Annotated in this window: 54 protein-coding genes and 1 pseudogene (1 of these 55 cut by a window edge); 35 read left to right on the top strand and 20 right to left on the bottom strand. The window is 70.7% G+C overall.

From position 1 onward, the window contains the following. The 5 genes from mqnE to ACRAKF_RS17480 all read left to right on the top strand — a co-directional run. Positions 1–288, top strand: partial view of an aminofutalosine synthase MqnE gene (gene mqnE / locus ACRAKF_RS17500; RefSeq protein WP_447038093.1) — the 3' portion only. It extends 876 nt beyond the left edge of the window; the window shows 288 of its 1,164 coding nt (coding positions 877–1,164); its start codon lies beyond the left edge, outside the window; its stop codon occupies positions 286–288. 104 nt (positions 289–392) lie between these two features. Beyond that, positions 393–719: a DUF4229 domain-containing protein gene (locus ACRAKF_RS17495; RefSeq protein WP_447038092.1), complete on the top strand. Its 327-nt coding sequence runs from the start codon at positions 393–395 to the stop codon at positions 717–719. Between the two features lie 413 nt (positions 720–1,132). Continuing rightward, entirely contained in the window at positions 1,133–2,572 is a 1,440-nt protein-coding gene (locus tag ACRAKF_RS17490; RefSeq protein WP_447038091.1) for a dicarboxylate/amino acid:cation symporter, read from the top strand. Positions 2,573–2,787: 215 nt separating this feature from the next. After that, positions 2,788–3,429 (top strand): TetR/AcrR family transcriptional regulator, encoded by a 642-nt coding sequence (locus tag ACRAKF_RS17485; protein WP_447042043.1) that lies wholly within the window; start codon positions 2,788–2,790, stop codon positions 3,427–3,429. An 87-nt stretch (positions 3,430–3,516) separates the two neighbouring features. Further along, positions 3,517–5,220, top strand: a complete 1,704-nt coding sequence (locus tag ACRAKF_RS17480; protein ID WP_447038090.1) for an alpha/beta hydrolase — start codon at positions 3,517–3,519, stop codon at positions 5,218–5,220. A gap of 57 nt (positions 5,221–5,277) precedes the next feature. Here the strand turns inward: ACRAKF_RS17480 and ACRAKF_RS17475 are convergent, their stop codons facing one another. Continuing rightward, entirely contained in the window at positions 5,278–6,141 is an 864-nt protein-coding gene (locus tag ACRAKF_RS17475; RefSeq protein ID WP_447038089.1) for a helix-turn-helix transcriptional regulator, read from the bottom strand. Between the two features lie 323 nt (positions 6,142–6,464). Here ACRAKF_RS17475 and ACRAKF_RS17470 point away from each other — a divergent pair, with 323 nt between their 5' ends. Together ACRAKF_RS17470 and ACRAKF_RS17465 are read left to right on the top strand one after the other, a co-directional pair. After that, positions 6,465–6,701: a hypothetical protein gene (locus ACRAKF_RS17470; RefSeq protein WP_447038088.1), complete on the top strand. Its 237-nt coding sequence runs from the start codon at positions 6,465–6,467 to the stop codon at positions 6,699–6,701. Between the two features lie 98 nt (positions 6,702–6,799). Beyond that, positions 6,800–8,119 (top strand): MFS transporter, encoded by a 1,320-nt coding sequence (locus tag ACRAKF_RS17465; RefSeq protein WP_447038087.1) that lies wholly within the window; start codon positions 6,800–6,802, stop codon positions 8,117–8,119. A gap of 96 nt (positions 8,120–8,215) precedes the next feature. Here the strand turns inward: ACRAKF_RS17465 and ACRAKF_RS17460 are convergent, their stop codons facing one another. Together ACRAKF_RS17460 and ACRAKF_RS17455 are read right to left on the bottom strand one after the other, a co-directional pair. After that, positions 8,216–8,518 carry a DUF397 domain-containing protein gene (locus ACRAKF_RS17460; RefSeq protein WP_447038086.1) on the bottom strand — a complete coding sequence of 101 codons (303 nt, stop codon included), beginning with the start codon at positions 8,516–8,518 and terminating at the stop codon, positions 8,216–8,218. Next, complete coding sequence (locus ACRAKF_RS17455) at positions 8,515–9,381, bottom strand: helix-turn-helix domain-containing protein (RefSeq protein ID WP_447038085.1); 867 nt, start codon at positions 9,379–9,381, stop codon at positions 8,515–8,517. The genes ACRAKF_RS17460 and ACRAKF_RS17455 overlap by 4 nt, the downstream gene beginning before the upstream one ends. 135 nt (positions 9,382–9,516) lie before the next feature. On the opposite strand from ACRAKF_RS17455, the gene ACRAKF_RS17450 reads away from it, so the two are divergent. Then, positions 9,517–9,960, top strand: coding sequence for an ATP-binding protein (locus tag ACRAKF_RS17450; protein WP_447038084.1), 444 nt, complete (start codon positions 9,517–9,519; stop codon positions 9,958–9,960). 44 nt (positions 9,961–10,004) lie between these two features. Here the strand turns inward: ACRAKF_RS17450 and ACRAKF_RS17445 are convergent, their stop codons facing one another. The 3 genes from ACRAKF_RS17445 to ACRAKF_RS17435 form a co-directional block, all read right to left on the bottom strand. After that, the gene (locus ACRAKF_RS17445; RefSeq protein WP_447038083.1) at positions 10,005–10,976 is read right to left on the bottom strand and encodes a molybdopterin-dependent oxidoreductase; all 972 of its coding nucleotides are present in this window, start codon (positions 10,974–10,976) and stop codon (positions 10,005–10,007) included. A gap of 345 nt (positions 10,977–11,321) precedes the next feature. Next, the gene (locus ACRAKF_RS17440) at positions 11,322–11,636 is read right to left on the bottom strand and encodes an AzlD domain-containing protein (RefSeq protein WP_447038082.1); all 315 of its coding nucleotides are present in this window, start codon (positions 11,634–11,636) and stop codon (positions 11,322–11,324) included. Then, positions 11,633–12,418: an AzlC family ABC transporter permease gene (locus tag ACRAKF_RS17435; protein WP_447038081.1), complete on the bottom strand. Its 786-nt coding sequence runs from the start codon at positions 12,416–12,418 to the stop codon at positions 11,633–11,635. Before ACRAKF_RS17435 ends, ACRAKF_RS17440 begins: the two co-directional genes overlap by 4 nt. 88 nt (positions 12,419–12,506) lie before the next feature. Here ACRAKF_RS17435 and ACRAKF_RS17430 point away from each other — a divergent pair, with 88 nt between their 5' ends. After that, positions 12,507–13,097 carry a helix-turn-helix domain-containing protein gene (locus ACRAKF_RS17430; RefSeq protein WP_447038080.1) on the top strand — a complete coding sequence of 197 codons (591 nt, stop codon included), beginning with the start codon at positions 12,507–12,509 and terminating at the stop codon, positions 13,095–13,097. Between the two features lie 33 nt (positions 13,098–13,130). Here the strand turns inward: ACRAKF_RS17430 and ACRAKF_RS17425 are convergent, their stop codons facing one another. Beyond that, positions 13,131–14,039, bottom strand: a complete 909-nt coding sequence (locus ACRAKF_RS17425) for a MurR/RpiR family transcriptional regulator (protein ID WP_447038079.1) — start codon at positions 14,037–14,039, stop codon at positions 13,131–13,133. A gap of 121 nt (positions 14,040–14,160) precedes the next feature. On the opposite strand from ACRAKF_RS17425, the gene ACRAKF_RS17420 reads away from it, so the two are divergent. The 6 genes from ACRAKF_RS17420 to ACRAKF_RS17395 all read left to right on the top strand — a co-directional run bounded on the left by ACRAKF_RS17420 (position 14,161) and on the right by ACRAKF_RS17395 (position 20,666). Then, positions 14,161–15,327, top strand: a complete 1,167-nt coding sequence (locus tag ACRAKF_RS17420; protein WP_447038078.1) for a C45 family autoproteolytic acyltransferase/hydolase — start codon at positions 14,161–14,163, stop codon at positions 15,325–15,327. Further along, the gene (locus ACRAKF_RS17415) at positions 15,324–16,994 is read left to right on the top strand and encodes an ABC transporter substrate-binding protein (RefSeq protein WP_447038077.1); all 1,671 of its coding nucleotides are present in this window, start codon (positions 15,324–15,326) and stop codon (positions 16,992–16,994) included. Before ACRAKF_RS17420 ends, ACRAKF_RS17415 begins: the two co-directional genes overlap by 4 nt. Before the next feature lie 2 nt (positions 16,995–16,996). Continuing rightward, positions 16,997–17,944, top strand: a complete 948-nt coding sequence (locus tag ACRAKF_RS17410) for an ABC transporter permease (protein ID WP_447042041.1) — start codon at positions 16,997–16,999, stop codon at positions 17,942–17,944. After that, entirely contained in the window at positions 17,941–18,786 is an 846-nt protein-coding gene (locus ACRAKF_RS17405; RefSeq protein WP_447038076.1) for an ABC transporter permease, read from the top strand. Before ACRAKF_RS17410 ends, ACRAKF_RS17405 begins: the two co-directional genes overlap by 4 nt. A 117-nt stretch (positions 18,787–18,903) precedes the next feature. After that, entirely contained in the window at positions 18,904–19,857 is a 954-nt protein-coding gene (locus ACRAKF_RS17400; protein ID WP_447038075.1) for an ABC transporter ATP-binding protein, read from the top strand. Next, entirely contained in the window at positions 19,854–20,666 is an 813-nt protein-coding gene (locus tag ACRAKF_RS17395; protein WP_447038074.1) for an ABC transporter ATP-binding protein, read from the top strand. The genes ACRAKF_RS17400 and ACRAKF_RS17395 overlap by 4 nt, the downstream gene beginning before the upstream one ends. Positions 20,667–20,850: 184 nt before the next feature. Here ACRAKF_RS17395 and ACRAKF_RS17390 read toward each other — a convergent pair whose 3' ends face one another. Then, a complete protein-coding gene (locus ACRAKF_RS17390; protein ID WP_006138897.1) occupies positions 20,851–21,054 on the bottom strand; it encodes a cold-shock protein in 204 nt (67 codons plus the stop codon). Positions 21,055–21,390: 336 nt separating this feature from the next. Here ACRAKF_RS17390 and ACRAKF_RS17385 point away from each other — a divergent pair, with 336 nt between their 5' ends. The 3 genes from ACRAKF_RS17385 to ACRAKF_RS17375 all read left to right on the top strand — a co-directional run bounded on the left by ACRAKF_RS17385 (position 21,391) and on the right by ACRAKF_RS17375 (position 24,835). Beyond that, entirely contained in the window at positions 21,391–22,245 is an 855-nt protein-coding gene (locus ACRAKF_RS17385; protein WP_447042039.1) for a menaquinone biosynthetic enzyme MqnA/MqnD family protein, read from the top strand. A 407-nt stretch (positions 22,246–22,652) separates the two neighbouring features. Then, positions 22,653–24,383 (top strand): serine/threonine-protein kinase, encoded by a 1,731-nt coding sequence (locus ACRAKF_RS17380; RefSeq protein ID WP_447038073.1) that lies wholly within the window; start codon positions 22,653–22,655, stop codon positions 24,381–24,383. Positions 24,384–24,559: 176 nt separating this feature from the next. Continuing rightward, positions 24,560–24,835, top strand: coding sequence for a WXG100 family type VII secretion target (locus ACRAKF_RS17375; RefSeq protein WP_447038072.1), 276 nt, complete (start codon positions 24,560–24,562; stop codon positions 24,833–24,835). Between the two features lie 65 nt (positions 24,836–24,900). Here ACRAKF_RS17375 and ACRAKF_RS17370 read toward each other — a convergent pair whose 3' ends face one another. The 11 genes from ACRAKF_RS17370 to ACRAKF_RS17320 form a co-directional block, all read right to left on the bottom strand. Continuing rightward, positions 24,901–29,373 carry an FtsK/SpoIIIE domain-containing protein gene (locus tag ACRAKF_RS17370; RefSeq protein WP_447038071.1) on the bottom strand — a complete coding sequence of 1,491 codons (4,473 nt, stop codon included), beginning with the start codon at positions 29,371–29,373 and terminating at the stop codon, positions 24,901–24,903. 51 nt (positions 29,374–29,424) lie between these two features. Next, a complete protein-coding gene (locus tag ACRAKF_RS17365; RefSeq protein WP_447038070.1) occupies positions 29,425–29,778 on the bottom strand; it encodes a hypothetical protein in 354 nt (117 codons plus the stop codon). 146 nt (positions 29,779–29,924) lie between these two features. Beyond that, a complete protein-coding gene (locus ACRAKF_RS17360; RefSeq protein ID WP_447038069.1) occupies positions 29,925–30,188 on the bottom strand; it encodes a hypothetical protein in 264 nt (87 codons plus the stop codon). A gap of 31 nt (positions 30,189–30,219) precedes the next feature. Continuing rightward, entirely contained in the window at positions 30,220–31,062 is an 843-nt protein-coding gene (locus ACRAKF_RS17355; RefSeq protein ID WP_447038068.1) for a hypothetical protein, read from the bottom strand. A gap of 76 nt (positions 31,063–31,138) precedes the next feature. Next, the gene (locus ACRAKF_RS17350) at positions 31,139–32,197 is read right to left on the bottom strand and encodes a hypothetical protein (RefSeq protein WP_447038067.1); all 1,059 of its coding nucleotides are present in this window, start codon (positions 32,195–32,197) and stop codon (positions 31,139–31,141) included. 431 nt (positions 32,198–32,628) lie between these two features. Next, entirely contained in the window at positions 32,629–32,883 is a 255-nt protein-coding gene (locus ACRAKF_RS17345) for a hypothetical protein (protein ID WP_447038066.1), read from the bottom strand. A gap of 139 nt (positions 32,884–33,022) precedes the next feature. After that, on the bottom strand, positions 33,023–33,541 hold the full coding sequence (locus ACRAKF_RS17340; protein WP_447038065.1) for a hypothetical protein: 519 nt from the start codon (positions 33,539–33,541) through the stop codon (positions 33,023–33,025). 96 nt (positions 33,542–33,637) lie between these two features. Continuing rightward, entirely contained in the window at positions 33,638–34,954 is a 1,317-nt protein-coding gene (locus ACRAKF_RS17335; protein WP_447038064.1) for a PE-PGRS family protein, read from the bottom strand. Positions 34,955–35,036: 82 nt separating this feature from the next. Beyond that, positions 35,037–35,861 carry a hypothetical protein gene (locus ACRAKF_RS17330; RefSeq protein WP_447038063.1) on the bottom strand — a complete coding sequence of 275 codons (825 nt, stop codon included), beginning with the start codon at positions 35,859–35,861 and terminating at the stop codon, positions 35,037–35,039. A gap of 271 nt (positions 35,862–36,132) precedes the next feature. Then, positions 36,133–37,179: a hypothetical protein gene (locus ACRAKF_RS17325; protein WP_447038062.1), complete on the bottom strand. Its 1,047-nt coding sequence runs from the start codon at positions 37,177–37,179 to the stop codon at positions 36,133–36,135. After that, the gene (locus tag ACRAKF_RS17320) at positions 37,170–37,853 is read right to left on the bottom strand and encodes a hypothetical protein (RefSeq protein ID WP_447038061.1); all 684 of its coding nucleotides are present in this window, start codon (positions 37,851–37,853) and stop codon (positions 37,170–37,172) included. Before ACRAKF_RS17320 ends, ACRAKF_RS17325 begins: the two co-directional genes overlap by 10 nt. Positions 37,854–38,379: 526 nt before the next feature. Between ACRAKF_RS17320 and ACRAKF_RS17315 the strand changes: the two genes are divergently transcribed. The 16 genes and pseudogenes from ACRAKF_RS17315 (at position 38,380) to ACRAKF_RS17240 (ending at position 54,611) form a co-directional block, all read left to right on the top strand. Continuing rightward, on the top strand, positions 38,380–39,102 hold the full coding sequence (locus ACRAKF_RS17315) for a hypothetical protein (RefSeq protein ID WP_447038060.1): 723 nt from the start codon (positions 38,380–38,382) through the stop codon (positions 39,100–39,102). A 17-nt stretch (positions 39,103–39,119) separates the two neighbouring features. Then, a complete protein-coding gene (locus tag ACRAKF_RS17310; protein ID WP_447038059.1) occupies positions 39,120–39,956 on the top strand; it encodes a hypothetical protein in 837 nt (278 codons plus the stop codon). Beyond that, on the top strand, positions 39,953–41,263 hold the full coding sequence (locus tag ACRAKF_RS17305; protein WP_447038058.1) for a CpaF family protein: 1,311 nt from the start codon (positions 39,953–39,955) through the stop codon (positions 41,261–41,263). The genes ACRAKF_RS17310 and ACRAKF_RS17305 overlap by 4 nt, the downstream gene beginning before the upstream one ends. A gap of 97 nt (positions 41,264–41,360) precedes the next feature. Further along, the gene (locus ACRAKF_RS17300) at positions 41,361–42,365 is read left to right on the top strand and encodes a type II secretion system F family protein (RefSeq protein ID WP_447042038.1); all 1,005 of its coding nucleotides are present in this window, start codon (positions 41,361–41,363) and stop codon (positions 42,363–42,365) included. After that, a complete protein-coding gene (locus ACRAKF_RS17295; RefSeq protein WP_447038057.1) occupies positions 42,362–43,291 on the top strand; it encodes a type II secretion system F family protein in 930 nt (309 codons plus the stop codon). Before ACRAKF_RS17300 ends, ACRAKF_RS17295 begins: the two co-directional genes overlap by 4 nt. A gap of 118 nt (positions 43,292–43,409) precedes the next feature. Beyond that, the gene (locus ACRAKF_RS17290) at positions 43,410–43,661 is read left to right on the top strand and encodes a hypothetical protein (protein ID WP_447042037.1); all 252 of its coding nucleotides are present in this window, start codon (positions 43,410–43,412) and stop codon (positions 43,659–43,661) included. A gap of 82 nt (positions 43,662–43,743) precedes the next feature. Then, positions 43,744–44,178, top strand: coding sequence for a TadE/TadG family type IV pilus assembly protein (locus tag ACRAKF_RS17285; RefSeq protein WP_447038056.1), 435 nt, complete (start codon positions 43,744–43,746; stop codon positions 44,176–44,178). Continuing rightward, entirely contained in the window at positions 44,175–44,618 is a 444-nt protein-coding gene (locus ACRAKF_RS17280) for a TadE/TadG family type IV pilus assembly protein (protein WP_447038055.1), read from the top strand. The genes ACRAKF_RS17285 and ACRAKF_RS17280 overlap by 4 nt, the downstream gene beginning before the upstream one ends. Further along, positions 44,615–45,079 carry a TadE/TadG family type IV pilus assembly protein gene (locus ACRAKF_RS17275; protein WP_447038054.1) on the top strand — a complete coding sequence of 155 codons (465 nt, stop codon included), beginning with the start codon at positions 44,615–44,617 and terminating at the stop codon, positions 45,077–45,079. Before ACRAKF_RS17280 ends, ACRAKF_RS17275 begins: the two co-directional genes overlap by 4 nt. A gap of 216 nt (positions 45,080–45,295) precedes the next feature. Further along, positions 45,296–48,361 carry a BTAD domain-containing putative transcriptional regulator gene (locus ACRAKF_RS17270; RefSeq protein WP_447038053.1) on the top strand — a complete coding sequence of 1,022 codons (3,066 nt, stop codon included), beginning with the start codon at positions 45,296–45,298 and terminating at the stop codon, positions 48,359–48,361. 91 nt (positions 48,362–48,452) lie between these two features. Continuing rightward, positions 48,453–49,175, top strand: a complete 723-nt coding sequence (locus ACRAKF_RS17265; RefSeq protein ID WP_447038052.1) for a prepilin peptidase — start codon at positions 48,453–48,455, stop codon at positions 49,173–49,175. Between the two features lie 71 nt (positions 49,176–49,246). Beyond that, complete coding sequence (gene mqnC / locus ACRAKF_RS17260) at positions 49,247–50,446, top strand: cyclic dehypoxanthinyl futalosine synthase (protein ID WP_447038051.1); 1,200 nt, start codon at positions 49,247–49,249, stop codon at positions 50,444–50,446. 7 nt (positions 50,447–50,453) lie between these two features. Further along, the gene (locus ACRAKF_RS17255; protein ID WP_447042035.1) at positions 50,454–51,053 is read left to right on the top strand and encodes an imidazolonepropionase-like domain-containing protein; all 600 of its coding nucleotides are present in this window, start codon (positions 50,454–50,456) and stop codon (positions 51,051–51,053) included. A 166-nt stretch (positions 51,054–51,219) separates the two neighbouring features. Further along, a complete protein-coding gene (locus ACRAKF_RS17250; protein ID WP_447038050.1) occupies positions 51,220–51,915 on the top strand; it encodes a demethylmenaquinone methyltransferase in 696 nt (231 codons plus the stop codon). Between the two features lie 200 nt (positions 51,916–52,115). Then, a pseudogene (locus ACRAKF_RS17245) lies at positions 52,116–52,184 on the top strand (zinc-ribbon domain-containing protein); the annotation flags it as partial. A gap of 33 nt (positions 52,185–52,217) precedes the next feature. Continuing rightward, positions 52,218–54,611 carry a hypothetical protein gene (locus tag ACRAKF_RS17240; RefSeq protein WP_447042313.1) on the top strand — a complete coding sequence of 798 codons (2,394 nt, stop codon included), beginning with the start codon at positions 52,218–52,220 and terminating at the stop codon, positions 54,609–54,611. Between the two features lie 47 nt (positions 54,612–54,658). Here the strand turns inward: ACRAKF_RS17240 and ACRAKF_RS17235 are convergent, their stop codons facing one another. Beyond that, positions 54,659–55,207 carry a GNAT family N-acetyltransferase gene (locus ACRAKF_RS17235; RefSeq protein WP_447038049.1) on the bottom strand — a complete coding sequence of 183 codons (549 nt, stop codon included), beginning with the start codon at positions 55,205–55,207 and terminating at the stop codon, positions 54,659–54,661. Between the two features lie 97 nt (positions 55,208–55,304). On the opposite strand from ACRAKF_RS17235, the gene ACRAKF_RS17230 reads away from it, so the two are divergent. Further along, the gene (locus tag ACRAKF_RS17230) at positions 55,305–56,588 is read left to right on the top strand and encodes a geranylgeranyl reductase family protein (protein ID WP_447038048.1); all 1,284 of its coding nucleotides are present in this window, start codon (positions 55,305–55,307) and stop codon (positions 56,586–56,588) included. Positions 56,589–56,593: the final 5 nt, after the last annotated feature.

The raw sequence follows: 56,593 nt of genomic DNA, 5'->3' as shown, positions 1-56,593 counted from the left end.
AACGTCCCGCACGTCAAGGTCTTCTGGGTCATGCACGGTCTCCAGACCACGCAGCTCGCGCTCCAGCACGGTGCCGACGACATGGACGGCTCGGTCGTCGAGTACAAGATCACGCACGACGCGGACAACTTCGGCACCCCGAACAAGCTGACCCGCGAGGACCTCCTCGACCTGATCCGCGAGGCCGGCTTCCGCCCGGTCGAGCGCAACACGCGCTACGAAGCGATCCGCGAGTACGAGGGCCCCGACCCGCTGCTGCGCGAGTCCCCGCAAGCCATGCGGGTCTGAGGCCGGGTAGCCCCCGCCCCCCTTGCCGGGCGTCGGACTCCCCGTGTTTCACTGGAAGGGCTCGTCCAGCTCGGGCCCATTTCGGAACGGAAGAGTGGATTGACATGCTCCGCTACACGCTGATGCGCCTCGGGATCTTCGTGGGCTGCTTCCTGGTCGTCTGGGGCCTCGTCTACGCCGAAATCCTCCCGCGCGGCCTCGGCGACTCCAACCTCCTGTGGGTGCTGCTGCTGGCGCTCGTCCTCTCGGCGCCGATCAGCTTCGTGGTCCTGCGCAAGGAGCGCGACCGCGCCTCGGAGACCGTGGTGGCGCGAGTGGAGCGCACCAAGGCCAACCTGGAGGCGAACCGCACCCAGGAGGACAGCGCGGACGACCTGGCGCGGGCGCAGGCGAACACGCAGGGCGGACGGACGCAGGCGCAGGGCTCGTAGGCGCAGGGCTCGTAGCCCCGCGGAGCTCGTAAGCTTCGTCACACACTTGCCGGACCCCGGCTCTGGAGCAGCTCGCTCCGGGGCCGGGGTTCCGTTGCGTCCGGGGCCTCAGCGGTGGGTGGTGAGCGGCCGTCGAGTGCGGTCGAGCGGCGGAAAGGCGCCCGCTCACCTCAAACCAGTCCTTTGATGTTCTCAAAGGACTGGTGTTAACGTGTTCGATATGAAGACAGCAGCAGCGCACCGCCACGCCATGAGCGTCCCGCTCGTGGCGCGCCTGCATGTCGACCTCTGCCGCTGCATGTCCGCGGCCTGTCACGTCTGAATGTGACCCGCTGCAGCGACGCCGCTGACCCTTCGCGGTCGCCGCTCCCGTACGTCCCCCACCCCCTGACTTACCTCACCGGAGTGTGTCCGTGTCCGCGAATTCCGCGACGCCCGCCGACCAGGCGAGCGGACCCGAGAAGCCCAAGGCCGGCTTCCAGGTACCCAAGTTCCTGAAGATCCCCTTCTGGGCGCAGATCCTCGGCGGTCTCGTCCTCGGCGTCCTGCTCGGCTGGCTCGCCCGCAGCCAGGACATATCCTGGCTCGTCACCACCCTCTCCAAGGTCGGCGACACCTTCATCGGTCTGCTGAAGCTCGCGGTCGCCCCGCTCGTCTTCTTCGCGATCCTGGTGTCCATCACCAACCTGCGGAAGGTGAACAACGCGGCGCGCCTGGCCACCCGCACCCTGCTGTGGTTCATGATCACGTCGCTGATAGCGGTCGCCATCGGCCTCGCCATCGGCCTGCTCACCAACCCCGGTTCCGGCACCGGCCTCACCCCGAAGGACGGCAAGGCCCCCGACCACGCGGGCTCCTGGATCGATTTCCTGACCGGGATCATCCCGACGGACGTCATCACGCCCTTCACCGAGCTGAACGTCCTTCAGATCGTCTTCATGGCCGCCGTCGCGGGCGTCGCCGTACTGAAGATCGGTGACAAGGCCCAGCCGATCCTGGAGCTGAGCGAGTCCGTTCTCGCCCTCCTCCAGAAGGCCCTGTGGTGGGTCATCAAGCTCTCCCCGATCGGCACCATCGGCCTCATCGGCTTCGCCATCGCGGACTACGGCTGGAACCTCATCAGCAAGTACGCGACGTTCACCGCGGACATCTACATCGGCTGCGCCCTGGTGATGTTCGGCGTCTACCCGCTGCTGCTCGCCACCGTCGCCAAGGTCAACCCGCTCCAGTTCTTCAAGGGCGCCTGGCCCGCGATCCAGCTCGCGTTCGTCTCGCGCTCCTCCGTCGGCACCATGCCGGTCACCCAGAAGGTCACCGAGCGGCTCGGCGTCCCGAAGGAGTACACCTCCTTCGCCGTGCCCTTCGGCGCCACCACCAAGATGGACGGCTGCGCCGCGATCTACCCGGCGATCGCCGCGATCTTCGTGGCGCAGATCTTCGACGTGGACATGGGCATCAAGGAGTACCTGCTCATCGCCTTCGTCTCGGTCGTCGGCTCCGCCGCCACGGCCGGTCTGACCGGCGCCACCGTCATGCTGACGCTGACCCTGTCCACGCTGGGCCTGCCCATGGAGGGCGTCGGCCTGCTGCTCGCCATCGACCCGGTCCTGGACATGATGCGCACCGCCACGAACGTGGCCGGTCAGGCGCTGGTGCCCGTGATCGTGGCGGCCAGGGAGAAGATCCTGGACCACGAGGCGTACGAGAACGCGTCGGCGTCGCCGCTGGACGACTTCGACGGATCGGATTCCGGCCCCGCGTCCGAGTCCGGGTCGGAGCCCGGGTCGGAGCCCGGATCGGAGTCCGGTCTCACGTCCGACTCCGGGTCGCGGCGGGTGCCCGCGGCGGTGTGAGCCGCTCTCTGTGACGTGGCCCTTCGCGGGCCCGTGGAGCCCCGCTTCGGAACTGTCCGGAGCGGGGCTCTGCGTTTGCTCTGGTTTCGCCCTGCTCTGGCCAAAGCGTTGCCGGGAGTGATCATTTCCTGGTCCCCGTTGACCGTAGGCTCTGAAACGGAACGGACGGCGTGGGAAGGCGGGGCCGGGTGGGCGAGAAGCAGCGGCAGAAGCGGATGCCGCGGGCCGTGCGCGAGCAGCAGATGCTGGACGCGGCGGTGCGGATCTTCGGGCAGCGGGGGTTCAGGGCGGCGTCCATGGACGAGATCGCGGAGCTGGCCGGGGTGTCGAAGCCGCTGGTGTACCTCTATCTGAACTCCAAGGACGACCTCTTCACCGCCTGCATCCGGCGGGAGGCCGCCGCGCTCGTCGACGCGGTGCGGGACGGGGTGAGCGCCGCCGCGGGGCAGAGCGCCGACCGTCAGCTCTGGTCGGGGCTGCGGGCGTTCTTCACGCACACCGCCGAGCGGCCCGACGGTTGGTCGGTGCTGCACAGTCAGGCGCGCACCCAGGGCGAGCCGTTCGCCGCGGAGGTCGCCGCGATGCGGGACGAGGTCCTCGCCTTCGTGACGGTACTGATCGCCGAGGCGGCGCGGGAGGCCCACGGGGACCCCTCGCTGCCGGCCCGCGAGGTGGCGGGGCTCGCGCAGGCCCTCGTGGGCGCGGCGGAGTCCCTCGCGGGGTGGGCCAACACGGACACGTCGGTGTCGGCGCGGGAGGCCGCGGCGACGCTCATGAACTTCGCGTGGTCGGGTCTTGGGTCGCTGATGGAGGGCCGTCGCTGGGCGGCGCCGTCTGCCCTGGGACACGGGGAGTAGCCGGTGTGTGCGTACCGTCACCGTCGAGCGGGCGAGCCGCCGGGTGGGCGCTTAGGGTGAGTGAGGGGCACACCCAGGGAGGTTGCCGTGCGCGGAGCTTGTGCACTCGCCGGCGTCACCGTACTGGCCGTGGTGGGAGTGGGCGCGCCGGGGCCGGCCTCGGCCGCCGCCGCCGACGACGGCGGGAACGGGCGGCCCGATCTGTCGAGGTTCTACACGCAGAAGATCGAGTGGGCCGCCTGTGAGGGCGACACCGAGGCCATGGCGGACGCCACCGGTGACGCCAAGGACATCCGGTGCGGGGACGTCAAGGTACCCATCGACTACGCCGACCCCGCCGCTGGAACCGTGGACGTCGCGATGATCCGCATGAAGTCCAGCTCGTCCCACGAGCCACGCGGCTCCCTGCTGCTCAACTTCGGCGGCCCCGGCGGGCCCGGGGTCTCCGCGCTCGCCGGGTCGCAGAAGGAGTTCTCCTTCCTCAGCAAGGAGTACGACGTCGTCTCCTTCGACCCGCGAGGCGTGGGCGAGAGCGACCCCGTGACCTGCGGCGACGCCGGGGCGGGCGGCGAGGCCCTGGAGGGCGGCGCCCAGAACGGCACCGAGGACCCCGCGGCGGTGCTCAAGGAGCTGCGCGAGGCGGCCGCCGAGTGCGCGAAGCAGTCGGGGCCCGTCCTGCCGCACATGGGCACCGTCAACGTCTCGCGCGACCTCGACGTCATGCGGCAGGCCCTCGGTGACAAGAAGCTCAACTACCTCGGCTTCTCGTACGGGACGCGGATCGGGGCGGTCTACGCCGCCCAGTTCCCCGGCAAGGTCGGACGCATGGTGCTCGACGGCGTGGACACGCTGACCGAGCCCGCCACCGAGCAGTCCCTCGCCACGGCGGAGGGCCGCCAGACCGCCCTCGACAACTTCCTCTCCTGGTGTACAGGGAACGTCGGCTGCGTCTTCGGCACCGACGCGCGGGCCGCGCGCCAGACCATGCTCCAGGTCATCCAGGACCTGGACAAGATGCCGCTCCAGGCCATGGACGGGACGCGGTTCACCGGGCAGGACGTCGTCGGCGTACTGAGCCAGGCCCTGTACAGCAGGCAGGCCTGGCCCGCCCTCTCCCAGGCACTGGGCGCGCTGCTCGCGGACGGCGACCCCCGGGCGCTGCTGCGGATGAGCGGCGGACTCGTCGGGGCGGTCCGCGAAGAAGCGGGGCCCGGCGGCGGTAGGGCCGCACGGGAGATGGCGCCCGGCGGCGGTACGGTCGCGCGGGAGAGGGTGTCCGGCGGCGGTGCGGCCGGGCGGGAGAGGGTGTCCGGCGGCGGTGCGGCTGCGCGGGAGATGGTGCCCACGGACAACATGACCGCCGCCCTGATGGCCGTGACCTGCGCCGACGACCCCGACCGGCCGGACGCCGCGCGGCTGGAGAAGGAGATCGGCCGGCTCCAGAAGGAGTTCGAGGAGGCCTCGCCCGTCTTCGGCAAGTCGATGCTGATGCCCGTGCTGCTCTGCTTCGGGCGGCCCGCGGGCACCGACTACATCCGCGAGTCCGTACGGGACGTCAGCTCCCCGGAGCTGCTGCTCGTCGGCACGCGCGGCGACCCCGCGACGCCCTACCGCTGGACCGAGGAGACCGCCGAGCGGCTCGGCCCCAAGGCGGTCGTCCTGGACAACAAGGGTGACGGACACACCGGTTACCTGGGGTCCAAGTGCGTGCGGGACAAGGTGGACGGGTTCCTGCTGTACGGGGAGATGCCGGCGCACGGCAGCTCCTGCCCGACCGACCCGACGGGGTGAGGGGGTTGACGGGGCGGCACGGCGGACGGACCGCGTGGTGCGGCGGTACGGCGGCCGCTACTCCCGCGGGGCGAGGCCCAGCATCGCCTTCTCGTCCGGAGTGCCGGGCTTCGCCTGGTAGACCACCATGCGCTGGCCGCCCGTCCGCGCCAGCGTCATCACCTCGTACGTGAGGGTCATCGCGCCCACCTTCGGGTGGTCGAAGGACTTGGTGCCGCCGCCGCGCTCGCACACGTCGTACCGCTCCCAGATGCGGCCGAACTCCGGCGTCTTGAGCAGCAGTTCGCCGACGAGGCTCGTGAGCTGCGGCGAGTCCGGGTCCGTGCCGCCGACCGCCCGCAGGTGCGCGACGGAGACGGCGACCGTCGCCTCCCACGGCTGGTAGAGCACGCGGCCCACGGGGTGCAGGAAGAGGTAGCGGGTCAGGTTGCGCCGCTCGGCGGGCCAGTCCCACAGGCCGGGGAGCAGCGCCTTGCCGGGGGCGTTGGCGGCCAGCATGCCGCTGTGCCTGCTCACCACGTACGCGGGGAGCGGCGCCAGCGCTTCCAGCATCCGCAGGGTGGAGGCGCGGACCGTGCCGTCGGCGGTGGGGTGCGGTTCCGTGAGGCGGCCGGAGGCCAACTCCGCCAGTTCGTGGAGGCGTTCGTGGCCGTCGCCCGTCAGCCGCAGGGCGCGGGCCAGGGCGTCGATGACGGCGGGGGAGGGGTTCGTCTCGCGGCCTCGCTCCAGGCGCGTGTAGTAGTCGACGCTCACTCCGGCGAGGGTGGCCAGCTCCTCGCGGCGCAGCCCCGGCGTGCGGCGCAGCCCCGTGCCCGCGGGCAGGCCTGCTTCGGCGGGCGTGACGCGGGCCCTGCGGGCACGGAGATACCTGCCGAGTTCGGTGCCGGTGGCCGGGGGAGTTGTCGCCGTGCTGTCCGTCATCGCTCCATTGTTCCCGGTGGGGCGGGCACTTGGGGGGCCGTGTCAGGGCCTGGAACGTCCCGCCCTGCCGCCGGGGGCCGATACGGCGGACAGTGAGAGGCGTCGCGGGTGGCTCGGCCGCCGCGGGCCCAGGGGGTGCGCCGTCACCGGTCCGCGGCCCCGGCGGCCGACCACCCGCGCATGACATGCCCCACCGAGTGCTCTTAGGAGCCCCATGTCCACCACCCTCACCCCCGGCTCTGGCCCTGGCCCCGGCTCTGGTCCTGGTTCTGGTTCTGGTTCTGGTCCTGGTCCCGGCTCTGGCCCCGGCTCTGGTCCTGGCCTTGGCCCCGGCTCTGGTCCTGGCTCTGGCTCTGGCTCTGGTTCTGGTCCTGGTTCTGGTCCCGGCTCTGGTCCTGGTCCTGGTTCTGGTCCTGGTCCTGGTTCTGGTCCTGGCCCCGGTCCTGGTCCTGGCCCCGGCTCTGGTCCTGGCCCCGGCTCTGGTCCTGGCCCCGGCTCTGGCCCCGGTCCTGGCCCTGGCCCCGGTCCTGGCCCCGGCTCCGGTCGCCCGACGGCCATAGCCCCCGGCCCCGCGTCCGCCTCCCCCGCCTCCCCCCTCTCCCCCGCCTCTTCCCTCTCTCCCACCTCTTCTGCCTCTCCTGCCTCTCCCGCCGCCCTCGTGGCCGCGCTCCTGGGCTTCAGCGTCATCACCATCGACGTCACCGCCGTGAACATCGCCCTGCCCGACATCAGCGCCTCCCTGCACGGTGGCATGGCCGGGCTCCAGTGGGTCGTGGACGCGTACACGCTGATGTTCGCCGCGCTGATGCTCTCCGCGGGGGCGCTCGCCGACCGGGCGGGGGCGCGGCGGGCGTACGCCTGGGGGGTGGGGCTGTTCACCGTCGCCTCGCTGGCCTGCGCCCTCGCGCCCGGCATCGGGTCGCTGATCGCCGCCCGCGTCGCGCAGGGCGGGGCCGCGGCCATCGTGATGCCCGCCTCGCTCGCCCTGATCCGGCAGGCCTACGACGACCCGGGCCGCAGGGCACGGGCCATCGCGCTCTGGGCGGTGGGCGGTTCCGTGGCCGTCGCGGTCGGCCCCGTACTCGGCGGCGTACTGACCGAGGCCGCCGGCTGGCGAGCCGTCTTCCTCCTCAACCTCCCCGTGGGCGCCGTGATCCTGGCCCTCCTCGCCCGCACCGCCCCCTCGCCCCGCCGCCCGGCACCGCTGGACCTCGTGGGCCAGGCGACCGCCGTCCTCACGCTCGCGGGACTGGCCTTCGCCGTCATCGAGGGCGGGCACCTGGGCTGGACGAGCGCGCCCGTCCTGCTCTCCTTCGCCGTGGCCGCCGCCGCGGGGTTCACGTTCTACGCCGCCGAGAAGCGGCACTCCGCGCCGCTGGTCCCGCTCGGGCTGCTGCGCCGGACGGGCGTCGGAATCGCCCTGGCGGTCGGCTTCGCCGTGAACGCCGGATTTTACGGCGTGACCTTCCTCCTCGGCCTCTACTACCAGCAGCTTCGCGGCATGTCAGGCGTCGAGGCGGGCCTGATGTTCGTCCCGCTCGCCGTGCTGATCACCGCCACGAACCTCGCTTCACCGCGCGCCGCCGAACGCCTCGGCCGCCGCCGGGTCATCGTCATCGGCCAGGCGGTGCTGGCCCTGGCCCTCTTCGTCCTCGTACCGCTGACCGCCACGACCCCGCTCTGGCTGGTCCTGCTCCTCCTGATCCCGACCGGCCTCGGCGGCGCGTTCGCGGTCCCCGCGCTGACGGCCCAACTGATGGACGCCGTCCCCGCCGACCGCGCGGGCACGGCCTCCGGCCTGCTCAACTCGCTCCGCCAGACCGGCGGCGCGATGTCGGTGGCCCTCTTCGGGGCGCTGCTCGCCGGGGGCGCCGATGCGGCCTTCTCCCTGCCGGGCATGCGCACGGCCCTGGTGACGGTCGGGCTCCTGCTCTGCGCGACGACGGCGCTGGCGACGTGGCTGCTGCCGAGGGATTGAGCGGGGCAGGGGGGCGTGGTTGCAGAAAAGTCCCGTCGAAGCGTCCGGTTTGGGCGCTTATGGGCGGGACTTTTGTGCAACGGTGCGAGCCAGGGGTCAGGATGTGGCGTGGGCGAGGAAGTGGGACCAAGGGGCGGGACTGATGGTGAGCGTCGGCCCGTCGGTGCGTTTGCTGTCGCGGACGTGGATCGCGTTTGCGCAGGGTGACAGTTCTACGCAGTCGCCGCCCTCGCCGCTGCTGTGGCTGGACTTCGTCCAGGGGTACGAGGCTTGGAGGCATTCGCCGCCGGCGCCGCTGCTGTAGCTGGACTTCCGCCAGGTGTAGGCGGCTTCAAGGCACTCGCCTCCCCCTCCGCTGCTGTAGCTCGACTTGAACCAGGTGAGTTCCTCGGAGTTCATCGGTCTCCCAGCATCTTCTCGATCAGAACCAGTGACTCGCGGGGCGTGAGGGCCTCCGATTGCAGCATCCCATAGCGGGTGGCCAGCACATGGACTTCTTCCGGAACGGTAATCAGTCGTGGGTACGTATGGATTTCCATGTAGGCGACCTGTTGCTTCTTGATGGTCAACAGCGTGAACGGCCCGTCCAGGCTGGGCTGTTCCTCGCGCGTCAGCGGCATCACCTGTAGCTGAACGGTTCGCCTGCGCCCGATACTCAGAAGCCTGCGCAACTGTTCCGCATGGACGTCCTTCCCGCCGATCGGGCGCAGCAACACGCTCTCGTCCAGGATGAAGCTGAACGTCGGGGACGGCCAAGGCTCGAAGAGTTGCTGGCGGGCGATGCGGTCCGCGACGCGCTTCTCGATCGTCTCTTCGCTGAGCAGCGGCTTCCACTGGGCGAAGATGGCGCGGGCGTAGGCCTCGGTCTGCAACAGGCCAGGCACGGACTGGTTCGTGTACACGTAGAGCTGGACGGCCTGGGCCTCCAGGTTGGCGTACCCCCGGTACCACTCGGGGTGTCTCGTCCGCGCCTTCTTCTGTGCCTCGCGTACATCGTCCGTCGCCGCAGCCAGTACTCCGTCTGCCCGTAGCAACGGGTCCGCCAGTTCCAGGAACTCCGGCTGCGGCGTGCGGACCCCGCGTTCCATCGCCGAGATCAGGTCCTCGCCGCAGTGCGTCGCCGCGGCCAGTTCCTTCTGGCTCATCCCCATGCGCAGGCGCAGCACCTTCAACTGCTTGCCCACGGCCCTGAATAGATGGGCCGTGCCGTCCTCCTCGGCGGGCCGCTCCGGGCGCCGCTCTTCCGGTTCCGTGTTCGCCATGTCCCGTACCGCCTTCGCGTGCGCCCAGTGGGCACGGCCGACAACCCGACAAGGCGAGATCCGTATCCGTACGGCTACGCAGCGTCGCTCTGTCACTCCTGGTCAGCGTAGAGCCGATCGGCCACTCTCAGTCACATGAACCAGCAAATCTCCCCCCACCCCGAGGCGTTGGCCGTCTTCCGGCAGGTGCTCAGCGCGACTCCCCGAGGCGCCCGCCTGGCCCGGCGGCTGGTGGCGCACCAGCTTGAGGCCTGGGGGTATCCGCACGGCAGCGACGTGTCCGACGCGGCGGCGCACGTCGTCGCCGAGCTGGCGGCGAACGCCGTCACGCACGGCCGCGTCCCGGGGCGGGACTTCGAGCTGCGGCTCATCCGGCAGGGGCCGGCCACGCTCCGTATCGAAGTGGCGGACGCCCGTGGGGGACCCGAGCCACGGGCGAAGCCGTACGACCCGGAGGGCGAGTCGGGGCACGGGCTGCGGCTGGTCGAGGCGTTGGCCGCGCGGTGGGGCGTGGCCGAGCGCGGGATCGGGAAGACGGTCTGGGCCGAGCTGCGAACCGGCCGGCCCACGGCTACGTGACCCGCGGCCGGCCCACGGCCACGTGACCCGCGGTCGGCCCACGGCTACGTGACCGTGAACGTCACCTCGTGGACCGAGTTGCGGGAGCCCGGCGGCGGCTGGACGCGGCCCGTGGTGTCCGTCGCCCGGGAGCGGACCATGTGCGGTCCCGGGGTGAGCCAGTGCCGCAGGGAGAAGCCCTGCCAGGCGGGATCCGCGCCGAGGGTGTCCAGGCGGGCGGGCTCCCAGGGGCCGCCGTCGACGGAGAGCTCGACGCGGACGATCTCCGTGGTGCTCCAGGCGCGGCCCCGGAAGGCGACGGTTCCGTAAGGCAGCTTCGCGTCCTGCGCGGGCGAGGTCAGCCTGCTGTTGACGTCGACCTCGCGCACCGGCTGCGGGGTGTCGTGGCCCGGCACCCCGCGCGTGTAATAGGTCGTGGTGAACATGTGCTCCGGGCGCTCGTCCGTGAGGACGATCCTGGTCAGCCACTTCACGGAGTTCGTGCCGAACATGCGGGGGACCACGGCCCGCAGAGGGTGGCCGTGCCGGGCGGGGAGGGGCTCGCCGTTCATGTGGTGGGCCAGGAACACGCTTTGGCGCGCGGTCCCCAGCGGCAGATCCTTCACGTACGAGATGCCGTCCTGCCCCGCGAAGGACCCCGTGTCCGCGCCTTCGAGGACGACGTGCCGGGCGGCGGGCAGCGGTGCCGCTCGCTCCAGGAGGGCGGCGAGGGGCAAGCCGGTCCACTCGATGTTCGCCACCGCGCGCGTGGGAACGTCGGGGCGCAGCGGGCTGCCGAAGCACTCGTGCACCGAGGTGAGTTGGTGGGCCGGGTGCGCCAGGATGGTGGGCAGGTCGAGGCGCAGGGGATGCTCGACGAGGCCCTCGACCGTCAGCGTCCAGGCGTCGGCGTCCAGCTCCGGGATGCCCATGTGGGCGCGTACGAAGACGTTGTCGACCGGCGTGACGAAGTCGGGCCCCGGCGCGGGGTCGCCGTGCGAGGGGTCCTCCGGGGGCGGGGTGAGCGGTGCGGTCATCGGGTGGCGGCTCCCGTGGCGGGTGTCTTCGGATGTTCGGCCAGGAGGAACAGGGCCGGCATGGCCAGGGACAGTGCCGTGGACGCGATGAGCATGGTGAGAATCCCCCGGTTCTTCTGAGATTCCGCGGACCGGTTCGGCGACCTCGCGAATCGATTCTGCGACTTCCCGATCTTATGGGGGGGGCGGGCGTGAGTGCCCATCTCTTGGGCGGGCGGCGCGTGTTGACGCCGGCGCGGGACATGAGGGCCCCTGCTACGAGGGCCCCTGCTACGAGGGCCCCTGCTACGAGGGTCCCTTCTACGAGGGGCCCTGCTACGAGGGACCCGGCTACGAGGGCCCCGGCTAAGGCACGCCCGCGAGTCGCAGTAGCGCTGTCGCCGTTGCCGCGCCCACCACTACCAGCGCGAACGGCGCCCTGCGCCACGCGAGGACCCCGCCGAAGAGGACCCCGGCGGGCCTCGCCCAGCCCGCGAAGCCCTGGCCCTCGGTCAGCGCACCCGTGGCGAGCAGCGCGACGAGGAGCACGGTGGCCCCCACGGTCAGCAGCCCTTGGACGCGGGCCGGCAGTTCCACGCGGCCGTGCAGCACGGGACCGGCCAGGCGGAAGGCGTAGGTGCCCGCGGCGAGGACGAGGACACAGGCGAGCGTGGCGTTCATCGGGCGCTCCCGGGGGCGTCGGTGCGGGGAGGACGGGGACGGCCGGGGCCGCGCCGGGCCGCGAGCAGGCCGAGCAGGGCGAGCAGGACCGGCACCCCGGCGGGCAGCAGCGGCGCGGCGGCGACCGCGATCACCGCACCGGCCGCCGCCGCCCGCCGCGCCGAGCCGTCGGACCGCAGCGCGGGCAGGACCAGGGCGAGCAGGACCGCGGGGAACGCCGCGTCGAGCCCGAACCGGTCGGTGTCACCGAGCGCCGCTCCCGCGAGGGCGCCCGCGAGCACGCTGACGTTCCACGCAACGAACAGGCCGAGCCCCGATATCCAGAACGCGGCCTTGCGCGCCCGGCGCCCCTCCTGGGCGAGCACGAACGCGGCCGTCTCGTCGGTGATGAGGTGCGCGCCGATCAGCCGTGCCGTCCAGGAGCGGCCGAGGTCCTCGGCGAGGGCCAGACTGAAGGCGGCGGTACGGGAGTTGAGCAGCAGCCCGGTCGCCGCCGCGGCCACGGGGCCGCCGCCCGCGGTCAGCAGTCCGACCGCGCTGAACTGGGCGGAGCCCGCGTACACGAGCAGCGACATGAGGACCGGCACCCAGAGGGGCAGCCCGCCGGCGACGGCGATGGCGCCGAAGGAGACGCCGACGACGGCGTCGGCGAGCCAGACGAGGGCGATGTCGCGCAGGACGCCGGGCGGCAGGTCGGAGAGGCGCACGAGGGACGGTCCGGCCGTGCCGACCGTCGGCTTCGTTCGGTCTGGGGGGTCGTTTGTTCGGTTCGGCGAACGCATACGTCGTAGGATGGGCAGTGCGAGGTGCGTTCGTCAAGCCGAACGAATGGCCTTGTATAGCGAACGAAGCCTCTCAGGAGCGAAAGCGATGAACAACGGCACCGGCCCCGGCGCAGGCGGCGTCCTGCCGTCCCGCATGCCCCGCGAATGGGTCGCGGCAGCCTTGCGCCGCGAGCGCGCGAAGGCCGGGATCTCCCTCTCCGAGCTGGCCAAACGCGCCGGAATCGCGAAGTCCACGCTCTCCCAGCTCGAAGCGGCCACCGGCAACCCCGGCATCGAGACGATCTGGGCGCTGGCCGTGGCGCTCGGCGTGCCGTTCAGCGTCCTGGTGGAGTCGCCCGCGCCCGCGGTGACGGTGATCCGCGCGGGCGAGGGCCCGACCATGCACGCGGAGAACTCCTCGTACGCGGGCACCCTGCTCTCGGCGGGGCCGGCCGGGGTGCGGCGCGACATCTACCACGGGGCGCTGGAGCCGGGCCCTCCGCGCGAGTCCGACCCGCACATCCCCGGCTCGATGGAACACCTGGTCATCAGCACCGGCCGCCTCCTCGCGGGCCCGCACGGCGAGACGGTGGAGCTGGGCCCCGGCGACTACATGTCGTACCGGGGCGACGTGTCGCACTCCTACGAGGCCCTGGAGCCGGGCACGACGTTCGTGATGATCATGCAGCACGTTTAGCGGAGGATGGGCGGGCCTCGCGGCGGCCGCCGGTCAGGCCCTGCGTGGCTTCGGGGACAGCAACTGCTCCCGTAGCGCCGTCAGTTGGTGCGAGGTGTCGACCGCCCGCGTCTCGTCCAGCGTGGTCAGCGCGAGCAGTAGCGCGTCCGCGACCACCAGGGCGGTCAGCGCCTCGGTGGTGATGCCCGTCGGGGTGTGCGGGGCGGTGAGGACGGCGTCGACCCGTGGCCCGTACAGCTCCGCGAGCTCGTCCGTGACGAGGACGACCCGCGCCCCGACCGCCCGCGCCCGCTCTATCAGGACCGACAGCTCGGGCAGCGCCCGGCCGGGCTGGAAGATCACCACCGCGTCGCCCGTGCGGATGCCGAGCAGGGCGTCGGCGAGCGCGAAGCCGGTCTCCCCGACGTACCGCGAGCGGCGGCCGATGCGGCCGAGCGCCAGGGCCAGGTGGCGCGCGGCGAGTTCGGATGCCGCCACTCCGTAGCAGTGGGTCTCGGTGGCCTCCGCGAGCGCCTCGACCGCCGTGCGCAGGGCGTCGTCCGGGGTGAGCCTGCGGGCGTGCTCGATGCGCTCGGCCGCCTCGTCGAAGACGTCGCCCCAGATGTCGCCGAGGTCCCTGCCGACGTGCGCGATGCGCTGCTTGAGGCGGACCTCCGGAGGGACCGCCGAGGTGAAGTCGGACGCCAACTCCCGCTTCAGGGCGGGCAGTCCGGCATACCCGAGGCGTTGCAGCGCGCGGACGACCGTGGCGTTGCTCGTGCCGCTCGCCGTGCCCAGCTCCTGGGCGCTGGCGAACAGCAGGGACTCCGGCGGTGCGCTCACGACGTACTGGGCGACCGCGCGCTCCGAGGCGGACAGGGTCTCCCACTGGTCACGCACGGCCGCGCGGAGCCGGTCAAGCCCGGCGGCGCCCGCCGCCCCCGCACTCTCTGAAATTCCCATTACGTCTATTGACTCTCGTGTGATGGCGGTTACTCTCCTGGGCAACGCATTCCAAGAGGAGAGCTTCTCGTAATCGACGTTACAGGACGTCGTCGCGGGACCTCTCCGCGGTAGGAGAACAATGGCACCCCGCACGCTCCCCGTGATCGAGATCTCCGGTTCGCCCACCGAACGCGGCCGCCAGTACGGCGAATCCGTCCGCCCCCAGATCCAGGCCGCGATCGGCTACTACGAAGAGGCCTTCGGCCACTCCGCCGGGCTGACCTGGGACCGCGTCACCGCACGGGCCGCGCGCTGGCTCGACCCGGTCCGCGACTACGCGCCCCACCTCGTGGACGAGATGCGCGGCATCGCCGACGGCGCGGGCGTCACGCTGCTGGACGTGCTCGCGCTCAACGCCCGCGGCGAGGTCATCTACGACCGCTCGTTCGCGGACATGGCCGAGGCGTCACAGGAGGCGGGGGGTGACGAGGAGCCCGCCGAGGGCTGCACGTCCTTCGCGGCGTACGGGCAGGCCAGCGGCGACGGGCACGTCTACGCGGGGCAGAACTGGGACTGGCGCGCGGGTGTGGCCGACACCGTCGTCATGATCAGGATCGTGCAGCCGCCGAGGCCGACCCTGATCATGCAGGTCGAGGCGGGGCAGATAGGCCGCCAGGGCGCCAGCTCGGCGGGGATCGCGCTCAACGCCAACGGCCTGGGCGGGCGCTTCGACGACGCGATCGGCCTCCCGCAGACCGTCGTGCGCCGCAGCGTGCTCGACCAGGCGACCATCACCGACGCCCTCGACGTGCTCTGCCGCACCCGCGCCCACATCGCCAGCAACGCCCTGCTCACCTGCCGCGAGGGCTTCGCCATCGACCTGGAGACGACGCCCGCCGGGCACGGCTGGATGTACCCGGCCGACGGCCTCCTCGTGCACGGCAACCACTACCAGGCGGGCATCCCCGCCGCCCTCGCCGACGGCTACCGCCCCATGTCGTCCGACTCGCTGGTCCGTGTGCCGCGCGCCGAGGAGGGGCTGCGGGCCCTGCGCGCGTCCACCGGCCCCGACGAGTCCCGCAAGCTGATCAAGCAGGCGATGTCCGACCACCTCGGTCTGCCCGAGTCGCTCTGCACCCACCCCGACCCGCGCCGCCCGGCCGTCAAGCACTGGGCCACGCTCGTCTCCTCCTGCGTCGACCTGACCACCGGCGACTACCACGTGACCGCGGGAACCCCCTGCGACCGCGACTACCAGCACATGCCCTGGAACCTCTACGACGGCCCGTACGGAGAGTCCTCATGAGCCCCCTGACCGTGCCGGCCCACCGGCGCGCGGCCCTGGCGGGACTCGCCGCCACCGCCCTGCTCGCCACCGCCTCGTGCAGCGGCGCCGACACGACGGCGCTCGGCGGCGAGCCCGCCGACGCCGCCGAGCTGAAGCTCACCGCCACCACGCCCGCCGCCGAGGGGCGGCAGGACGAGGCCGACTGGCTCCTGGAGGACGAGCCCGACTCGCTCGACCTCGACACCCAGGGATCGAGCGCCGGACGCGTCGTCCTGACCAACGTCTGCGAGCGGCTCTACCAGCTCCAGCCCGACATGAGCATCAAGCCGTTCCTCGCCACGAAGGCCCGTACGCCCGACGACAGGACCCTGGTCCTGACCGTCAGGGACGGCGTCACCTTCCACGACGGGTCGGCGCTCACCGCCGACGACGTGCTGTGGAGCCTGCGGCGGCACGCCGACCCGGACATGGAGCAGGCCGACGAGTTCGGCAACGTCCGCTCCCTGCGGAAGACCGGCGACCGCGAGATCACCATCCGCTTCAAGGCCCCCGACGCCCTCTTCACCAAGGCGCTCGCGGGCGACGCGGGCATCGTCTGGAACAAGGAGCAGGTCACCGCCTCCGGCAAGGAGTTCGGCACGCCGGGGCAGAGCGACGCGTGCTCGGGCCCGTACGAGCTGACCGGCTGGAAGTCCGGCGACTCCCTCACCATCGAGGCGTACGAGGACTACTGGGGCAAGCAGCCGCCGACCCGCCGGGTGACCTTCCGCTGGGCCTCCGACAGCGCCCTGGTCAACGCCCTGAAGACGGGCGCCGCCGACGGGACGTACGCCGAGTCCCCGAACACCGCGTCCGCCCTGCGCGCGGCCAAGGGCATCGACCAGCACTACGGCCCCTCCACCGCCTCGCTCGTCCTCATCCCCACCGCGCGCGGCGGCCTGAAGGACCCGCAGATCCGCCGCGCCCTCTCCCTGGCCATCGACCGCGACGGCATCGCACGGTCCGGCTACGGCGGGCTCGTCCAGCCCTGGGCCACACCCGTCGGCTCGGGGGCATGGGGGTACGAGAAGCCGCGGTTCGCCGCCGCCCAGAAGGAACTGGACGCGCTGGCCCCCGCCACACCCACCGCCGAGACCCTCGCCGAGGCCAAGCGCCTGGTGAAGGCCGCGGGCGCGCCCGCCGACCCGGTCGTCATCGGCACCGACAGCAGCCAGGGCCGCACCGTCGTCGCCAACGCCGTGCGCGCCGCGCTCCAGCGGATCGGGCTCAAGGGGCAGATCAAGACCGTGCCCACCGCCCAGTTCGAGGAGTTCTACAGCGACCCGGGGGCCCGCGCCGACATCGACGTCCTGGTGGGGGACTGGTACATCTCCAAGGCCGACCCCATGGGCTTCTACGACAACGGCCTCTCCGACTCCTCCAACAACTGGGTCGGCTTCAAGGACGCCACGTACGACAAGCTCGTCCACCGGGCCCTCGGCACCCTCGACGACACGCGGCGCGCGAAGCTCGCCGTCGACGTGCAGCGCCGCTTCGTGGACGCCGCCGTGTGGATTCCGCTCGGGCAGGTGCCGACGGCGCTCGTCCTGAACGACCGCATGACCGGACCGCCGGCCTCGCAGGCCTACCTCTACTACCCGTGGGCCGCCCTGCTCGGCCCCAAGAAGGGCCAGGTCGGGCGATGACCCTGCTCTCCCGGATAGCCCGCCGCCTCGCCGGCCTGCTCGCGACGCTCTTCGCCGCGTCCTTCGTCATCTTCGCCGCCGTGTACGCGGCGCCCGGCGACCCCGCGGTGTTCCTCGCCGGGGGCCGCGACAAGCTGACCCCGGAGCGGCTCGCGAGCGTCCGCGCCCAGTACCACCTGGACGAGCCGCTGTTCGTCCAGTACGGACGCTGGCTGTGGGACTGCGTCCACCTCGACCTGGGGCGGTCCTTCAAGTACAGCGACCAGGTCGCCGACCTCGTCGCGGCCCGCTTCCCGACCACGCTCCAGCTCGTCGCCTACGCCACGGTGCTCTTCGTCGTCCTCGGCGTCGGCGCGGGCATCCTCGCGGCGGTGAAGCGCTCCACCTGGGTCGACTCCCTGGTCGTCGGCGGCACCACCCTGGCCGCCTCGGTCCCCTCCTTCGTCGCCGCCATCGCCCTGGTCTCGCTCTTCGGCGTCCAGCTCGGCTGGTTCCCGGTCACCGGCAGCGGCGAGGGGTTCACCGGCACCCTGCGCCACCTGACCCTGCCCGCCCTGTCGTTGGCGCTCGGCGCCCTCGCGATCATCAGCCGTGTCACACGCCAGGCCATGGCGGACGCGGCGGCCTCCGACCACGTGGAGGCGGCCCGCGCCTCCGGCGTCCCGGAGCGGGACATCATCCGCCGCCACGTGCTGCGCAACGCGCTCGGCCCCATCGTCACCATGTGCGGCCTCGTCATGGCGGGCATGCTCGCCGGCACCGTCGTCGTCGAGACGGCCTTCGGCATCAGCGGCATCGGCTCGCTCCTCGTCGGCGCCATCAACACCCACGACTTCCCGGTCGCCCAGGCGGTCCTGCTGCTCATGGTCACCGGCTACATCGTGGTCACGACGCTGGTCGACCTCGTCCACCCCCTCCTCGACCCCCGCGTGAAGGGAGCCACGTCATGACGGCCACCGCGGTAGCCCCGGCACCGCTGTCCCTGCGCGGCAAACGCCCCGTCGGCGTGCTCATGGCGGGCGCCTTCCTGGCCCTGGTGGTCCTGGCGGCCCTCTTCGCCCCGCTGCTCGCGCCCTACGCCCCGGACGCCATCGACCTCTCCGCGTCCCTCGTCGGCACGGGCGGCGAGCACCTGCTCGGCACCGACTCCTCCGGCCAGGACCTGCTCTCCCGCGCCCTGTACGGAGCCCGCACCAGCCTGATCGCCCCGGTCCTGCTGCTCGCCGTGGCCGCCCTGCTCGGCATCTCGCTCGGGGTGCTCGCCGCGTGGCGGGGCGGCTGGGTGGACACCCTGGTGTCCCGTCTGACGGACGTGATGTACGCCTTCCCCGGCCTGCTGTTCACCGTCCTGATCATCGCGGTCTTCGGCGCGGGCATGACGACCTCCGTCCTCGCCCTGGGCCTGGCCTTCACTCCGACGATCGCCAAGTACACGCGCTCCCTGGCCCTCTCCGAGGCCCGCAAGCCCTACGTCGACGCCTACCGCGTCCTCGGCATGGGCGGCGCCCGCATCTGCGCCCTCCACGTCGTACCGAACCTGGGCCGCGCGGTCCTTGGCTACCTCGTCGTCCTCTTCGGCGAGGCCCTGATGTCCCTGGCGACCCTCTCCTACCTGGGCTTCGGCGCCCAACCGCCCTCCTCCGACTGGGGCCTGATGGTCCAGGAGGGCCAGGCCGCCGTGGTCCAGGGCGCCCTGCTCCCCGCCATGGTCCCGGGCACCGCCATCGCTCTGGTCGTCGTGTCCTTCAACGTGGCCGGCGTCTGGGCCGCCGACCGGCTGGGGGGCAGGTGAGTGATGTCGACAGTTGATGTCGCGGGCCCGGGGGGTCGCGTGCGGGGTGTGGTCGGTGTGTCGTCCGTCGGTGGGGTCGGGGCTTGGTCCGCCGGCCGGTCAGGAAGTTGGTGAGCCATGTCGCTCCTCGATATCGCGGACCTGACGGTTCGCATCCCGGGTACGGCGCGCCCGGTCCTGGACGGGGTCACCCTGAACGTCCGGCCGGGCGAAGTCGTCGCTCTCGTGGGCGAGTCGGGCTCCGGCAAGTCGACGACGGCCAAGGCGGCCATCGGGCTGCTGCCGCCCGGCGCGACCGCGTCCGGGCAGGTCCACTTCGCGGGCACGGACGTCCTCGGCCTCACCGGCGAACAGCTCCGCGCCCACCGCGCGGGCCCCGTCGGCATGGTCCACCAGGACCCCCGCGCCGCCCTCAACCCGGTGCGCCGCATCGGTGACTTCCTCACCGAACGCGGGGCGACACCCGCCCGAGCGGCCGGACTCCTCGCGGCGGTGGGGCTGTCGGAGCCGGAGCGCCGGCTGCGCCAACGCCCGCACGAACTCTCCGGCGGCATGCTCCAGCGCGTCGTCATCGCGGGCGCGCTCGCCGCCGAACCCCGCCTGCTCCTCGCCGACGAGGCGACCAGCGCCCTGGACGTCACGACCCAGGCGGAGATCCTCGCCCTGCTGCGCACCTTGCGCGCCACCCGCGACCTCGGCCTGCTCCTCATCACGCATGACCTGCACCTCGCCGCCGCGTACTGCGACCGGGTGTACGTGATGTACGCGGGCCGAGTCGTGGAGGAACGCTCCGCCAAGGCCCTCTTCGCGACCCCGGCCCACCCCTACACCCAGGGCCTCCTGTCCTGTTCACCCACGCTGAACACGCCCGCCCGGAGCACCCCCGCTCCCCTGACCCCGATCCCGGGCCGCCCTCCGTCCCTCTCGGACACCTTCACGGGCTGCCCCTTCGTGACCCGTTGCCCGGTCGCGGAACCGCCCTGCGAAACATGGCCACCAGAGCCGGCGGCCCTGCCGGACGGCGGCACGGCATCGTGCCGAGTACTCCCCATGGAGGCGAACCAAGGATGACCGAGCACCTGCTGGAGGCGGCCGGCCTCACCAAGACGTACGGCCTGCCGGGCGGCGGCCACCACAAGGCCGCCGAGGACGTCACGTTCACCGTCCCCGCGGGCGGGGCCCTGGGCATAGTCGGGGAGTCGGGCTCGGGCAAGACCACGGTGGCGAGGATGCTCGTGGGCCTCGTACGCCCCGACAAGGGCGAGATCCGGGTCGAGGGCACCCCCAGGAGCCCCCGGCCCCCGAGGGGGAAGACCGCCCGCCTGGCCAGGGCACGGCAGATCCAGATGGTGTTCCAGGACCCGTACATCTCCCTGGACCCCCGGCTCACGGCGGAGCAGTGCGTACGAACGGCCCTGCGCCTGCACGGCAGGGACGAGTCCACGGCGGCCGGGCTCCTGGACCAGGTGGGCCTCGGTACGAGGGAGGCGCGGGCCCGCCCGAGGGAACTCTCCGGCGGCCAGCGCCAGCGCCTGGCGATAGCGAGGTCCCTGGCCGTCGACCCGAAGATCCTGGTCCTCGACGAGGCGGTGGCGGCACTGGACGTGTCGATCCAGGCGCAGATCCTGAAGCTGCTGGACGAGATCCGCGGGGACACGGCGGTGGCACTGGTCTTCGTCAGCCACGACTTGGCCGTGGTCCAGCACGTGACGGACGAGGTGCTGGTGATGCGCAGGGGCAAAGTGGTGGAGCAGGGCCCGACGAACGAGGTCCTGGCCACCCCGAAGGACCCCTACACGAAACTGCTCCTTGCCTCGGTCCCCGGCGAGGGCTGGAACCCCTCAGACGCAGTACGAGCAAGACAGAACCTGCCCGCCTGACCCGGGGGGCCCAGGGAGGCCCAGGGGGTGGCCCAGGGGCAAGGCAAGAGGCCCAGGGGCCAGAAAAAGGCAGGAGCCCCGCTTCCTCCGTTCGCACGGAGGAGCAGGGCTCCTTGGGTACTGCATCCATGTCCGGATCAAGTCACCGGAGGAATCACACGCCCCACTCACGTGGGACGTCCGATCACATCGGGGTGACGTTCTCCGCCTGCGGACCCTTCGGGCCCTGCGTCACGTCGAAGGAAACGGCCTGGTTCTCCTCAAGGGAGCGGAAGCCGTTCGCGTTGATCGCGGAGTAGTGGACGAAGACGTCCGGGCCGCCGCCTTCCTGGGCGATAAAGCCAAAGCCCTTTTCAGCGTTGAACCACTTCACGGTTCCGGTAGCCATAAGCCCTCCTTGGGCCAAAGGGTTGCCCTGCTCCAGAACCAGCGATTGTTTAAACAACTGCATAAGTCTGAAAACGACGAGAGCCCACGGAGTTACATGCTCCGCAGGCTCTGTACTGCAAGGGAAACCAAACTGCAACTTGCGGCGAGCTTAGCACGCAGGCCGGGGAATGCAATAGGGGGCAAGATCACGTCACCCGGATGTTTGACAGGACTCCCGGTGGTGTTGACGAGACGCGCGAGGGACCCGGCGGTCACCTCGTACCGCAGTGGGGCTAGCCTCCACGATGTGGACAATTCTCCCCTGGACGCCTTTGCGGGGGCAGGCGCCGAACAGCTGCCCGACTCCCGCCGCACCCCCCGGCCGCGCGTCGGCCACATCCAGTTCCTGAACTGTATGCCCCTCTACTGGGGACTCGCGCGGACCGGAACCCTGCTCGACTTCGAGCTGACGAAGGACACCCCCGAGAAGCTCAGCGAACAGCTGGTGCGCGGCGAGCTCGACATCGCTCCCGTCACCCTGGTCGAGTTCCTGAAGGCGGCCGACGACCTGGTCGCTTTCCCCGACCTGGCGGTCGGCTGCGACGGCCCCGTCATGTCTTGCGTGATCGTCTCGCAGGTCCCCCTCGACCAGCTCGACGGCTCCCGTGTCGCGCTCGGCTCGACCTCGCGCACCTCGGTCCGGCTCGCGCAGCTTCTGCTCGCCGAGCGGTACGGCGTGCGGCCCGACTACTACACCTGCCCGCCTGACCTGGGCCTGATGATGCGGGAGGCGGACGCGGCCGTCCTGATCGGGGACGCGGCACTGCGCGCGAACCTCATCGACGGCCCGCGCCTCGGCCTGGACGTCTACGACCTGGGCGCGATGTGGAAGGAGTGGACGGGCCTGCCGTTCGTCTTCGCGGTCTGGGCCGCGCGGCGCGACTACGCGGAGCGGGAGCCGGAGGTGGTGCGCCAGGTGCACCAGGCCTTCCTCTCGTCCCGTGATCTCTCGCTGGAGGAGGTCACGAAGGTCGCCGAGCAGGCCGCGCGCTGGGAGGCCTTCGACGCGGACGTCCTGGAGCGGTACTTCACGACGCTGGACTTCCGCTTCGGCGCCGCGCAACTGGAGGGCGTCACGGAGTTCGCGCGCCGGGTGGGGCCGAAGACGGGGTTCCCCGCGGACGTACATGTGGAGCTGCTGGGTCCCTGAGCCCAGCGGTGTCCCGCGGGGGCCCGCGGTCCTTTCATGGGCACGGACGCGGACCCCTATCGGAACCTGTTGTTCCGTTATGCCCGGCCGCGGCTCTCGCCGAATTGAGGTGGGCGGCCCGAGGGATATCGCGATAACCCTTCGGGCGTAATAGTTCTCGGCGTCCGTATTGCGTACGAACGTCATCACGGTGAACGGCAGCCCCTCCCGAATTGCGCGCCCGGCCACAAGGCTGGATATCGGCCCGGTCGGCAAGGACCACCCCGCGCACCGGTTCCGCACTACGCTGATCCGCAGCGGTAAGAGCAGAGGCAAGAGCAGAGGCAAGAGCAGAGGCAAGAGCCAGAGGTAAGAGCAGGGGTACGACGTGCCGGTGACCCGAGGCGCGTCCGGGGGAGGCCAACGTCATGCGTCCGCTCGAAGCCGACGAGCCCACCACGATCGGTCCCTACCGCCTGCTCGGCCTGCTCGGCGCGGGCGGCATGGGCCGGGTCTACCTCGGCCGCAGCGAGGGCGGCCGTACGGTCGCGGTCAAGATCGTGCATCCGCACTTCGCGCTCGACGAGGAGTTCCGTGCCCGCTTCCGCCGTGAGGTGGACGCGGCGCGGCGGGTCGGCGGCGACTGGACGGCGCCCGTCCTTGGCGCGGACCCGGACGCCGCCGTTCCGTGGGTCGCCACGGGGTACGCGGCCGGGCCCTCGCTCACCGTGGCGGTGCGGGAGGGCGGCCCGCTGCCCGTCCACTCCGTACGCGTACTGGGCGCGGGCCTCGCCGAGGCGCTGGCGCACGTACACGCCCTGGGTCTGGTGCACCGTGACGTGAAGCCGTCGAACGTCCTGCTCACCCTGGACGGGCCGCGCCTCATCGACTTCGGCATCGCGCGCGCAACGGACGGCACGGCATCGCTGACGTCCACGGGCGTCTCCATCGGCTCGCCCGGCTACATGGCACCGGAGCAGGTCCTCGGCAAGGGCGTCACGGGAGCGGCGGACGTCTTCTCGGTGGGGGCGGTCCTCGTCCACGGGGCGACGGGGGAGTCGCCCTTCCCCGGCGACTCGTCGGCCGCGCTGCTCTACAAGGTCGTCCACGAGGAGCCCGAGCTGGGGGCGCTCACCGGTGACCTCCGGGACCTCGCGGCGGCGTGCCTCGCGAAGGACCCGGCCCTGCGGCCCGCCCCGGGGGAGGTGGCCCGCCGCCTGGCCCCCGGGGGCGCGGCGGCCCTGGTGGCGGCGGGGTGGCTGCCGGGCCCCGTGGTGGAACGGGTGAGCCGCAGCGCGGTGCGGCTCCTGGACCTGGAAACGGGGCCGGGCGCCGGCGCCGGTGCGGGTGCGGGTGCGGGTGCGGGCGCGGGCGCCGGTACGGGGCCGGGCGCGGTTTCGGCGGAGGCGGTGTCGGGCCCCGTGGCCTTCGACGCCCCGGCGGTGGAGGGGACGTTCGGGCCCCCGGACCCCTCGTACGGCGCTCGGCCGCAGCACGCACCCGCAGCCGCTCATGAGCAACCCACCCGGCAACCCATCCGGCAACCCATCCGGCAACCCACCCGCGAACCCGGCAGGCTCTCGGTCTCCGTGACCGCGGCCTCCGCGCCCGCGGGTCCCAGCGGCCGCGGCCGCAGGGTGAGCTGCACGGTCGCCCTCGCCGTGGCGGGAGCGCTGGCCGCCGTCACGGTGGGTTCGGTGTTCGTCTTCGACCTGCTGCCGAAGAACGACGACAACGCGGCCGACAACGACGGACAGCCTCCCGCGGCGACGGGCGCCCCGCGGCCCACCGACGAGGCGGACTCCAGCACGGTCCCCGCGGCCTACCTCGGCAAGTGGAGCGGCAAGGCGGACGCGAACGGCGGCACGGTCCCGCTGGGCACCTTCGAGGTGACCCTGCGTCAGGCGACGCCGGGCGCCCGCCTCGGCAAGGTCGTCCAGCACGACCCGATCGGCAACACCTGCACCGACGTACTCACCCTCAAGTCGGTGACCCCCGAGCGCCTCGTCGCCACGGGCAAGGGCGCCGAAACGAACGGCGCCCAGTGCGCCCAGACCCCCCACACGATCTACTTGACCCCCTCGGCCAACCACCTCACGTACACCTCGAAGGACCCCTCCGCGGGCAACCCGGAGGCACGTCTGACGCGGGTGGAGTGAGGACGGGGAACGGGGCGTTCGCGTACCCCGTGAGCTGGGGCCCAGCCGGGTCCACTGGCGCTCGCATCGTTGCAAGGGTGCGACAAAGGAACCACTTTCCGCGGCCGGATCCGGTGCGGTAGCGTCCCGTGTGACACATGAGTCTGTTTGCGTTAGCGACACGGGGAGGAAGCCGGATGACGGAGATCGACCGCGGTGCAAAACTTGAGAAGCTTCAGAAGCTCTACGAAGCCTTCCAGAAGAAGGAGACCGAGGTCCGCGACCTGATCTCGCTCCTGGACGGTCAGGCCAACGACAGCCACGGCTTCTGGGCGGGCCCCGGCGCCAACCGGTTCCGTGACGAGTGGCGTGACTTCAAGCCGCAGGTCAGCAAGCTGGCTGACTCGCTGCACGACGCGTACAAGTCGGCGAAGAACAGCCACGACAGGATCGAGCAGGCCACCTCGGCCTGATCCCTGAGCGCGTATGAGCCGGTGCGACCGTTGATCGGTCGCACCGGCTATTTCTTTGTGCCGGGTCAGTCGTCGAGAATCGCCTGGACCGGCGTCATCTGGCCGCTCTGGATGAGGAGTCCACGGCCGACAGGACCGCCGCCGTCGATGGAGAGACGTACGTTGAACAGCTCTCCGTCCGAGGCGCTCTGCGGGGCCAGGATCATGCCCTGGCGCGAACGCCTGGCCTCCACGACGAACCCCCGGTACTGGGAAGACAGCGTGTCCGTGGCGCCGGCCACGACGATGCCGATGCCGCCGTCCCGCCCGCTCTGCGCGACCTCCTCCAGCGCACGGTCCAGCGACGTGTCGTAGAGCATGTCGGCGTCGTCCGCCACGACGGCGTACTTTCCGCCCGCCGCGCCCTCGATCAACGCGGTCAGCTCACGCTCGGAGCTGTCCGCGTTGAGCACGCCGAGGACGCCCGGCTCACCCTCCAGATCGCGCAGGGGCGAACGTCGAGGGGTGACGAGGACCAGCGGCACCTGGTTGGCCAGCAGGCTCCGCGCCGCGACCAGCAGGGCCGTCGAGCGACCGGACTTGGGCGGGCCCGCGATGACGAAGCCGGGCCCCGACTCGTCCAGGTCGACACCGATGGGCGTGAGTTCGTCGCCACCGACGCACAGGAGCGTCCACAGCGGGGACGGCGGTGTGAAGGTGGGGTCGAGCGCGCGGGCCTGGCTGGCGGTCACCCGCATCGGCAGTTCGTCCACCCGCAGGGGGCGGCGGTTGCGCGGCGGAACCGGATGACGGCGGCGCGCCTCCTCCGCGATCCTGCGCAGCGCGGCGACCTGCGCCTGGCCGGAGGGGTCGGCATCGAGCAGCGCGATCTGACTCTCCTGAGCACCCGCGTCCGTGATGCGCAGCGCACGCCCGGCGGGCATCGTCTTCGGCACATCGCGGGCGGAGAGCCCTGCCAGGGAGTACTCGTTGGCATCCGTGAGCCGCAGAATCAGCTTGTCGGCGAAGGACGGCGAGACCTGGCCGCTGAACCCGCTCCGGTCCGCCGTCATGACGACCTTCAGGCCGACCGCGGCGCCTTCCCTGAAGATCTTGACGATCATCTCGACGAGACGGCCGTAGTCGATGCCTTCGAGAGCTGACGTGTAACCCTCCCAGCCGTCGAGCAGGAGGACCATCCAGGGCAGCCGGTCCTCCGGCGCGGCCGTGGCGCGCTGCTCCGTGGCGCTGGACAGGCCCTCCATGGCCAGCATTTGCTGACGGCGCGAGACCTCGGCCGCCAGCCGGTCCAGCAGGCGGCGCACCCGGTCGGGCTGGTCCCGGGTGACCACGGCTCCGCAGTGCGGGAGGTTGGTCAGGGGCAGCAGGGCGTTGGCACCGCAGTCGATGCCGTACAGGTGGACGTCAGCGGGGGAGGTGCTGCTCGCCAGCGCGCCGGCGAGGGTGCGCAAGGCGGTCGAACGGCCTGAGCGGGGACCGCCCGCGAGCATGATGTGGTCGCCGTGCACCAGGTCGAGAGCCAGTGGCGCGCGGCTCTGCCGGGCGGGGAGGTCCGTGAGGCCGATGTGGATGGGGGCGACCTCGTCGGGCGTCGACGGCACGGGGGCCGGCAGATCGGCGACCGACAGCGAATCGGGCAGTGGCTCCAGCCAGGGGCTTCGCTGCGGCCCGAACCGCATCAGTTCCGCACCTTCCCGGATGGCGCCGACGAGGACGCTGAGGTCGGTCACCAGCGTTCCGTCGTCACCGTCCTCCGCGACGCGGGGGGCCGGTCGGCCGAAAGAACCCCAGGACACGGGGGTCGCGACGGCCCGGGGGCGGTGGGAACCGACGCTGGGGCGTCGTCCGCCGATGCGCGCCGACTGCACGGCGACGAGCGACTGCGCGCCCGAGCGGACGTAGGCGCGTCCGGGCGTCGACTTCGCGATGGAACCGGCGTCGGGCGCGTCGATGACGTCCGAGGACTCGGATCCGTCCGTGACACGCAGGGCGATACGAAGGTTGGTGTTGGCCCGGATGTCCGCGCTCACCACGCCGGCGGGGCGCTGGGTGGCGAGGATGAGGTGGACCCCCAGCGAGCGGCCTCGCCGCGCGATGTCCACGAGGCCCGCGATGAAGTCCGGCAGCTCCGCGACGAGGGAGGCGAACTCGTCGATGACCAGCACGAGCCGGGGCATGGGCTCCAGTTCGGGCCGGACCTTCCTCGTGTCGTTGTAGTCCTCGATGTCCTTCGCGGCCGTGTCGAAGAGGATCTCCTCCCGCCGCTTGAGCTCGGCGGCGAGTGACGCGAGTGCCCGCTCCGTGAGGTGGGCGTCGAGGTCGCTGACCATGCCGACGGTGTGGGGCAGTTGCGCGCAGTCCAGGAACGCGCTGCCGCCCTTGTAGTCGATGAGGACGAAGTTGAGGGCGTCCGGACGGTTGGCGAGAGCCAGCGAGGTGATGATGGTCTGCAGCAACTCGGACTTACCGGCGCCGGTCGTACCGGCGATCAGCGCGTGCGGGCCGTCCCTGCGGATGTCCAGCATGAAGGCCCCGTCACCGGCGATGCCGATCGGCACCTCCGTGGTGGAGCCGCCCCGTTGCCAGATGCCGGCGACGTCCGCGCCCGTGGGGTCCGGCATGTCCAGGAGGGACAGCAGCCGCGCGGACGTGGGCAGCGCGGCGTCGGCGTCATCCAGGCTCACATCGCGTACGGGAGCGAGCGAACGGGCCAGCAGTTCACACCAGCCGGGTGACACCTGGTCGGCGAGGACGTCTCCGACCGACTCGAGACCACCACCGCCGATCCCGACGTGGTGGGGCCGGTCGGCGAGGCCACTGATCGCGGCCTTGCACTCCTCGGGCAGGAGCCGCTCGTCCTCGTCTATGCAGATGGCGAAGATGCCGTGGCCGGGGCCCTCCTGGAGGAGCTGGGGAACACCGGGCATGCGTCGCAGCAGTCGGGCGCCGTCCAGGACGATCAGGGTGAAGGGGTCGGGGCGCAGGGTCTTGGACGCCCCGAAGTCCTTGGCGCCGGCCTTCCTGCGTTCCAGCTCGGTGAGGAGCTCGTGGACGCGGCGGCCCACGACCTCCGGTTCCGACCCGATCAACGAGATGCAGTCCTGGCCCAGTTGCGGGACGGTGTGCGGAAGCCAGTGGGCCCAGTCCCAGGCGGCCTGAGCGTCGCCGGCCGATGACAGGACCACGAGCGAGAGGTCCCGCGGGCTGTGCAGCACCGTCGCCTGCGTGACCAGCCAGTGGGCGATGGCCAGGCTCAGCCGCCGGTCGCCGGCCACACCGATGACGCCCAGCTCGGCCAGGGGGACCACGGCAGGGACATCGGACACCACGGGGGGCTCCGGCGGATCGTCGAAGGCGCCGCTCTTGACGGCACGCATCTCGACGTCGGCGGGCAGGTCCGCCATTCCGACCCGCAATTGCAGCACGTCGGGATCGACGAGTCTGCGCTCCCACAGGCGACGGCGCGGACCGGTGGCGAAGAGGAGCACCTGCGCCGGATCGGGATGCGCCTCGCGCCGGGCCAGCTGGTCGGCCTTGGCCAACTCGACCAGCTTGACGTCGTATTCGACGAGCGCCTTCTTGTACTCCTTGACGGCCTTCTTGTGCCGCTTGCGCTCGTGCCGCGCCTCGCTCACCCAGTAGCCGATCATCATCAGCGGGCTCATGGCGCAGAAGAGCAGCGTGTAGATCTGCTTGGTCATGAAGTACATGCCCAGGCCGAAGACCGCCGGGATGAAGGAGGCGAGTAGCTGGAGGCGAGGGCCTTCCCCCTTGACCGGCTCGGCGGGCAGAACCAGGCGAGGCCGCTGCCGCAGCGGTGACAGCCGGGGCGGCCGGTTGTACGCGTAGCCACCGTCGTCCGTGGCCGCCAGGTGAGCGTCGGGCTCTTCCGCCTCGTGAAGGACGATCAGTGAATCGCCGGCCTTGACGAGGGCGCCGACAGGCCAGGCGCGCTCCGATTCGACCGGCTCCTCATTGAGCGTCAGAGGCCCCGCCCCGGGCTGCGGATGGAGTGTCACGCTGCCGTCGACGTTGACGGAGAGCTTGGCGGCGAGCGGGGCGAGGGCCGAGTCGGCGACGGTGAGGGAGCAGGCAGGACCGGACCCGAGGGTCGCCACGCCGACCTGCACACGAGCGATCCGTCCGGCGTCGGGTCCCCCACAGACCCGCAGCTCGAACCGGCCCGTCGGCTCGCCGGCGCGCATGAACGGCCCGATGGCCTCATCGGTGGTGACGCGCACGCCGTCGCGGAGGACGGATGAGGCGGGGGCCGAGGGGTCGCAGTGCCGGCCGTCGACCCAGAGGGAGGCGGCGGTGGTGGCCTGCGGGAAGGGGGACTTCGAAGCGGCGAAGCCTGCCCCGGCAGCGGCGGACCGGACCGCGGAGGACAGCCGCCCGACCGCGAGGTGGGGCGAGGAGGCCGGGCTCGCGCCGGCCAGACAGACCGCCACGTCACCGGCCGTAGCCTCTTCCTCCAGGGTGACCACGACGTCCTGCGGGGCTATGCCCTCCCGCACGACTGTCACCAGGACTCGCATCGTTGTCTTCCTTCCGACCCGCGTGGGGCGATCTCGAATCGCTGAGGTTTGCTACTGATCCGTTTGTTGATAGACCAGCACTGGAACGCCGGGCGCGAACGCGTCGACCGCTGCTTGGAGCTTCTCGGGGTCAAGGCGCCAGAGATTGATCGGCCGACTGTCGAGCAGAAGGTCGTATTCCACATGCGGAGCGACCAGTGCTGCTGACTGTGGCGTCATCCTGCTATTTGGTCCGGGGAGGCGAGGAGCGTCGGGGTGGCGACGGAGACCGATGTGGCTGATTCCTTGGCCGGCCGTTCTCTGATACCAGATAACCATGGACCGGATATCTTTCCACGGCGCAAATGCTTTTTGCTTGTAATACACAGGCGGGGCACCGCCGAGCAGTACACCTTCGCTGTCCACGCGGAGCGCCACAAGTTTCTTCCATCCTGCTCCCGAGAAGAGTTGGAGAGGAGTGCGGAGGAATGTCGCCTCGTAGACTCGCGGATCAGTATTGACCATGGGACACCTATCGGTATGTCGGAACGTAGGCGATGAGCGGCCGCTGCCTACTTGTGGTTGGCTTTCTTCTTGTCTTCTTCTTCCTGGATGCGCTGGAGGATCTTTGTGCGCTGGCCCCGTGCTGCGTCGAGGGCATCATGCAGCTTCTTGCGCTTCCGCCCCCACTCCTCCCGGAAGTTGTCAGCCGCCGGCCCCTTCCATACGTCGTGACCGGAGGTTGCGTCAACAGCATCCAGAGTCCGGTCGATCTCGTCGGCGAACCGCTTCAAGTTCACCAGATCTCTTCTGCATTCTTCGACGCGGTCGCTCATGATGAGGCGCCCCTTCGTGGATTTCGAGAAGTCATTGGGCCGGCAGCGTAATCAGACGAATGATCTCAGAATTAAGGGAACGCTCACTGACGGACCTTGCCTGCACGCCAGTTGGCGACTGAGGTTTGTCGACACGCACAGCCCACACGGAGTTCTCGGTCGCATACGTGGTCACCAGCGGCCCGGGCTCGTCTCCGAGCACGATCAGCTGACTCACCACCAGAGCATTGTTGATCGCCTCGCCGAGTGGACCGTCCACCTGATCGCTTGTCATGGCCATCGGGTCGAGCTGTCGTGTCTTGCTGTCCTTGTCCGCGACGCCGAGCGGATCGACCAGAACCTGCATCATCCTCGCGGCGTCCTTCGCCGAGTCGGCAAGGGTGAAGATGTGCATGCCTCCACCGGTGACCTGCTCGATGAGCATGAGTTCCGGGGAGTGAACATAGACGAATCCATGCACGCTTCCCCGGGACGTCTGCTGCTCAACGGCGAGGGCACTGCTCGCGGTTCGCCGTAGAACCAGGGCCAGGTCGACATCAGGACTGATTCGCATGTCGACATCTGCCGTGCCTCCATTCTCGAACTGCCCCTCAGACCGCATCAGAGCGTCGAGCTCAGGAATATTGGCGATCTCTATGGCGCCGCGGGAGGCGAGCGAGCGGATGGCGGTCGCGAGCACCCACTCACGCTGGTCAGCCTCCAACGTGGCCAAATGGGGTGTGGGCGCTACGACCTCGTCCAGCGCGCTTGGGTCCAATACGGCCAGCTCTTCGTCCGTAAGCTGGATCAGAGGCTGTGTTCCTCCTTCGGACAGGGCGTCTCCGAGGAACTCACGGAATTTCTCCAGCTCGATCCCCAGTTCAGGATGCGGCACTCGGCACTCCTAGCATTCTATGCAGCAGGTAAATTATGGCGGTCGGGACTCTCGCTACATCACAACTTGTGACTGCTCACCAGAAACCAAATCTTTTTACAGAGCTGGGTACGAGATTCGTCACGGCATGTTTGGCTCCGTTCACAATTTCCTTGCCCTTGTCCACCGAGTCTCCAGCCCATTCTTTCGTTGCGTTCCAGGCCTTCTTCGTGTTCCTCTTGATGGCTTCCCTGTTGTCGTAGGCATAGGTTCCAAGGAAGTAGGCCCCTGCTACGCCCAGTGCGACCCAGCCGACTACGGGCACAGCAGCCGCGACGGTCGCACTCGCGCCGAGAGCGGTTGCGGCCCCCGCACCCCCCATGACTGCGCCCGCGCCGGCCAGCTCAAGCCCGCCCATCCCGCGATCGAAGCCGCCCAGAACGCCCTTGTGGTCAGGGAGAAAGAGCTGCTTCGTGCCATGAAGGGCAGCCAGCGGGAGGCTTATCCGGTCCAGGATGCTGAGTCCTGGTGCTTGGTTGAGCAGCGTTGCGGGGAGAGGGATCTTCAGTTTCGTGGTGATGAATGCCCGGGCCGCCTGCTGCCACTTCCACGGCTGCTCGTACAGACCCTCGATGCGCTTGAGCTTGAGGATCTCTTGAATGTACTCGATATTTTTCAGTTTTAGCCGGTCGCCCGTTACACCGAAATACTTGTTCAATTCGAGAACAGCTTTTGCGGCTTGGACGTTCTTGCCCTGCTGCCATCGCTGGAAGAGCTGGAGTGAGGCTTCAATCCCGGATGCGATTTTAGTGAGTTTGAGGGGGGCGGTGGCGTGTGCCTTCAGGTCTTTGAATTCTTCGACGTACTCACCGACTTCCCCCTTCTTGTCCTTCACGCTCTGCCAGGTGTCGAGGACTCCGGTAATCCCGATGAGCATGAGTTCGGCCTTGGGGTCGGCATCCAGGATGCCGATACGTCGCCGGATGTCCTTCGCCTGGTCCTGCGACCAGGTGGATTGGGCCGGAAACTTCCCGAGGTCCCCTTGGTCCCCGTCCCACTTGGCGAGGATCCCGGAAACCAGGGGGCCTTGGATGGAGAGGGCGCCACCTGCGACGTCCAGCGCGGCAGCCAGCTTGCGCGCCTTCTCCTTCTTCATTCCTCGGAATTCGTCTGCCATATGTTTCCCCCGTTGCAAGCGATTGACGTGTTGGTGGGCTCAGGAGCGCGGCAAGTGCCGCCCGTCGCCGGTTCTGGCCGTCAGCGGACGGGCCACGCCCATGGGTGGCATGGCGGCGGCTGCCAGGTACGGCGCGTCACAGTCGACTCCCGAGGGGCAAGGGCTACGTATAGAGGACTGACGCTAGCGACGGGGCTCTTGGTTCGCCAGTGCGAAGCGGCTTGCTGGATAGGGCATTTGCTTCGATAGATCAACGAATCGGATGCCGGGCCTGCCGTCGGACCGTGACTCACGGGCGGATTCATGGGAGGTCATGGGGGGCGAGGCAATCGCTCTCACCGGCGCAGCGTCTGCCCTGCCAGGAGTGCCGGCAGAGCCAATACCGGCAGGAGCCGAGGAAGCCGGGTGGACTAGGGCTTCTTGGCTTCCTTGACCGTCTTGTCGCATTCGCGAGCTTCCTTGCGGAGTTCCTCCGCCACGGTGTGGCATTTCGTCTGCCACTTCTTCAGCTCGCCCCGCGTGTGATCCGCGTGCGGGCCTGCCCACTTCTTCATCGTGGTGGTGGCGTACTTGTGGGGGGAGTCCGCGAGGCCGTCGATGTGGTCCGCGAGGCTCCGAAGTTGGGTAGCCCGCTTGCTGAGCTGTTGCAGCTCGGGGTCGGCCACGTCCGATTCCCTCCGTCTCGTCGGTACTGCGCTACGCCTGTGCAGCCCACTGCTGGAGATATGAGGGTACTGAGGGGCGTCAGTCGCGTCGAAAGCCCCGTCCTGGGCCGTTCCGTTCCTGGGCCGTTCCCGTCCCGGGTCATTCCGAGGGAGTCTCATTCGCCCGGGGGTTGAGGATCCTGTTCAAGGCGTCGGATGCCGCCCCGGACGTCGTCAACTCGATCGTGTCCACTTCCTCGAACAGGATGGCCAGCGCGATGCCGATCGGGTCCGCCTCCCCGGTGACGACGCCGACCGTGCTCATTCCCTTTCCTGTGCTGCTCTTCCTGCGGGTGAGGGAGACGACGGTGCCGGGGCCGCGGAGGACGGCGCCCTTGTCGAATCCCATCACGGCGTACTCGTAGGACTGGTCCTGATACGTGAGCCGCAGGGCCCGCGACGCGTTGCGGATTCCTCGGGCGTTGAAACCGAGTTGGACCGCTCGGTCGTCAACGGCAAGGTTGGCGTTCCGGAGTGTGGGTCGGCCTGGCCCGATCGTCCGGTATACGGCCCCTGGCAACCGCTCGCCCCGCATCCGCACGTCGAGCTGCCGGCTTGCCGTCCTGATGGACCGCTTCCTGTACTCGGCCTCGACGGTGACGTCACCGAAGGCGCCCACGACACCCTGGCGTCCACGCCTTCCCTTGTGGAAGAAAGGGGTGAGTTCGAACTCGAATTCCGTCATGATTCTCTCTGGCGAGGGTTGAGCGGTTCGTCAGAACCAGTTGGCAGGGTTTGCTTTCTTGGCGAGGCTCTTCGCGCCGTTCGCGAGGCCCTCTCCGGCCTGCTTGGCCTTGTCCCCGGCCCAGTTGGCAGCCGCGCGGCCACCCTTTTTTATCTCTGGCCAGTGTTCGACCACCTTGGCTCCGCCGTAGACAAGACCGGTGCCTACGGCCAGGCCGACAGTCACCGGATTCGGCGCGACCATTGCGGCGGTCAGGGACGCGTTGAACCCGACCTCCGCCACATCCGCGACGTAACCGGCCCCCTTCTTCTTGAACGCCTCGGCAGGATTTCCCTGCGCCCACACATTGGCGGCACTGACTCCCGTGGCCAGTGCGCTGGCGCCGACGCCGGCGACCCGGAAGAATCCGCCCGTCTTGGCCGCCGCACCCAACCCCTTCACGAAGGGGGAAGCTGTCTTTCCCGCCGCGATGACGGCGGGACGGGCGTTGTTCAGCTTCTGGAAGTACGACGCCGAGCGTGCGACCTTGATGAGGCTCGCCTGTCCGGCACGGGTAACCAGTGCTCCAGAGCTGGTCGTGCCGCCGTAGCGCATGGCCAGCGCGTCGGAACCGACCGCGGCGTTGATGCCCCTCGTCACGAACGGGGAGCGCATCCCCGGCAACCCGCGCAGCCCGTCCCACCCCCGTCCCAGCCAGGTCGCCCGCAGGCCCGTGGTGAAGGGGACCCTGCTGGCACGCTGGTACAGCGCGTTGTTGCCGAACGCCCTGCCCAACTGGCCGGGAAGCCAACTGCCCGGGGCTGCCAGGGACCGCAGCTCACCCGCGGGAACACGACGCAGCGCCGCGCCCACCCGGGTACGGGCGGCACCGCCACGGTCCCACCAGTTCGAGTCGACGGCATTGCGCAGCGCGCCGTTGTACCAGGAGTTCTTGTAGGTGACGTTCCCCAGGCCGTAGGCCGCGGCCGAGGCGATGCCGCCGATCTTGATGGCGGTGGTGACATCGCTGAGATCGTTCAGGAACAGCTCGATCTCTTTCTCGCCGATTTCCTTGAAGCCGGGGACTTTGGCCAGGTAGTGGGCTTCGATCCGGGCCAGCCAGTCGCTGTAGGTCTCTCGGTCGCCACGTTGGAAGAGTTGGTCACCTCGTACCAGCGTCGCGCGTTTGCGCATGTCCTTGGGGGTCTCTGTGACCCAGGTCCGCATCGGCTTCAGAGTGGCCAGCTTGTCGGTCACACCCAGGGCCGACGCGCGGGTGAAAGCCTCGGTGAGCTTGTCGGATACCCCGCCCTTGCCGTCTATGAGGTCGGCGAGCTGGTCGAGGTCGTCCGGGTTGACATTTCGCATGCTTTGTTTCCCTATCGGCTCGCGCATGGCCTCGCGAGTCCGGTCGTTCTGTCGGCACCCCCAGGGGCGCCGGTCGGGAGCCTCAGTAGTCGATCATGTCTTCCTTGTCCGGAAGCAGGTCCGTGATCTGCTCCCAGATCTTCCCGTTCCGCGTGCGTACGAGAACCAGTTCGCTCTCGGGCCCGACCTGGCCTTCCACGATGGGCTCCTCGGGCTTCTCCCTGACCCAGTAGCCGCGCGGACCGCAGTCCCACACCGCCAGGGCTCGGACCATGGCGGCCCGCTCTCCCTCGTGCTTGCCGTCCCAGGCGGTGGTGATGCGCCACATCGCGTTCATGGCCATGACCAGCTCGATGAGTTCGGTCAGCTCCGGTTCCTCGGGCGTGCCTGCCTCGGTCAGAGCCCTGCGGATGAGTTCCCTGGTCGTGGTCTCGTCACCCTCGCCCCGGTCGAGTGCGGAGAGAGCGGCGTCAAGCGCACCCATGGTCGTCTCGATACGGGTGACTTCCGAGTCCGCCTCGTCATCAGCCTGCAGGTTGACGGTGCGGGCCAGCTCCCAGACCAGACTGTGCGGGGCGATCGGGGTGTACTCCGACTCCTCCTCGCCGGGCCAGGCCGAATGCGCGATCACGGCGTCCCGGCCGACGATGACCCCGTGGTTGAGCGTTCCGTGCTCACCGGTGACCTCCACGGTCACCAGCAGCAGCGGGGCGGCCAGGGCGCCGAGGAGGTCCCGGAGGATCGGCGCCAGTTCCCCCTCCTCACCGACCAGGCCGCTCTGCATGAGCTCGCCGAGCGAGGGCCAGAGCTCGTCGGGCGGATTCTCGCCGTCCAGGAGGTGGGCGAACACGGCGATGTGGCGTTCCGCCAGCCGGAACCGCGCCCGGGAGCTGTCGTAGGAAGGCATGGAAGGTGAATACCTCAGTCTTTCGGGGCGACGGGGGCGACGGGGGCCACCGGAACGAACTCCGCCGGCGCGGCGGTACCTGGCCGACGCCGCGCAGCCACGGCCGAGCTGTTCAGCCGCGGGCCCGGACCTGTTCAGCCGCGGGCCCGACCTGTCCAGCCATGGGCTGACTCGTTCGGTCCTGGGGCTGACAAATGCGGCGCCCCAGCCACCGTATGTCACTGCCATTTCCGGGACGTCAGGCAGTCCGGTCCAGTCCAATCCTGCCTGCTCAGCGGTTGATGGACTGGATCTCCTCCACCTTTACCGGCTGGTCGTTGCCGTACTCGCCGTTCGGCAGCGTGCCCTTGGCTCCGCCCGTGCCCTCCCAGGTGATTTCCCAGGTCGCGGTGGCCTGGAGGTCGTATGTGCCCTGGCCCGATGAGCGCTCGTAGACGACTCCGCATGCCGGTGTCAGACCGGCCTTGCCCTTCGCGTACGGTTCGCCGATCGAACCGTCGTCGTTGATCTCGCAGGTGCCGGAAGCGGGCAGCAGCTTGGCGTCGTCGGTGCCCGGTTTGATGGTGAGCGATACGGGCTTCGCGGTCGTGGTCGCCTCGATGTGCAGCCCCGGAGCGTCCAGGGAGGCCGTGACGGATACGGGCTTGAACTCTCCCTTGTCGAGCCAGGCCCAGGTGGGGAGGTTCACCTTGGAGGCGCCTTCGGGGGCGAGGCTGACCTTGGTGCCGGGGACGGTGATCTGGTTGTAGGCGAGGCCGGCGAGGATCTCGGGGCTGATGACGTTCGGGACGTCAGGGGTTTCGCCGTTCTCGACCCAGAAGGGTGGCTTGTTGCACTCCTGCTGTTCCTCGAGCGTGGCGTCGGGACTGAACTGGGCGTCCCACCACATTCCGTCCTTTTCCTTGTCTATGTTGTAGTCGTCCTCGGCGTATTTCTGGTTCTCGTCCGACATGTCCTTCAGGGCCTCGCCCGGGGCATCGGGATCGTGCCGGGCGGTGAAGTACATCCGGTTGCGGAAGTCGCGGAACTCGGTGGCCTTCCACTGCGGTGCGTACCAGCACGGCGGCGGTGACCAGTTCGGGTCGACGGAGGTGACGTTGCCGGTGCCCTTCCCGCCTTTCCCCGAGGACGTATAGCTGACGCGCGCCACGGCGCCGATGGTGTTGTCCTTCTTCGTGGCCGACGTACTGCTGTCACTGATCCCGGGGTCCTCACCGGCCGACGCCGGGCTCACGGACGCGAACAGCAGGGCCGCGCCGACGCCCAGCAGGACGGATGGCCGGCGGACTGTGGCCGTTACTCGTGTGGTTACCGGCATTCCTGCGCCTTCTCCTTCACCTGGACCTTCTGGGCACGCCAAAGGCCCTCGGCGTTCTTCGAGGGCTTCATCAGTACTTGCCAGGAGTAGTAGTCGCTCAGGCTCGGTTCCGTGTGGTGGACCTTCTCGGTCTTCACTTCCTTGCTGTAGAGCTTCGTGCTGTCGGAGCAGAAGGTGACGACGGCCGACTCCTTGTTCTCCGCCGACGTCACCTTGGTCCGTGAGAACCGCATCGTTCCGCTGATCGTCAGGCCCTTGTCGACGCGCTGCTTGATCTGGTCCTTCGCGTACACCTGGGCCTGGCTCTTGAACTCCGAGTAGAACTTGTACGCCGAGTCGTTCACGTCCTGCTCGACGATCCCGTACCGGATGGACCGCACGAAGTTCTGCGCGTCACCCATGGCCGCGGCCTGATCCGGGTCGGTCACGTTGGCATCGGCGAAGATGAGGTCGACGTCCGAGGGGAACGTCATCTTGGGGCGGTCGATGTCATCGGGCGTCTTGCTCTTCTCGCCTGCCGGTGCCGCGCTCTTCTTTCCGCCGCCCTCGTCGGCGCCCGCGATCTTGTCCTTGTCCGAGCCGCCGTCACCGTCGTCACCTCCGCACGCCGTGAGCAAGAGGGTGGCGGCGACCGTGAGCGAGACGGCTACGGGCCGGATGTACCTGCGGTTCACGTGTGACTCCCAGTGGGACGACAGTTCCTCAAGCCTTCCGAAGGTACTGAAGCCCGCGATGAGTTCGCCAGCAACATGTGGGGCGAGTGGTGTACGCCTCGCCGGGAGCGCGAACAGCTACGCAGGGGAGGAGCCGGGGCGGAACCGGCCATGTGCTCCGGGGCGTCCCCCTTGGAGGTAACGGGGCATGGCGCGGCTGTTGCGGAGGCAGTCCCCGGTCGCTGCGTTCGCATGCGCACATAAATGTCCGTCACCGCACCTCGGCCGAGAGGGGAGAACGGCGTCGCGGGCGAGGGGTTCGGATTGCGTGTGGGTAACGATGGGGCGCAGGGGCTTCGCGATTTTTAACGCGCCTTGAGGGGCTTATGTGCTGCTGATACGGTGCGATGGCTTGACACTGGGACTGTGGCTGATTAGGCGGGAAACTGTCGCTGATGGGCCGGGGGCTGGGCGGGGCGAACGAGCCACGCGTGTCACGAATGACGAGAATTGACCGAATCTTCTTGGGTGTGCGGGGAGCAGTTGCGTGAAGATCCAGGAGCGTATGGGGGCGGGCAACAACCGTTCCGCCGCGCCGGCTCAGCCAGGCGTCGGTGAGCGCCTTCCCTCACCGCCTCGCGAGCGCAAACCGGCACTGGCCGCACTGGCCGTCCTGCTGATCCTGGTGGGCGCTCTCGGCGCCACCGTGCTCGTGCTGCGCGCGGGTGACCGCATCGAGGTCGTCAAGGTGACGAAGGAGATCCCCGCCGGGGAGGCCGTCGTCGAGGGCACCTACACGACCGTGATGGTCAACGACGACAGTTCCGCCCACTTCGTCCAGAAGGACCAGCTCGGCGAGCTCAAGACCCTCAAGGCCAAGAGCACCATCTACCCGGGCACCGTCGTCGTCGGCGAGATGTTCGGCGCCAAGGCCTCGCTGCCCGCGGGCAAGGCCTCCGTCGGGCTCTCCCTCAAGGAGGGGCAGTACCCCTCCGACGTGAAGTCCGGTGACACCGTCGCCGCCTACCCCGTCGTCTCCGGCACCTCCTCCGGCAAGGGCTCCACCGGCAGCGGCGGCAGCTCCACGGGCGGTACGCCGCTGGTCGCCGCGGCCAAGGTGAGCACGATCGCCGCCGACAGCGACGCCACCGTCAGCACCGGCAACAAGAACCTCACCCTGCTCGTCCCGCAGGAAGACGTCGCGGGCCTGGCCAGCGCGGCCTCCGAGGGCAAGGTCGTCATCGTCCGTGTCCCGTCCAACGGCAACTAGAGGCGAGTAGAAGAGACATGGCGCTCATCGCTCTCGCCGCCGACAAAGGGTCGCCCGGCGTCACCACCGCTGCCGTCGCGCTCGCCGCCGTCTGGCCGCGCCGGGTCCTGGTCGCGGAGACCGACCCCGCGGGGGGCGACCTGGTCTACCGCAGCGCCGCGGCGCACGGCGGTCCGCTCAACCCCAACACCGGCATGCTGTCCATCGCCGCCACCGCGCGACGTGGCCTCGTACCCGACCAACTCTGGGACCACGCCCAGCCGTTGAGCGGCGGCCTCGAAGTGCTCGTCGGGCTCGGTGTCGCCGAGCAGGCCGCCGGGCTCGCCGGGCTCTGGCCCACCCTCGGCCGCGCCTTCTCCCAGCTCGCCGACTCGCCGCACGCGCCCGCCGACGTCATAGCCGACTGCGGGCGCGTCAGCGGCGACACCCCCGCCGTCGAACTCTTCCCGCAGGCCTCCCTCGTCCTGCTCGTCGCGCGTACGGAGCCTGAAGCCATCGCCCGCGTGCGCGACCGTGCCGCCGCCCTCGCCGCCAAGCTGCACGGCGGCGCGCGCGGCGCCGCCTCGCTCGCGACGCCGCTCATCGGCGTACTGCTCATCGCGGACCCCTCGACATCGGCCAAGCTCGTCAACCAGGTCAACGACATGCTGATGGCCGCGCAGACCGGCGCCCGCGTCGTGGGCACCCTCGCCGACGACCCGGCGGGCGCCGACCAGTTGGCCGGACGCAGGCGCGGACGGCTCGACAAGTCGCTGCTCATCCGGTCCGCGCGCAAGGTGACCGTCGACCTGTACCAGCAGTACGGCGCCGCCTGGGCCAACCCCGTCGCGCAGCATCCCGGGGCGGGCCGATGAGTACGCCCGTCGATCACCAGCTCGTGAAGCGGTTCCGGCAGGACGCCGGTGACCGCATCGCCGAGCAGCGCCGCGTCGACCAGGTCTCCGGCGTCACCCCGATGTCGGGCGAGGACGAGCGGCACTACGCACGCGCCGTCATCGCGCAGATCCTGGAGGAGTACGCCCGCGCGGAGATCAACGCCGGGCGCACCCCCCTCGACGCGGAGACCGAGGAGCAGTACGCGGCCGCCGTGCACGCCGCGCTCTTCGGTGTCGGACGGCTTCAGCCGCTGCTCGACGACCCCGAGGTCGAGAACATCGACATCAACGGCTGCGACCAGGTCTTCGTCGGGTACGCCGACGGCCGCGAGGCCAAGGCCGACCCGGTGGCCGAGACCGACGAGGAGCTCGTCGAGCTCATCCAGGTGCTCGGTGCGTATTCCGGTCTGTCGTCGCGGCCGTTCGACTCCGCCAACCCGCAGCTCGACCTGCGGCTGCCCGACGGCTCGCGTCTGTCGGCGGTCATGGACGTCACGCGCCGCCCCGCCCTCTCCATCCGCCGCGCCCGCATGGGCAAGGTCTTCATGTCCGACCTCGTCGGCAACGGCACGATCACTCCGGAGATCGGCCACTTCCTGGCGTGCGCGGTCCGGGCCCGCAAGAACATCATGATCGCCGGTGCGACCAACGCCGGTAAGACCACGCTGCTCAGGGCGCTGGCCAACGAGATCCCGCCGCACGAGCGCCTGGTGACCGTCGAGCGTGCCCTTGAGCTGGGCCTCGACCAGTTCACCGACCTGCACCCGAACGTCGTCGCCTTCGAGGAGCGCCTGCCCAACTCCGAGGGCCAGGGCGAGATCTCGATGGCCGAGCTGGTCCGCCGTTCGCTGCGCATGAACCCCTCCCGCGTCATCGTCGGTGAGGTCCTCGGCGACGAGATCGTGACGATGCTGAACGCGATGTCGCAGGGCAACGACGGCTCGCTCTCCACGATCCACGCCAACAGCTCCAGCGAGGTCTTCAACCGTATTTCCACCTACGCGCTCCAGGCCGCCGAACGCCTCCCCATAGAGGCGAGCCAGATGCTGATCGCGGGCGCGGTCAACTTCGTCGTCTTCGTCCAGCGGCGCAACAACTACCAGTCCGGCGGCAAGCTCCAGCGCGTGGTGACCTCCGTCCGCGAGGTCAACGGCGTCGACGGCCGCGTCCTGTCCAGCGAGGTCTTCGCGGAGGCCCCCGACGGCCGGATCGTCGCGCACGCGCCGATCTCCTGCATGGACGACCTGGCCGCGTTCGGCTACCGCCCCGCCGGGCAATGGGGGTGAGCACGACATGAACGCACCGATACCGGTATCAGGAGCCTCACAGCACGACGTGGCCTCGTACGACACCGTTCCGCTCGCCTTGGGTGACCTCGGCTCGATGGGCGGGCTCTTCTCGATGACCGTCCTGTACGCGCTGGGCTGCGGCATCGCCGCGGGCGGCGGTCTCGCGCTCCTCGTACTCGCGATCCGCGGGCTGCCCGTCAAGCCCGAGCATGAGAAGCACCGGGCGAGCGAGCGGGCCAGTGAGCTCATCCGGTTCGCGGGGCAGCGCGGTTCGCTCGCCGCGGGCGTCGGCCTCGTCGTCCTGCTCCTGACCCGCTGGGCGGTGGCGGGCATCGCCGCCGGCATCCTCGTCTTCTTCTGGGACAAGCTCTTCGGCGGCGCCGCCGAAGAACGCGCGCAGATGAAGCGCGTCGAGGCCCTCGCCGCCTGGACGGAGTCGCTGCGCGACACCATCGCGGGCGCGGTCGGCCTCGAACAGGCCATCCCCGCGTCGGCGCGCGCCGCCGCCCCGGTCCTGCGCCCGCACCTGGACGCCCTGGTGGACCGGCTGCGCGCGCGTACGCCGCTCCCCGAGGCGCTCCAGATCCTGGCCGACGAGATCGACGACGCGTCGGCGGACATCATCGTCGCCGCGCTCATCCTCAACGCCAGACTGCGCGGCCCCGGCCTGCGGCAGGTGCTCGGCGCCCTCGCGAAGTCCGCGCGCGAGGAGGTCGACATGCGCCAGCGCGTCATGTCGCAGCGCGCCTCGACCCGCCGCTCGGTGCAGATCGTGGTGGCGGTCTCGGTCGCCTTCGTGCTGGGCCTGGCCATCTTCAACCGCGAGTTCGTCGAGCCCTACGGCACGCCCATCGGCCAGTTGGTGCTCGCCATGGTCTGCGCCCTGTTCGCGCTCGGCTTCTGGTGGCTGCGGAAGCTGTCGACGGTGGAGACGCCGGACCGCTTCCTGGTCAAGGACGAGCCGGGCGTGCAGTTCGTGCGTCCGCGCGGCCCGGCCGCCCCCGCCCAGATGTCACAGGGGCAGCAGGGCCAGCAGGGTCAGCACACCCAGCAGGGACTGCCCGGGTACGTCAACCCGACCGAGGGGGTACGCCGATGAACCTGACGATGCCGATAGTGATCGGCGCCGCCTTCGGGCTCGGCGTCTTCGCCCTCGTACGCGCCCTGATGCCGTCCAAGCGCAGCGCGATCGCCACGGTCGCGCGGATCGACGCGATGCGGGCACGCGGAGCGGCGTACGAGTCGCATCGGGCGTCCCCGGACACGGAGAAGCCCGGCCGCATCGGTTCCCTGCGGACCCGCGTGGGCATGCGCGTCGCCGACTTCTACCTCCAGCAGGGCTGGGAGCTGCGGTCGCTCCGCGCGGACCTGGCGGTGCTCGACCGGAGCTGGGAGAAGTTCCTGGCGACGAAGGTGCTGCTCGCCGGGGCGGGGGTGTTCTTCGGGCCGTTCCTCTTCGCCATCATCTGGACGCTCGGCGTCGGCCGCAGCCCGGTCATCCCGGTCTGGCTCGCGCTGATGTTCGGCGCGCTCTTCTTCTTCCTGCCGGACCTGGAGGTGCGCAGGGACGCGGCGGACAAGCGGCGCGATCTGCGCCGCGTCATCGGCGCCTATCTGGACCTGGTGTCGATGAGCCTCGCGGGCGGCCGCGGCCTCCCCGAGGCGCTCATGGCGGCGGCGGAGGTCTCCGACGGCTGGGCGACGCAGCGCATCCGCAGCGCGCTGGCGGATGCCCGCATCACCGGCGTCAGCCAGTGGCAGGCGCTCGGCGCGCTCGGCGAGGAGCTGGGCATCGAGGAGCTGAAGGACCTGTCGGCGTCCCTGGCGCTCGTCGCGGACGACGGCGCGAAGGTGCGCGAGTCCCTCGCCTCCCGCGCGGAAACGATGCGGCACCGCGAACTCGCCGAGATCGAGGGCAGCGCGGGCGAGAAGTCGCAGTCGATGCTGGTCGCGCAGCTCCTGCTGTGCGCGGGTTTCCTGGTCTTCCTCATCTTCCCGGCGGCGATGCGCGTGTTCCAGGTCTAGCGGCGGCGTCCCCCGACGACAACGACGACGGTGCCGGACATACGGGGCCCGGCATCCCTCCCCCCCCACCACTCCTGAGAGGACAACCATCATGAACGGACCGAACGGCCTGAACGACCTGAACCGGCGGGACTTCAGCACCGGTAACGCGGGCCTGGACTTCGTCATCACCTTCCTTCAGGGCCGCGTCCAGCGCGCCCGCTCCGGTGAGCTGGACCGCGGTGCGTCGGCGGTCGAGTGGGTCATCATCTCGGCGGTCGTCGTGGCCATCGTGGGTGTGGTGGCCGCGGTCATCAACGCCGCGCTGAAGGGCGGCGCGGACAAGGTCGGCAAGTGCATCGAGGGCGCCGACGCGGGCAAGACCTGCTGACGCCCGACGACGGCAGCGGGGGACGGGCGAGGCATACGGCGGCGTGAGGGGCGACGGGGTGCGGGTACGAGGGACGCGGGGGATGCGAGGATTCGTGCGCCGCCGGGTGGAGGCCGCCTCCACGCGCGGTGAATCCGGCATGACCGCGATCGAGTTCGTGCTGCTCACCCCGGTGCTGTTCTTCATGATCTTCGCGACGGTGCAGTTCGCGCTGTACTTCTTCGCGGACCACGTGGCCCAGGCGGCGGCGCAGGCGGGCGCGCGCAAGGCCCGCGCCACGGCCGACGAGAACGCGGGCGGCTGGCGCGGAGAGGCCCGTGACGTCGCCGACGCCTACATCCGCCAGCTCGGCCCGCAGCTCGTGATCGACCCGGACGTCCGGGCCATCCAGCCCGAACCGACCACCGTCGGCGTGGAGATCACCGCGAAGGTGCCGATGGTCTTCCCCGGCCTTGACTTCACCGTGCACGCCCAGTCGTCGGGGCCCGTGGAGCGGTTCGTCGAGGAGAACGAATGAGCGGCGACGACGGGCTCCGGGGCGACGGCCGCGGGCTCCGGCTCGACGACCGCGGCCTCTCGACCATCGAGGTCGTGATCCTCGCCCCGGTGATGATCCTGTTCATCCTGGTGCTCGTGGCCTTCGGCCAGCTCGTCGACGGCCGGGGGGCCATCGACGGGGCGGCGCGGGACGCGGCGCGCGCGGGGTCGATCCAGAAGGAGCACGGCACGGCGCTGGCCGAGGCGGAGAAGGCGGCGAAAGCCGACCTCGCGGACGTCTGCTCGGGCCCGGTGTCGGTGGTCCAGAAGAGCGCCGGCTTCGACGAGGACGTCGACCCGTTCTTCACCGTGGAAGTGAGCTGTCAGGTGAAGGGGTTGGCGATGCTCGGCCTGGACGTCCCGACGACGCTGAGGGCCAGCTTCAGCTCGCCGCTCGACCCGTACCGGAGGTCGGCGTGAGACGTCACCCCTCGCCGCGCGCGTGGATCACGTACCGCCGCGAGCGCCTCGACGACCGTGGCTCGGGCGCGGGCGCCGTCATCATCTTCGCGATCGTCTTCCTCACGCTTTCGGCGTTCGTCATCGACGGCGGGCTCTCCATCTCCAAGCGGGAGCGCGCCGCGGACATCGCGGAACAGGCCGCGCGCTACGCGGCGCAGGACCTCGACACCGAGGGCCTGTACGAAGGCGCCGAGGGCGCTCCCATCAACTACGAGAACTGCGGCGCGAGGGCCCAGGCGTTCGTCCGCGAGGCGGGCCTGACGGGCGCGGACGCCGCGGCGACGCGCTGCGTGACCGCCAACGCCCAGCAGGTGGAGGTCGAGGTCCAGATGACCTACAGCCCCGTCTTCACCGGCATGTTCTACGGCGGCGACGTCACGGTGAGGGGCAGCGCGATCGCGGAGAACCAGGTCGGCTGAGGCGCTGAGGCCCCGTGGTGGTGATCCCTCCGGCAAGCGGCTTCGCGGTACGGGTCTTTGGCGCGGGCGGCCGGCGAACGGGGCGCCGTCCGGGCAGATTACCTGTCTGCGCTTCGGCACCTTCCGTACCATCACCTCAGTGGCCTCGGGATCGACTCCCGCAGCCGCGACGACCCGCCCACCCACTCCCTCACACAGGACACCAGGACACCCGCCATGGCGCGCACCACCTCACGCTCGACGAGCCCGCCGAACCCGCAGCCGCCGCGGAACCGTACGCCGCAGGCGCTGCCCCGGCGCCGGCGTACCGTCGGGGACTTCGTCAAGGCCTTCCTCGCCTTCGCCGCCCTGGCCGTGCTCCTGGTCGGGGTGCCCGGAGCGCTCGTCGTCTTCGTGGGGTGGCCGCTGCCGGGCGGCGCGCCTTCGCTGAGCTGGTTGCAGCAGGAGATCACCGTCAGCACGTTCATCAACGTGCTGACCGTCGTCGTCTGGTTCGCCTGGGCCCAGTTCACCGCCTGCGTGCTCGTCGAGATGAAGGCCGCGCTCTCCGGCGTCGGCATCCCGGGGCGCGTGCCCGGCGCGGGCGGCAGCCAGATGCTCGCCCGTCAGCTCGTCGCCGCACTGCTCCTGGTGGGCGCCACCGCCGCCAGCTTCGCGCCGGGGCTCTCGCAGTTCGGGCAGTCCCTCGAAGGCAACCAGAAGCCGTCGTCCGCCGCGAGCGCCCAGCAGACGCCCGGCCTCTTCGGCCCCGAACGGCAGGCGGCCGGCGCCGCCGACGCCCTCGCCGCGCAGGCCGACCAGGCCGCGGCGCGCGCGGGGGGCGCCGAGGACGGGCACACGAAGTTCTACCGGATCCAGCCCCCGGAGGGGCGCCACCACGACTCGCTCTGGGAGGTCGCCGAGCGGCACCTGGGCGACGGGCGGCGGTACAAGGAGATCTACCAGCTCAACAAGGACCGCGAGCAGCCCGACGGCTCGAAGCTCTCCGAGGCGAGCCTCATCAGGCCCGGCTGGATCATGGAGATGCCCGGCGACGCGCACGGCGGCGAGCTGGTCGAGATGCCCGACGAGGCGCCCAAGATCTCGAAGGACGTCAAGGAGCAGATCTCCGACTACGCCAAGACCGGCGACCACCGGCAGGGCGACGGCCACCAGGGCAGCGGCGGTCAGCACGACAGCGGCGACCAGGGCAGCGGAGATCAGCAGGGCGGCGATCAGCAGGGCGGCGGCGGCCGGCAGGGCGGCGGCCACTCCGTGGACCGCGACACCGCCCACATCACCCTCCCCGAACAGCGCCCCGGCACCCCCGCCATGCCGATCGCCCCCGACGCCCCGCGGACGCCCGCCGCCACCGCGGGCGAGACCTCCGACGGCTCCGGCTTCGGGCTGCCCGAGGCGCTCATCGGCGCGCCCCTGCTGGCCGCGGGGCTGCTCGGCGCGCTCGGCCGCCGCCGCAGGCAGGCCCTGTGGCAGTCGGCCATGGGCGCGGTCACGGGCCGCCGCGGCATGCGGCTGCCGACGCCGACCGGGGACGCCGCCGATGTGCACGACGCGCTCCTCGTCGGCGCTGACCCCGAGGGCGTACGCCTGCTCGACCTCGCGCTGCGCGGCCTCGCCGCCTCGCTGACCGAGGAGAACCGCGCGCTGCCGACCGTGTACGCGGCCTGGCTGACCAACGGTGACCTGCACCTCCAACTCGCCACGCCCGCGGGCCGCCCGCCGGCGCCGTGGCAGCCCGGGCAGGACGAGACGTTCTGGGTCCTTGCCCGCGCCGACGCCGAGCGGTACGAGGACGTGGACACCGCCGCGCCCTACCCGGGCCTCGTCAGCCTCGGCACCCTCGACGACTCGCGGCTCCTGCTCAACCTGGAGTCGGTGCCGGGCATCGTCTCGCTGAGCGGCAGCGAGGCCGACCGCGCCGCCGTCTTCGCCTCGGTCGCCGCCGAGCTCGCCACCAACGGCTGGTCGGACCGCATGACCATCACCCTCGTCGGCTTCGGCGAGGACCTCACCCCGCTCGCGCCCAACCGGCTGCGGCACCTGGAGGACGTGGACGCCCTCCTGGAGACCATGGAGGCCGAGACCCGGCAGCGGCGCGGCGCGCTCGGCGCCGCCGGGCACGACTCCGTGCTCACCGGCCGCACAGGACCCGCCCAGCACACCCGCTGGGCCCCGCACCTGGTGCTGCTCGCCGCCCAGCCGAGCGGCGAGGACGCCGTCAAGCTCGCCGAGCTGGCCTCCGACGCCGGACGCCTCGGCATCGGCTACCTCGTCGGTACGGACTCCGGTGACCTGCCCGGCGCCGCCTGGGAGATGGAGATCACCGGCGAGGGCACGCTGCTCGCCCCGCTGCTCGGCCTGGAACTGGCGGCCCAGACGCTGCCCGAGGCGCAGCGGCGGGCCGTGGTCCGCCTCTTCGCCGAGGCCGACCCGGACGGCGAGGACGGACCGGGTCCTGACGACGGCTCCGCCGCCGCGGCACCGCCGTTCCTCGTCGACGTCACCGAGCAGGGGCGGCCCGCGGTCTACGCCCGCCTCGTCGGCACGTACGAGATCATCGGCCTCGACACGCCCGACGGCGAGCGCAGCCCGCTGATGCACGAGGCCCTCGCCCTGCTGCTCCTGCACCGCGAGGGTGTGCACCCCCGGGTGCTCGCCTCGGCGCTCTGGCCGCGCGGCGTCACCGAGGACGTACGGGACGCGCTCGTCGATCGGCTGCGCGAGTGGCTCGGCACCGACCCCGACGGGTCGCCGCGGCTGCGGGCCGACGGCAGCGGACGGCTCACCCTCGCCAAGTCCGTCGTCTCCGACCTGGACGTGCTGCGCTCGCTCTACCACGAGGCGACGCAGGGCCGCGGCGCGGGCAACCGTGCCGTGCGCGGCCGGATGCTGACCGACGCGCTGGTGCTCGTACGGGGACCGCTGCTCGCCGACCGTCAGCAGGGCCGTTACGCGTGGCTCACGCACGAGATCATCGACGCGCAGCTGCCGCTCCTGGTCGCCGACATCGGCCTCGCCCTGTCGGAGTTCCACCTGGAGAAGGGGCGGGCGGAGAAGGCGATCGAGGCGCTCGACGCGGCGCTCGGCTCCGCGCCGCGCGACGAGCGGCTCTGGAACGAACTGCTGCGGGCCACGCACGCGCTGGACGACCCCGCCCGGCTCCAGCAGGTCGCCGCGGATCTCGTCGCCCGGAGCGGGGCGAGGGGGCTGCCGCCCCGGACCGAGGCGCTGCTCGACGAGCTGCTTCCCGCCTGGCGGAACGGGCTCTCCGCCGTGGGGTGACCCCGGCGTGGGGTGATCCCGCCGTGGAGTGACCCCGCCTTGCCGCACCGCCACTCGCCCGTTTCCCGCATCGCAGGAGGTGACCCCGACCGTGATCCCTGTCCTCGCCCTCATCGGCGCCCTCTGGGGAGCCCTCGCCGGACTCCTCGTGCCGCGCGCCGCCTACCGGCTCTCCGTCCCGCCCGAGGAGAGCTGGCGGGCCGAGAGCCCCGAGGGGCATCCCCTGGGGAGCTGGGTGGGGCTCGCGCGGGCCGGCGGGGACGGGCGCTGGTTCGGGCCGCGGACCTGGGTGGTCGTTCCCGCCGCCGCCCTCGTCTGCGCGGCCCTCGCCGCCGCCACCGGGGCACGGCCCGAGCTCGGCGTCTGGCTGCTGCTCGCGCCCTTCGGGGTGCTGCTCGCCGTCGTCGACTTCACCGTGCACCGGCTGCCCGACGTGCTGACGCTGCCGCTCGGCGGGGCCGCGCTCGTGCTCCTCGGGGGCGCCGCGCTGCTGCCCGAGCACGGCGGCTCGTGGTTCGGGGCGCTGTACGGGGCGTTCGCGCTGGCCGGGGCGTACTTCGTGCTGTTCCTCATCAGCCCCGACGGCATGGGCTTCGGTGACGTGAAGCTCGCGCTGTCGCTGGGGGCGGTGCTCGGCTGGTACGGGTGGGGCGTGCTGCTGCTCGGGGCCTTCGCCGGGTTCGTGCTCGCCTCGGTCTACGGGGTGGGGCTCGTCATCGCGCGCCGCGCGGGCCGCAGGACGGCGATCCCCTTCGGGCCCTTCCTGATCGGCGGCGCCTTCGTGGGACTCGTGCTCGGGGCGTACTCCGCCTGACGTCGGGGCTTGCGGGGGGCTGGCGTACGCTGGCTTGGTCCGTCCACAACCCTTACGAAAGGGACGCCCCGGTGACCGAGAAGGCCGCGCTTCAGTCCGTCCTCGACCGCGCCGCCGCAGGTGGGCGGATCACTCCGGAAGAGGCGCTCGTCCTCTACCGCGACGCCCCACTGCACGCGCTCGGCGCCGCCGCCGACGCCGTTCGCCGACGCCGTTACGCCGGTACGGAGCACATCGCGACGTACATCATCGAGCGGAACATCAACTACACGAACGTCTGCGTGACGGCCTGCAAGTTCTGCGCCTTCTACGCCGCCCCGAAGGACACCAAGAAGGGCTGGACGCGGGACCTCGACGACATCCTGCGCCGCTGCGCGGAGACCATCGAGCTCGGCGGGACGCAGATCATGTTCCAGGGCGGACACCACCCGGACTTCGGCGTCGAGTACTACGAAGAGCACTTCGCCGCCATCAAGAAGAACTTCCCCCAGCTCGTCATCCACTCCCTCGGCGCCTCCGAGGTCGAGCACATGGCGCGCATCTCCAAGGTCTCCGTGGAGGAGGCCATCCAGCGCATCAACGCCGCGGGGCTCGACTCCTTCGCGGGCGCCGGCGCCGAACTGCTGCCCGCGCGGCCGCGCAAGGCCATCGCCCCCCTCAAGGAGAGCGGCGAGCGCTGGCTGGAGATCATGGAGATCTCCCACAACCTGGGCGTCGAGTCCACGTCCACCATGCTCATGGGCACCGGCGAGACCAACGCCGAGCGCATCGAGCACCTGCGGATGATCCGCGACGTGCAGGACAGGACCGGAGGCTTCCGGGCCTTCATCCCGTACACGTACCAGGCCGAGAACAACCACCTCAAGGGCCGCACCCAGGCGACGATCTTCGAGTACATCCGCATGATCGCGATCGCGCGGATCTTCCTCGACAACGTGGCGCACATCCAGGGCTCCTGGCTGACCACCGGCAAGGAGGCGGGACAGCTCACCCTGCACTACGGAGCGGACGACCTCGGCTCCGTGATGCTGGAGGAGAACGTCGTCTCCTCGGCCGGTGCCAAGCACCGCTCGAACCTCCGCGAGATGATCGAGATGATCCGCACGGCCGAGCGTGTCCCCGCGCAGCGCGCCACCACGTACGAGCACCTCGTCGTGCACGACGACCCGGCGAACGACCCGGTCGACGACCGTGTCGCCTCGCACATCTCGTCCGTCGCGATCGAGGGCGGCACGGCGCACCCGGAGCTGAAGCTCCTCAGTGCCAACTGAGCCCGCGTTGCTGACCCTGCACGTCGCCGAGCTCTCACCAGGGACGGCGGTACTGGTCGACGGCGCGTCCGTCGCCGCCGTCGGCCCGTACGAGGAGCTGGCCGCGGCGCACCCCGCCGCCCGCGTCAGGCGCTGGCCCGGCATCCTCACGCCGGGCCTGCTCAACCCGTACGGCCCCGAACTCCTGGAGGCCACCTACCACCCCGACCCCCGCGAGGCCGACTGGCTCGGCACCGAGCCGATCGGCGGTGAGAAGGCCCGGGCCCTCTTCCGCGCCAACCCCTCTCGCGTCGGCGCCAGCGCCCGCCGCGGCGTTCAGCGGCTGCTGGCCCACGGCACGGTGGCCGTGGCGGGCGAGCTGCGGTCCCGCCCGGCGGTGGACGCGGTCCGGCGCGCGGGCCTGGCAGTGGGCCACCGCCCCCCGCGGCTCCCCGGCCCACCGTCGCTCTCCCCGACCCCGCTGATCCTGCTCCCCCCACTGACGGCGGGGGCTCCGGCCCGCTTCGCGGTCTTCGACGTGACGGACAGAGCGGAACTGGTCCATCAGGGCGCGGCCACGTGCGTGGCGACGGTGGTGGACGGCCGATTGGTGTACAGAGCGCGGTAGCGGCTACGGGGGGGCGCCCCGTAAGGGGCGCGGGGAACGGCGCGAGCACCGCCATCGGCCCGCACCCGCCAAAGAGCCCCCGCCCGGCAGACGCACCGCGAGGAAGCCCGCCGCAGGCGAAAGAACCCGCAGGGAAGAGAGAAGCCCCGGCTGACACAATGGCGGGGTGACCCGAGCCTCCTTGGAAAAGCAGCCCCACGACGTCGCAACGATGTTCGACGACGTCGCGGAACGATACGACCTCACCAACGACGTGCTCTCCCTCGGCCAGGCCCGCCTCTGGCGCAAGGAGGTCGCGAAGGCGGTGGACGCGCGCCCCGCGCAGAAGGTCCTCGACCTCGCCGCCGGCACCGCCACCTCCTCGCAGCCCTTCGCGCGGGCCGGCGCGTACGTCGTGCCCTGCGACTTCTCCCTCGGCATGCTGCGGGTCGGCAAGCGGCGCCACCCGTGGATGCCGTTCACCGCGGGCGACGGGACGAAGCTGCCGTTCAGGGACGACACCTTCGACGCCGTCACGATCTCCTTCGGGCTGCGCAACATCCAGGACACCGGCGCCGCGCTGCGCGAGCTGTACCGCGTGACGAGGCCCGGCGGACGCGTCGTGATCTGCGAGTTCTCGCACGCGACGTGGGCGCCGTTCCGGACGGTCTACGAGGAGTACCTGATGCGCGCGCTGCCGCCGGTCGCGCGTGCCGTGTCCTCCAACCCCGACGCGTACGTCTACCTCGCCGAGTCGATCCGCTCCTGGCCCGACCAGCCCGCGCTCGCCGGGCTGCTGAAGGACGCGGGCTGGTCGAAGGTGGCGTGGCGGAACCTCACGGGCGGCGTCGTGGCGCTGCACCGGGGCTTCAAGCAGGGCTGACGCGCCGTCGCTCCGGGCGGGGACGGCCGAACCCCGCCGCATAACGCTTGAGTTGAGAACAGGGATCTGGGACGGCGGGGAACCGGCCACCGGGCAAGATGTGTCCGTTGATACGACCTCGCCAAAAACTTATGCGGCTCTTATGGGGTCGGTCCGTTCCCGTTCGCGGGAGATCGCCTGGACTATGACGGAGCGTTCTGATGGCGTCGTACTGCCCACACTGCGGGGCCGCTGCCCCCGATGAGGCCCGCTTCTGCATGAAGTGCGGCAAGGAACGCCTTCCGGAACCCGAGCCCCCCAAAGTGCCGCCCACGCCGGCGCAGGCACCCACGCCGCCGCCCCCGCCCCCGCCGGCCTTCACCCCTGCTCCTGCCGCTCCCGCCGCTCCCGCGGTCCCCGCCGCTCCTTCGCCGGTCGGCGCCTTCCTCGGACGGACGTTCCGCGGGGACTGGGCCGGGTCCGCACAGGCCGCGCTCTGGCCCTTCGCGATGCTGCTCCTCAGCGGCATCGCGCTCGCCATCCCGTCGTACGGCCAGGACGACGACGTGGTGGTCGGCTTCACGGACCGGCTGCGGACCGGCCTCGCGCTGCTGCTCCAGTCGGTGGGCGGCGGCTTCGAGCTGTCGGGACACGAGACGCGGCCCGGCACGGAGCGGACCGGCGAATCGGACGGCTTCGGAGACTCCGGTGGCTTCGGCGACTCGGACGGTTTCGGGGGCTCCGGTGGCTTCGGCGATTCCGGCGGCTTCGGCTCGGGCTCCGACTCGGCGTCCGGGATGGAAGGCGCCATCTCGCTGCACTTCATCCCGCTCACGATGACCGTGCTGTGGCTCGTGGCGCTCGTCATCGGCGTACGGATCCTGCGCAACCGCCTCGTCGCACGGCAGTTCGCCCAGGGCGGCCTCCCCGCAGGTGGCACGGCCGGCCCGGAGGCGGCCGTCCGCGTCGCGCTCCTGGTGGCCGCCGGCACGCTCGGCCTCGCGCTCTTCGCGCAGCCGGAGATCGAGGGCATCGAGCTCTCCTCGTCCCCGGCGCTCTCCACGCTCGGGGCACTGGTGCTCGCACTCGTCGTGGCCGGCGCGGTGCTGCGCCGTGACGGCGTGAACTGGAGCGTGGGCGGCAGCGTCCCGCGCCCCGGCGCGCAGGCTCTTCTGCGTGCCACCGGGACCGCCGTGCGCGCCCTGGCCGTGGTCCTCGTGCTCTGCTCGGTCGTGGCCTACATCAGCCTGGCCCAGATCGACGACCTGGACCGGACCACCGACCTGGACGACGACGACATCTCACCGCTCCTCGTCGCCCTGCTCTTCCTGCCGAACCTCGCGATCACCGCGCTCGGCATCGGCTGGGGCGCGGCATCGGAGATCGTCGTGCGCGGCAGCAACTCGCTGTACGGCGGCGGCTCCAGGAGCGAGACCTTCGGCCTCTCCGAACTGGGTGACGTCACCAACGACTGGGCCGTCGTGGGCGCCCTCGCGCTCGGCCTGGTCTGCGCGCTGACCATCGGCGTCCTGGCCGCGCGGCGCTGCGTGGGCCGGGGCGAACAACTGCTCGCGGGCGGTGTCTTCTTCGGACTCGTCCTGCTGCTGGCCGGTGTCGGCGGCATCGGCGTGGACCTGTCCGGCGCGGCCGCAGGGCGCATCGGTTCCGGCGACTCACCGCGCGAGGGCAGCGTGGACCTCGGGCTCAGCGTGCCCGAGATGCTGCTCTTCGGGCTGCTCTGGATCTTCGCCGCCGTGCTGATCGGGCCCTACCTGACGCGGATGACGGGGCAGAGCGGCGGCCCGGCCGCGCCCGCGTACGCACCCGGCGCGCCCCCGATGCCCGGCGCCCCCGCGAGCGCCCCCGCTTACGGCCAGGGGACGGCCCCGGCCCCGTACGAGCAGACCGTCACCGCGTACGACCCGCACGCCGTGCAGATCGGGCAGCAGCAGCCCCCGGGTGCCAAGCCGCGTGGCAGTGCCCGCATCTGGGTGGCGACGCTCGCCGGGGCGCTCCTCATCGGCGGTGGCGCGACGGCCGGGATCCTGATCTGGCAGGACGGCAAGGACGACAAGAACGGCAAGGACGACAAGCCGGCGTCGGCGTCGACGTCGACGCCGACGGACGACGAGCCCTCGACGGACCCCTCCCAGCAGCCGAGCGGGGAGCAGAGCCCCGTGGTCTCGGAGCAGCCCGGGACCGACACGGCGGTGCCGAGCGAAAGCGATGGGCAGGGAGCGGCCGAGGAGGGCGAGGTCCCGGCGGGCTCGGAGCGGGTGACGGACGACGAGGGGTTCTCCTTCGCGGTCCCCGCGGGCTGGACCCGGCAGGCCGTGGACCCGGAGCGGCCGGGGCAGATCACCTACGCGGGCTCGGGGCGCGAGGAGTTCCTGGTCGGCGTGGTCACCTCCGCGCCCTACACCTCGTACGAGAACTTCATCAACATCGAGGAGCACACGGAGAAGGCGCCGGACAAGTCCGACTACCGGCGGATCCGTATGGAGGCGAACACCTTCAAGGGGCAGGACGGCGCGTTCTGGGAGTACAGCTATACGGACAAGACGGGCCGCAGGATTCACGCCCTCAACCAGAGCTACATCGCCGAGGACGGCACCGAGTACGCGATCCAGCTCTCCTGGCGCGAGAGTGCCTGGTCCACGGGGAAGGGCACGAAGGCACACGCGACCGCCCTTGACACCTGGCGGCTCAACGACTGACACCTGGCGGGTCACCGACTGACGCCGCCAGGCGTCCGCGACGGCCGTTACAGGGCGAGCCGGAAGCAGTGGGCCACGCGCCGCGAACCGTCCGCGCCAGGCGGTTCCGGCGTGGTGAACGTCTCCGCGAGCACCATGCCGAGCCGCCGGGTCACCGCGATCGAGCGTTCGTTGCCGGCGTCGACCATCGCCACGACCGTCGGCACGCCCGCCGCACGCAGCCGCTCGATCGTGGCGTGCGCGGCGGCCGTCGCGTACCCCTTGCCCCAGGCGGCGCGACCGAGCCGCCAGCCGATCTCGATCTCACCGGCGGGCCCCCAGGGGCGGTTCCAGGGCTGGGCGCCCGTGAAGCCGATGGGGGTGCCCGCGGCGTCCAGCAGGGTCCAGAAACAGTAGCCCCGTTCGGCATCGTGTCTGCGCTGCCTGGCCGTCAGCTCCTCGTACACGGAGAGCTCCGCCGGCGCGCCGCCGTGGAACTCCATGACCTCGGGGTCGTCGAAGAGCCCGTGCCAGGTGAAGGCGTCCTCGTGGGTGGGGACGCGGAGCCGCACGTCGGGGAGCGGTGCGGCGGGCGCGGTCTGGGTCTGCTCGGTCACGTGTGGCCCTTCGGCTGGTAGATCGGTACCGCCTCATAGACTGCCCATATCCCGTGCCGGCCGGCACACAGTTTTCGATCTTTGGGGAGAACCCGCCGTGACCGAGCCCCTCTCCGAACACACCGCGGACGTCATCGTCGTCGGAGCCGGGCCCGCCGGTTCGACGACGGCCTACTACCTGGCGAAGGCCGGGCTCGACGTCCTCCTCCTCGAAAAGACCGCGTTTCCACGGGAGAAGGTCTGCGGTGACGGGCTCACGCCCCGCGCCACCAAGCAGCTGGTCTCCATGGGAATCGACATCTCCGAAGAGGCGGGCTGGCTGCGGAACAAGGGCCTCCGCATCATCGGCGGCGGCGTGCGGCTCCAGCTCGACTGGCCCGACCTGGCGTCGTACCCGGACTACGGCCTCGTACGCAAGCGCGACGACTTCGACGAGCAGCTCGCCCGGCAGGCGCAGAAGGCGGGTGCCCGGCTCCACGAGCGCTGCAACGTCGGCGCCCCGGTCATCGACGACCGCACCGGACGCATCACCGGCGTGCACGCCAAGATGGGCGAGGAGAAGACCCCGGTCACCTTCCACGCCCCGCTGGTCGTCGCGGCCGACGGCAACTCCTCGCGCATCTCCCTCGGCATGGGCCTGCACCGCCGCGAGGACCGGCCGATGGGCGTGGCCGTGCGGACGTACTTCACCTCGCCGCGCCACGACGACGACTACCTGGAGTCCTGGCTGGAGCTGTGGGACCGCCGCGGGGCCGAGGACCGTCTGCTGCCCGGCTACGGGTGGATCTTCGGCATGGGTGACGGCACGTCCAACGTCGGCCTCGGCATCCTCAACTCCTCCAAGGCCTTCCGCGAGCTCGACTGGCGCGAGGTACTCAAGGCCTGGTGCGCCTCGATGCCGGAGGACTGGGGTTACACGCCGGACAACATGACGATGCCGATCCGCGGCGCCGCTCTGCCGATGGCCTTCAACCGCCAGCCGCACTACACCAAGGGGCTGCTCCTCGTGGGTGACGCGGGCGGCCTGGTGAACCCGTTCAACGGCGAGGGCATCGCGTACGCCATGGAGTCCGGCCAGATCGCGGCGGACGTCATCGTGCAGGCACACGCGCGTGCCACCCCCGCCCAGCGGGAGCTGGCGCTGGAGAACTACCCCAAGACGCTCAAGGAGACCTACGGCGGCTACTACACGCTGGGCCGTGCCTTCGTGAAGCTCATCGGCAACCCGAAGGTCATGAAGATCGCGACGCAGCGCGGGCTGACCCACCCCATCCTCATGAAGTTCACGCTGAAGATGCTGGCGAACCTCACGGACCCGACGGGTGGCGACGCCATGGACCGCGTCATCAACGGACTGAGCAAGGTGGCGCCGAAGGCGTAGCCCCG

The sequence above is a fragment of the Streptomyces sp. DSM 118878 genome (genome assembly GCF_052936595.1).
The sequence above is the reverse complement of the archived record's forward strand: the minus strand, read 5'-3'. Positions and strand labels throughout refer to the sequence as shown.

Excerpts from the sequence above, each read along its gene's own strand:
- ACRAKF_RS17405 (WP_447038076.1), top strand. The coding sequence starts at position 17,941 with ATGACGGCCACCGCGGTAGCCCCGGCACCGCTGTCCCTGCGCGGCAAA.
- ACRAKF_RS17350 (WP_447038067.1), bottom strand. The coding sequence starts at position 32,197 with ATGAAGAAGGAGAAGGCGCGCAAGCTGGCTGCCGCGCTGGACGTCGCA.
- ACRAKF_RS17430 (WP_447038080.1), top strand. The coding sequence starts at position 12,507 with ATGAACAACGGCACCGGCCCCGGCGCAGGCGGCGTCCTGCCGTCCCGC.
- ACRAKF_RS17485 (WP_447042043.1), top strand. The coding sequence starts at position 2,788 with ATGCCGCGGGCCGTGCGCGAGCAGCAGATGCTGGACGCGGCGGTGCGG.
- ACRAKF_RS17455 (WP_447038085.1), bottom strand. The coding sequence starts at position 9,381 with ATGGCGAACACGGAACCGGAAGAGCGGCGCCCGGAGCGGCCCGCCGAG.
- ACRAKF_RS17310 (WP_447038059.1), top strand. The coding sequence starts at position 39,120 with ATGGCGCTCATCGCTCTCGCCGCCGACAAAGGGTCGCCCGGCGTCACC.
- ACRAKF_RS17395 (WP_447038074.1), top strand. The coding sequence starts at position 19,854 with ATGACCGAGCACCTGCTGGAGGCGGCCGGCCTCACCAAGACGTACGGC.
- ACRAKF_RS17305 (WP_447038058.1), top strand. The coding sequence starts at position 39,953 with ATGAGTACGCCCGTCGATCACCAGCTCGTGAAGCGGTTCCGGCAGGAC.
- ACRAKF_RS17280 (WP_447038055.1), top strand. The coding sequence starts at position 44,175 with ATGAGCGGCGACGACGGGCTCCGGGGCGACGGCCGCGGGCTCCGGCTC.
- ACRAKF_RS17380 (WP_447038073.1), top strand. The coding sequence starts at position 22,653 with ATGCGTCCGCTCGAAGCCGACGAGCCCACCACGATCGGTCCCTACCGC.
- ACRAKF_RS17495 (WP_447038092.1), top strand. The coding sequence starts at position 393 with ATGCTCCGCTACACGCTGATGCGCCTCGGGATCTTCGTGGGCTGCTTC.
- ACRAKF_RS17450 (WP_447038084.1), top strand. The coding sequence starts at position 9,517 with ATGAACCAGCAAATCTCCCCCCACCCCGAGGCGTTGGCCGTCTTCCGG.
- ACRAKF_RS17420 (WP_447038078.1), top strand. The coding sequence starts at position 14,161 with ATGGCACCCCGCACGCTCCCCGTGATCGAGATCTCCGGTTCGCCCACC.
- ACRAKF_RS17330 (WP_447038063.1), bottom strand. The coding sequence starts at position 35,861 with ATGCCTTCCTACGACAGCTCCCGGGCGCGGTTCCGGCTGGCGGAACGC.
- ACRAKF_RS17360 (WP_447038069.1), bottom strand. The coding sequence starts at position 30,188 with ATGAGCGACCGCGTCGAAGAATGCAGAAGAGATCTGGTGAACTTGAAG.
- ACRAKF_RS17285 (WP_447038056.1), top strand. The coding sequence starts at position 43,744 with ATGCGAGGATTCGTGCGCCGCCGGGTGGAGGCCGCCTCCACGCGCGGT.
- ACRAKF_RS17460 (WP_447038086.1), bottom strand. The coding sequence starts at position 8,518 with ATGAACTCCGAGGAACTCACCTGGTTCAAGTCGAGCTACAGCAGCGGA.
- ACRAKF_RS17335 (WP_447038064.1), bottom strand. The coding sequence starts at position 34,954 with ATGCGAAATGTCAACCCGGACGACCTCGACCAGCTCGCCGACCTCATA.
- ACRAKF_RS17425 (WP_447038079.1), bottom strand. The coding sequence starts at position 14,039 with ATGGGAATTTCAGAGAGTGCGGGGGCGGCGGGCGCCGCCGGGCTTGAC.
- ACRAKF_RS17440 (WP_447038082.1), bottom strand. The coding sequence starts at position 11,636 with ATGAACGCCACGCTCGCCTGTGTCCTCGTCCTCGCCGCGGGCACCTAC.
- ACRAKF_RS17370 (WP_447038071.1), bottom strand. The coding sequence starts at position 29,373 with ATGCGAGTCCTGGTGACAGTCGTGCGGGAGGGCATAGCCCCGCAGGAC.
- ACRAKF_RS17300 (WP_447042038.1), top strand. The coding sequence starts at position 41,361 with ATGGGCGGGCTCTTCTCGATGACCGTCCTGTACGCGCTGGGCTGCGGC.
- ACRAKF_RS17270 (WP_447038053.1), top strand. The coding sequence starts at position 45,296 with ATGGCGCGCACCACCTCACGCTCGACGAGCCCGCCGAACCCGCAGCCG.
- ACRAKF_RS17295 (WP_447038057.1), top strand. The coding sequence starts at position 42,362 with ATGAACCTGACGATGCCGATAGTGATCGGCGCCGCCTTCGGGCTCGGC.
- ACRAKF_RS17390 (WP_006138897.1), bottom strand. The coding sequence starts at position 21,054 with ATGGCTACCGGAACCGTGAAGTGGTTCAACGCTGAAAAGGGCTTTGGC.
- ACRAKF_RS17445 (WP_447038083.1), bottom strand. The coding sequence starts at position 10,976 with ATGACCGCACCGCTCACCCCGCCCCCGGAGGACCCCTCGCACGGCGAC.
- ACRAKF_RS17325 (WP_447038062.1), bottom strand. The coding sequence starts at position 37,179 with ATGCCGGTAACCACACGAGTAACGGCCACAGTCCGCCGGCCATCCGTC.
- ACRAKF_RS17375 (WP_447038072.1), top strand. The coding sequence starts at position 24,560 with ATGACGGAGATCGACCGCGGTGCAAAACTTGAGAAGCTTCAGAAGCTC.
- ACRAKF_RS17475 (WP_447038089.1), bottom strand. The coding sequence starts at position 6,141 with ATGACGGACAGCACGGCGACAACTCCCCCGGCCACCGGCACCGAACTC.
- ACRAKF_RS17415 (WP_447038077.1), top strand. The coding sequence starts at position 15,324 with ATGAGCCCCCTGACCGTGCCGGCCCACCGGCGCGCGGCCCTGGCGGGA.
- ACRAKF_RS17435 (WP_447038081.1), bottom strand. The coding sequence starts at position 12,418 with ATGCGTTCGCCGAACCGAACAAACGACCCCCCAGACCGAACGAAGCCG.
- ACRAKF_RS17400 (WP_447038075.1), top strand. The coding sequence starts at position 18,904 with ATGTCGCTCCTCGATATCGCGGACCTGACGGTTCGCATCCCGGGTACG.